General features: G+C 45.1%; 42 protein-coding genes and 3 pseudogenes (2 of these 45 cut by a window edge). 37 read left to right on the top strand and 8 right to left on the bottom strand.

What is annotated here, in order from left to right:
* From A7975_RS04675 to A7975_RS04690, 4 genes are all read left to right on the top strand, one after another.
* Window positions 1-539: the 3' portion of a lysoplasmalogenase gene (locus A7975_RS04675; protein ID WP_065384302.1), read on the top strand. 142 nt of this gene lie to the left of the window's left edge; 539 of the gene's 681 nt are visible here — the last part of the coding sequence; its start codon lies beyond the left edge, outside the window; its stop codon occupies window positions 537-539.
* Window positions 514-1,044 (top strand): GNAT family N-acetyltransferase, encoded by a 531-nt coding sequence (locus tag A7975_RS04680; RefSeq protein ID WP_065384303.1) that lies wholly within the window; start codon window positions 514-516, stop codon window positions 1,042-1,044. Before A7975_RS04675 ends, A7975_RS04680 begins: the two co-directional genes overlap by 26 nt.
* Window positions 954-1,418 carry a GNAT family N-acetyltransferase gene (locus A7975_RS33980; RefSeq protein ID WP_483295903.1) on the top strand — a complete coding sequence of 155 codons (465 nt, stop codon included), beginning with the start codon at window positions 954-956 and terminating at the stop codon, window positions 1,416-1,418. The genes A7975_RS04680 and A7975_RS33980 overlap by 91 nt, the downstream gene beginning before the upstream one ends.
* Before the next feature lie 231 nt (window positions 1,419-1,649).
* The gene (locus A7975_RS04690; RefSeq protein WP_065384305.1) at window positions 1,650-5,057 is read left to right on the top strand and encodes an S-layer homology domain-containing protein; all 3,408 of its coding nucleotides are present in this window, start codon (window positions 1,650-1,652) and stop codon (window positions 5,055-5,057) included.
* Between the two features lie 166 nt (window positions 5,058-5,223).
* Here the strand turns inward: A7975_RS04690 and A7975_RS04695 are convergent, their stop codons facing one another.
* Window positions 5,224-6,609, bottom strand: coding sequence for an MFS transporter (locus A7975_RS04695; protein WP_065384306.1), 1,386 nt, complete (start codon window positions 6,607-6,609; stop codon window positions 5,224-5,226).
* A gap of 112 nt (window positions 6,610-6,721) precedes the next feature.
* On the opposite strand from A7975_RS04695, the gene A7975_RS04700 reads away from it, so the two are divergent.
* The 6 genes from A7975_RS04700 to ppsA all read left to right on the top strand — a co-directional run bounded on the left by A7975_RS04700 (window position 6,722) and on the right by ppsA (window position 14,101).
* Window positions 6,722-7,609: a LysR family transcriptional regulator gene (locus A7975_RS04700; protein WP_065384307.1), complete on the top strand. Its 888-nt coding sequence runs from the start codon at window positions 6,722-6,724 to the stop codon at window positions 7,607-7,609.
* Window positions 7,610-7,968: 359 nt separating this feature from the next.
* A complete protein-coding gene (locus A7975_RS04705) occupies window positions 7,969-9,051 on the top strand; it encodes an NAD(P)H-dependent flavin oxidoreductase (RefSeq protein WP_065384308.1) in 1,083 nt (360 codons plus the stop codon).
* Between the two features lie 258 nt (window positions 9,052-9,309).
* Window positions 9,310-9,792, top strand: coding sequence for a MarR family transcriptional regulator (locus A7975_RS04710; protein ID WP_065384309.1), 483 nt, complete (start codon window positions 9,310-9,312; stop codon window positions 9,790-9,792).
* A 10-nt stretch (window positions 9,793-9,802) separates the two neighbouring features.
* The gene (locus tag A7975_RS33480) at window positions 9,803-10,387 is read left to right on the top strand and encodes a nitroreductase family protein (RefSeq protein WP_255314211.1); all 585 of its coding nucleotides are present in this window, start codon (window positions 9,803-9,805) and stop codon (window positions 10,385-10,387) included.
* Window positions 10,388-10,403: 16 nt separating this feature from the next.
* The gene (locus tag A7975_RS33485; protein ID WP_065384311.1) at window positions 10,404-10,889 is read left to right on the top strand and encodes a nitroreductase family protein; all 486 of its coding nucleotides are present in this window, start codon (window positions 10,404-10,406) and stop codon (window positions 10,887-10,889) included.
* Window positions 10,890-11,506: 617 nt separating this feature from the next.
* Entirely contained in the window at window positions 11,507-14,101 is a 2,595-nt protein-coding gene (ppsA, locus tag A7975_RS04725) for a phosphoenolpyruvate synthase (protein ID WP_065384312.1), read from the top strand.
* Between the two features lie 116 nt (window positions 14,102-14,217).
* Here the strand turns inward: ppsA and spoVB are convergent, their stop codons facing one another.
* Window positions 14,218-15,768: a stage V sporulation protein B gene (gene spoVB, locus A7975_RS04730; RefSeq protein ID WP_065384313.1), complete on the bottom strand. Its 1,551-nt coding sequence runs from the start codon at window positions 15,766-15,768 to the stop codon at window positions 14,218-14,220.
* 398 nt (window positions 15,769-16,166) lie between these two features.
* On the opposite strand from spoVB, the gene A7975_RS04735 reads away from it, so the two are divergent.
* Together A7975_RS04735 and A7975_RS04740 are read left to right on the top strand one after the other, a co-directional pair.
* Window positions 16,167-16,496 (top strand): PadR family transcriptional regulator, encoded by a 330-nt coding sequence (locus A7975_RS04735; protein ID WP_065384314.1) that lies wholly within the window; start codon window positions 16,167-16,169, stop codon window positions 16,494-16,496.
* A 14-nt stretch (window positions 16,497-16,510) separates the two neighbouring features.
* Window positions 16,511-17,377 carry a pentapeptide repeat-containing protein gene (locus A7975_RS04740; protein ID WP_065384315.1) on the top strand — a complete coding sequence of 289 codons (867 nt, stop codon included), beginning with the start codon at window positions 16,511-16,513 and terminating at the stop codon, window positions 17,375-17,377.
* A 127-nt stretch (window positions 17,378-17,504) separates the two neighbouring features.
* Here A7975_RS04740 and A7975_RS32820 read toward each other — a convergent pair.
* The 3 genes and pseudogenes from A7975_RS32820 to A7975_RS04750 all read right to left on the bottom strand — a co-directional run.
* Window positions 17,505-17,883, bottom strand: a pseudogene (locus tag A7975_RS32820) (spore germination protein); the annotation flags it as partial.
* 99 nt (window positions 17,884-17,982) lie between these two features.
* On the bottom strand, window positions 17,983-18,810 hold the full coding sequence (locus A7975_RS04745; RefSeq protein WP_065384316.1) for an SDR family oxidoreductase: 828 nt from the start codon (window positions 18,808-18,810) through the stop codon (window positions 17,983-17,985).
* A 64-nt stretch (window positions 18,811-18,874) separates the two neighbouring features.
* Window positions 18,875-19,321: a MarR family winged helix-turn-helix transcriptional regulator gene (locus A7975_RS04750; protein WP_065384317.1), complete on the bottom strand. Its 447-nt coding sequence runs from the start codon at window positions 19,319-19,321 to the stop codon at window positions 18,875-18,877.
* A gap of 542 nt (window positions 19,322-19,863) precedes the next feature.
* Here A7975_RS04750 and A7975_RS04755 point away from each other — a divergent pair.
* The 3 genes and pseudogenes from A7975_RS04755 (at window position 19,864) to A7975_RS35335 (ending at window position 22,899) form a co-directional block, all read left to right on the top strand.
* A complete protein-coding gene (locus A7975_RS04755) occupies window positions 19,864-20,667 on the top strand; it encodes a GNAT family N-acetyltransferase (RefSeq protein WP_065384318.1) in 804 nt (267 codons plus the stop codon).
* Window positions 20,668-21,390: 723 nt separating this feature from the next.
* Window positions 21,391-21,856: pseudogene (locus A7975_RS04765) on the top strand (transposase); the annotation flags it as partial.
* 539 nt (window positions 21,857-22,395) lie between these two features.
* A complete protein-coding gene (locus A7975_RS35335) occupies window positions 22,396-22,899 on the top strand; it encodes a VanZ family protein (protein ID WP_065384320.1) in 504 nt (167 codons plus the stop codon).
* Between the two features lie 386 nt (window positions 22,900-23,285).
* Here A7975_RS35335 and map read toward each other — a convergent pair whose 3' ends face one another.
* Entirely contained in the window at window positions 23,286-24,032 is a 747-nt protein-coding gene (map, locus tag A7975_RS04775; RefSeq protein WP_065384321.1) for a type I methionyl aminopeptidase, read from the bottom strand.
* A gap of 7 nt (window positions 24,033-24,039) precedes the next feature.
* Window positions 24,040-24,345 carry a hypothetical protein gene (locus A7975_RS34670; protein WP_255314170.1) on the bottom strand — a complete coding sequence of 102 codons (306 nt, stop codon included), beginning with the start codon at window positions 24,343-24,345 and terminating at the stop codon, window positions 24,040-24,042.
* Between the two features lie 120 nt (window positions 24,346-24,465).
* Here A7975_RS34670 and A7975_RS34675 point away from each other — a divergent pair, with 120 nt between their 5' ends.
* The 3 genes and pseudogenes from A7975_RS34675 to A7975_RS04790 all read left to right on the top strand — a co-directional run bounded on the left by A7975_RS34675 (window position 24,466) and on the right by A7975_RS04790 (window position 27,808).
* Complete coding sequence (locus tag A7975_RS34675; protein ID WP_255314171.1) at window positions 24,466-24,648, top strand: hypothetical protein; 183 nt, start codon at window positions 24,466-24,468, stop codon at window positions 24,646-24,648.
* A 669-nt stretch (window positions 24,649-25,317) separates the two neighbouring features.
* A pseudogene (locus A7975_RS04785) lies at window positions 25,318-26,819 on the top strand (alpha/beta hydrolase family protein).
* Window positions 26,820-27,355: 536 nt separating this feature from the next.
* Window positions 27,356-27,808 carry a VOC family protein gene (locus A7975_RS04790; protein WP_047679368.1) on the top strand — a complete coding sequence of 151 codons (453 nt, stop codon included), beginning with the start codon at window positions 27,356-27,358 and terminating at the stop codon, window positions 27,806-27,808.
* Window positions 27,809-28,136: 328 nt separating this feature from the next.
* Here A7975_RS04790 and A7975_RS04795 read toward each other — a convergent pair whose 3' ends face one another.
* Entirely contained in the window at window positions 28,137-28,526 is a 390-nt protein-coding gene (locus A7975_RS04795) for a hypothetical protein (protein ID WP_053376019.1), read from the bottom strand.
* A gap of 499 nt (window positions 28,527-29,025) precedes the next feature.
* Between A7975_RS04795 and A7975_RS04800 the strand changes: the two genes are divergently transcribed.
* From A7975_RS04800 to A7975_RS04890, 19 genes are all read left to right on the top strand, one after another.
* Window positions 29,026-29,820: a hypothetical protein gene (locus A7975_RS04800; protein ID WP_065384322.1), complete on the top strand. Its 795-nt coding sequence runs from the start codon at window positions 29,026-29,028 to the stop codon at window positions 29,818-29,820.
* Between the two features lie 155 nt (window positions 29,821-29,975).
* Window positions 29,976-30,770 (top strand): P-loop NTPase family protein, encoded by a 795-nt coding sequence (locus A7975_RS04805; protein ID WP_141680200.1) that lies wholly within the window; start codon window positions 29,976-29,978, stop codon window positions 30,768-30,770.
* A 50-nt stretch (window positions 30,771-30,820) separates the two neighbouring features.
* Window positions 30,821-31,414 carry a chloramphenicol phosphotransferase CPT family protein gene (locus tag A7975_RS04810; RefSeq protein ID WP_065384324.1) on the top strand — a complete coding sequence of 198 codons (594 nt, stop codon included), beginning with the start codon at window positions 30,821-30,823 and terminating at the stop codon, window positions 31,412-31,414.
* A gap of 408 nt (window positions 31,415-31,822) precedes the next feature.
* On the top strand, window positions 31,823-32,770 hold the full coding sequence (locus A7975_RS04815) for an ABC transporter permease (RefSeq protein WP_065384325.1): 948 nt from the start codon (window positions 31,823-31,825) through the stop codon (window positions 32,768-32,770).
* A gap of 13 nt (window positions 32,771-32,783) precedes the next feature.
* Window positions 32,784-33,653 (top strand): carbohydrate ABC transporter permease, encoded by an 870-nt coding sequence (locus A7975_RS04820; protein WP_053376024.1) that lies wholly within the window; start codon window positions 32,784-32,786, stop codon window positions 33,651-33,653.
* Window positions 33,654-33,718: 65 nt separating this feature from the next.
* Window positions 33,719-35,305: an extracellular solute-binding protein gene (locus A7975_RS04825; RefSeq protein ID WP_065384326.1), complete on the top strand. Its 1,587-nt coding sequence runs from the start codon at window positions 33,719-33,721 to the stop codon at window positions 35,303-35,305.
* Window positions 35,306-35,395: 90 nt separating this feature from the next.
* Window positions 35,396-37,135, top strand: coding sequence for a sensor histidine kinase (locus A7975_RS04830; RefSeq protein WP_065384327.1), 1,740 nt, complete (start codon window positions 35,396-35,398; stop codon window positions 37,133-37,135).
* Window positions 37,132-38,757: a response regulator transcription factor gene (locus A7975_RS04835; protein WP_255314172.1), complete on the top strand. Its 1,626-nt coding sequence runs from the start codon at window positions 37,132-37,134 to the stop codon at window positions 38,755-38,757. Before A7975_RS04830 ends, A7975_RS04835 begins: the two co-directional genes overlap by 4 nt.
* 84 nt (window positions 38,758-38,841) lie before the next feature.
* A complete protein-coding gene (locus A7975_RS04840; RefSeq protein ID WP_065384329.1) occupies window positions 38,842-41,082 on the top strand; it encodes an FAD-dependent oxidoreductase in 2,241 nt (746 codons plus the stop codon).
* A gap of 7 nt (window positions 41,083-41,089) precedes the next feature.
* Window positions 41,090-42,298, top strand: a complete 1,209-nt coding sequence (locus tag A7975_RS04845; protein ID WP_065384330.1) for an SGNH/GDSL hydrolase family protein — start codon at window positions 41,090-41,092, stop codon at window positions 42,296-42,298.
* A 269-nt stretch (window positions 42,299-42,567) separates the two neighbouring features.
* On the top strand, window positions 42,568-48,174 hold the full coding sequence (locus A7975_RS04850) for a golvesin C-terminal-like domain-containing protein (RefSeq protein WP_065384331.1): 5,607 nt from the start codon (window positions 42,568-42,570) through the stop codon (window positions 48,172-48,174).
* 314 nt (window positions 48,175-48,488) lie between these two features.
* Window positions 48,489-50,183: a sensor histidine kinase gene (locus tag A7975_RS04855; protein ID WP_065384332.1), complete on the top strand. Its 1,695-nt coding sequence runs from the start codon at window positions 48,489-48,491 to the stop codon at window positions 50,181-50,183.
* Window positions 50,184-50,194: 11 nt separating this feature from the next.
* On the top strand, window positions 50,195-51,826 hold the full coding sequence (locus tag A7975_RS04860; protein WP_065384333.1) for a response regulator transcription factor: 1,632 nt from the start codon (window positions 50,195-50,197) through the stop codon (window positions 51,824-51,826).
* 76 nt (window positions 51,827-51,902) lie between these two features.
* On the top strand, window positions 51,903-52,835 hold the full coding sequence (locus A7975_RS04865; RefSeq protein WP_065384334.1) for an ABC transporter permease: 933 nt from the start codon (window positions 51,903-51,905) through the stop codon (window positions 52,833-52,835).
* Window positions 52,836-52,855: 20 nt separating this feature from the next.
* Window positions 52,856-53,737 (top strand): carbohydrate ABC transporter permease, encoded by an 882-nt coding sequence (locus A7975_RS04870; RefSeq protein ID WP_065384335.1) that lies wholly within the window; start codon window positions 52,856-52,858, stop codon window positions 53,735-53,737.
* Window positions 53,738-53,791: 54 nt separating this feature from the next.
* Window positions 53,792-55,312: an ABC transporter substrate-binding protein gene (locus A7975_RS04875; protein WP_065384336.1), complete on the top strand. Its 1,521-nt coding sequence runs from the start codon at window positions 53,792-53,794 to the stop codon at window positions 55,310-55,312.
* Window positions 55,313-55,325: 13 nt separating this feature from the next.
* The gene (locus A7975_RS04880; RefSeq protein ID WP_065384337.1) at window positions 55,326-56,153 is read left to right on the top strand and encodes a sugar phosphate isomerase/epimerase family protein; all 828 of its coding nucleotides are present in this window, start codon (window positions 55,326-55,328) and stop codon (window positions 56,151-56,153) included.
* 39 nt (window positions 56,154-56,192) lie between these two features.
* Window positions 56,193-57,320 carry a Gfo/Idh/MocA family protein gene (locus A7975_RS04885; RefSeq protein WP_065384338.1) on the top strand — a complete coding sequence of 376 codons (1,128 nt, stop codon included), beginning with the start codon at window positions 56,193-56,195 and terminating at the stop codon, window positions 57,318-57,320.
* Between the two features lie 14 nt (window positions 57,321-57,334).
* On the top strand, window positions 57,335-57,671 hold the beginning of the coding sequence (locus tag A7975_RS04890; protein WP_082197969.1) for an MFS transporter. Its footprint extends 875 nt past the window's final position; the window shows 337 of its 1,212 coding nt (coding positions 1-337); its start codon is at window positions 57,335-57,337; its stop codon lies off the right edge, out of view.

Consider the following 57,671-nt stretch of genomic DNA (forward strand, 5'->3'; position numbering starts at 1 on the left):
GAAACATTGCCAAGCCCTATAAATATTTAATCATTACAGGATTATTCCTCTCGGCCATAGGCGATTGTTTCTTATTGCTAACAGGAAAGCAATGGTTTACGTATGGGTTGGTCGCATTCTTATTTGCCCATCTCGCATATGTCGCTGCTTTTGTGACTCGTTGGCGGTTTTCTCCCTTTCATTTGATTGCTCTAATTCCGATTGCGGCCTACTCCTTTTTGCTCTTAAGCAGGCTTCGCACAGGCATTCTTGCAGGAGGAAATACAGAATTATGGTTGCCTGTGTTAGTTTATGTCGTCGTCATTTCTATCATGATTTGGAGCGCTGTAATTAGTAGAAGATGGATTGCCGCAGCGGGCGCAATATTGTTCTTCATGTCCGATTCGCTGCTTGCTTGGAACATGTTTGTCATGTCGCTTTCATGGTCGGGATACGGGGTCATGATTTCCTATTACCTTGCTCAATTTTTGCTTACTGCCAGCATTGAAAGATCAAATAGGAGTGCGATCGCATATGATAACTACAATTCGTCCATATGAACAATCCGATAAGGCTGGAGTATGTAATCTGCTCAATCAAACGAGCAACGCGCCAATTGGCGAAGACATGTTTGAGATGCAGGAGGCGAGGGTGCGGACATATCCGTTTTTTAGAAGGATAATTTTGACTGTAAATAACGAAGTCGTAGGAATGGCGCAGCTTTTGCACGCTACAGGAATGACTCCGCAAGGCTTCTTAAGCCAAGCTATCATTGTTGACGCCTTACATCGTGAACAGGGTTACGGGCAGTTGCTGGAGGAGGCTCTCGCGCAATATGTTCATGAAGAATGCCCTATTGGATTGCAGACTGCCGTTCGGGACAACCATCCCGAGGCCCGCGCTTGGGCGGAGCACCGTGGTTTTACATTCAAATCGCACCAGTTCGAGTCCGTGCTGGATCGATCGACGCAGGTGTGCGGGCATCCGAAGCATATGGCATTACTTTCTGTACGTTTGAGCAATTTTCGCCTGAGGACGATATGGAGCGCTTGTATCGGGTGGTGAAGCAGCTCTCCGGTGACACGCCAGACTATCAAGGTGCGCTTGATTTTCCGTACGAGACGTTTGCCGCCATGGTCAGCCGGATGGACCCGCGATGTATATTTATCGCGATGTCTGGGGAAGAAATGACAGGAATGACTTGTCTTGTTCCACAAGGCAACGAGATGTACACGCTATTTACGGGAGTTGTCAAGGAATATCGAGGTAAAGGAATCGCGTACGCACTAAAGCTTCTGTCCATTCGATTCGCTCACGAGCACGGGGTGAAGCAGCTACGAACTAATAATCACTCTACCAACGCGCCTATGCTGGCCATAAACCGCAAGCTTGGTTACGTATCCCAGCCCGGTTACTGGATTCTGAAGCGGTTATTATAACAGGAGAATAAGTGCTGGGAAATCAATTGTAGATGCCCATACAACTTAAACTGCCCTATGAAGAGATCGTTCCATAAGGCTTAGACCAAAATAACCGGTTCCTTGCTAAAAGGAAATCGGTTTTTATCGTTTTCGTCGAAAAATGTATTTTTATGCATGTTTTTTTAACCAGTTTTAAACTTCCGCTGATAGATTGATAGAAAACTTAGAAAGAGATGAGGGAAAATAGTTATGTTTTCAGCTTGTGTGAATCACAACAGGATGCGCTATCGTCGCATCGCTATCATTTATGTGCTTTTGTCCGCGCTGCTCGCTATGTCCTGGGGCGCACCCATACAGGTGCTTGGCGCAGGTTCAGCATTCACGGATTTCAGCGTGGTGCCTGAAACAACCGCACTGTTCAGCGGTTATTCCTCAGGCGGAACCTATACGAAGGAAACGCCGACGTATCATTTTAAGATGACTACAGCGGAAGCCTTACAAGCGGGAGATACTATTGAAATCCTGCTGCCGTATGGTTTCAATTTCGTTGGAAATCCGAACGCCTTTGGGATATGGATAACTGACTTCAGTGTGCCTTCAAACAGCGTTGAGGTCAACGTTAACGGTTCAACGCTTTCTCTATTCGATTCCGTTAAAACGCAAAGATCGAACAGTTGGCAGCCGGTGATAGCCTTTCATTTGAGCCAGCCGGTACCTGCCGGGGGGACTGTCGACATAAAGCTGGCGAATTTCTTGATCACGCCGGATTATCATCATGTACCCGCTACAGCCTCGCAATTTGCGGCCAGCACCAGCTCGAATTCGGTTCTACGGACAGCGCTCAGCAATATTTACTTTCGCAGTGTAGTGAACTTTCGTCCGGATATGAGCACGTATGCGGCTGGAGCGAATGCGTCTTACCAATTCAAGTTTACGGTCATGCAGCAGATTATGCCTACGGATTGGATCACCCTGAAATTTCCCGCGGGCATTGCCTTACCTGCTTCAATGGACGCCTCCAAGGTAAAGATCGGCGGAGTACCTGTTGCTGCGGCGAATGTCGCCAGCGACAAGCTGCAGCTGCAGCCTAGCCAGCCGCTGACCAGCTATTCGGATGCGCTCATCACAATCGACGATTCTGCGTTGGTTGCCAATCCGGCAGTTCCCGGCTACTATGCGTTTGAAATATCCACCAGCGTCGATCAGCAGGCAGCATCGGGACGTTTCGGAATTATTCCGACAGGAGGGGCTTCATTAGCCGATAACCCGTATTCGGATAAGGGATATGTTGAGATCAATTACGACGGTAATTTGCGATTCCGGTTCACCAGCCCGACGATTCTGAAGGGAGGCGACACTGTTACGGTGACCAGTCCGGCTGGCACCGTACTAAGTGATACGGCCATCGCTGCCACTGATATTCATATCGAATCGGGCATGGGCCTGGAAATGGGTGGTTATTCGCCGGCTTCTGTTACCCGCTTGGCGGATAATCAGCTGCAATTCGAACTTCCACCGGAATATTATTTGATCCCGGATTACTCGCTCGTGTTCTTCATGCCAAACCGCTTCGTTCAGTATGGAGCATACGATATACAGGTGACGACCTCGCAGACCGTCAAGCCCAATACGGTGCCGCTTATGATTACGCCGGACACGGTACAGCAATTTACAATATTACCTGATAACCCGTGGGCTGGTGAGACGAATGTGCCCTATACATTCAGCCTTCAGCCTAACGAGCCCTTGGTTGCTGCCGATGACGATTTCATCACGCTGAACCTCCCGACGCAGTTAAAGGTACCTGTCATTTTGGATCCAATTACACATTCGGGGACGATCGATCCGAATCTGGTTCTAGTGAACGGGGTACCAGCAAAGGAAGCGATCTACACAAACAATTTTGGCATGTCCATCTTAAGGGTAACCGTGCCTCAAGATATCCCGCTGCTCGGGAAGACGGATATTGCAGTCAGCGGCAATGCCGGCTGGATGAATCCGGAGGAGGGAACGTACGCGTTCAGCGTATATCCGAAATACGCAAGCTCCAGCTCGGCATCGGCGTCGGTTCAGTACAAAAAGATCACCGGAATCAGTGCAGCTCCTCAGACCGTACAGCTCAAGCTCGGCGGCAAAGTCAGCCAACAGCTTAAAGTATTGGCGCAGCAGCCTGACAACAGCGTGTTGGATGTGACGGATGCTGTGTACAGGACGGCGTACATGAGCAGCGACAGCACGGTGGCTACCGTTACAGCCGACGGATTAATTGAGGCAAGGCAAGCAGGCACTTCCATTATCACGGTTACAAGCGGCATATATAGCGACACGGTGAGCGTGACTGTAGAGAAAGCGGACGTGGCGCCGCCAGCGACCGAGATCACAGCCATCACGGCAGCTCCGAGGTCGGTACAGCTACAGCTGGGCGACAAAGTCAGCCAACAGCTGACAGTCACAGCACAGCAGTCAAACAATAGCGTTAAAGATGTAACGGGTGCAGTCGATGGGACGACGTATCGGAGCAGTGACAGCACAGTGGCTTCAGTCACAGCCGCTGGATTAATCGAGGCTAAACAGGCAGGCATTGCTGTTATTACGGTGACAAATAACGCTCATAGCGACACGGTAAATGTTACGGTTAATCCGATCAATAGCGGACCTTCAACGCCCCCGTCTTCTTCCATTGGAACAACCGGAGCAGCGGAAGATCCGTTAAGCGTGGAGAAGGAGATCATCGCTTTACTAGGGGGGACGGTTACGCTTCCGGGTGTCGGGTCGGTTATGATTCCGCCGGAGGCGCTGCCGGTTGACGGTAAAGTTAAGATCGCCGTTCAAGCAAATCCATCTCCTAATCAATCGGAACGAGCGAATAGTAGCCGGTTTGTAGCTTTCACGAGCAGTACCGGATCGGTTTTAAACAAACCGATCCAGATTAGCTTGCAGTATAATAGCTCGTCAATAGCCCCCGAATTAAAACCTGCCGTCTATGAATACAATCGGACGATAGGCAAATGGTTATATGTAGGAGGCGTTGTCTCCGGCAATGGCACAGTGACTGTTGAAGTGAATAATTGGGGTATATTCGCGGTGTTCCCTGCTGAGCATCACGTTTTCAACGATATGAACGGCCATTGGTCAGCACAATATGTGGATCGTCTAGCTGGCAGAGATGTCGTACATGGCTTCGAGGACCATACATTCCGGCCGGATCAGTCAGTAACCCGGGCGCAGTTGGTCAAAATGATTGCCGATGCGCTGGCATTGAAAGCCTCAGGAACGCCAATCTATTTCGCCGACAGCGATCTTTTGCAGAACTGGGCTAAGGATGCCGTTGCGCGAGCGGTCGAAGAGGGTTTGATTCAAGGCTACCAAGAGAAAGGGAAATCATGGTTCAAGCCAAACCAGCCGCTGACGCGGGCTGAGCTCGCAGTCATTCTCGCCAGAGTGCTGGATCGAAATGCAGTCCATGCTACTAAAGGAGAAGTGGCATTTACGGATCAAAAAGACATTCCAAAATGGGCTCAGCCTGCCGTGATTGCTGTATCCCGTGCAAATATCGTAAGCGGCTACCCCGATGGGTCGTTCCGCCAGGGAGGTTATGTGACGAGAGCCGAAGCGGCAAAGATGATCTATATGCTGCTCGAGTCGCTTCATGCCTAGGTAAAATGCACAAGCAAGAATAAACATGAGCAATAGTATGAGTAGGGCAGGCGAATGAGTCCCATTTTGCCTGTCCTATTTTGTTCAAGAAATCTGTCAATGGAGCTTGAGCAATCAGGTTTTTTTAAATGAATGAAAAGAGATTGTAGATTTGATCTTGGCGAACTTACGACTTCTGCAATTGCCCTGAATCCCGGTGCCGCCGACTCATGAATACCAAAGACAATGCAATAACCGTGAGGATAATCCCTAGCACTTGAAATCCCTCGAAGCTGAACTTACCTCCCATTACGATACCGATCAGCAAGGAAGAGAGTATGGTTCCCAGATATCTCGATGTATTAAATAATCCGGATGCAACACCGATGATTGCTTTTGGGGAACTTTGGAACAAGGTTGCTTGCATGCCTACATTGTTCAATCCGTTGCTTATACCGAATGCAGCCAAAGCCAAACACACGCTAATAACCGGTGAAGTTTGATTAAATGTCACGAGCCAAACTGAACCAAATGTCATCAGAATTGCAGATACCAGCAATGCTGGTCGGGGTCCTGATTTATCGATCCATCGTCCGGCTATTGGAGAAGCAATTAGCGAGCACAAGCCTAAGCTTAGCATGAGAATCCCGGTTTGGAATTCGCTGACATGACGTACCGTCTGCAAGTAGGACGGAAGCCCGAAAAAGAGCGAGTAATAAAGGACGTTAACGAGCATGAATTCCACATTAACCCAAATCATGGCGGGATATTTGGCGAAAGTGCGTAAAGGAATAAAGGGTGACGCCGTTTTTAACTCGTGTCGTACGAATGCCCCCAGGGAAGCAACGCCTATCAGCCCGACAATGATATTTACTAACGAGATATGCCCAGCTGATTTTGCGGAGAGCACTCCAACGAGCAGGGCAACCAGACCCACTGCGAAGAGAAGGATCCCTATTGCATCAATCAAATTAAACCACATGCGAAAGGACATGTTGCGCACACCGGATGTCGGCGGTTCGTCCTTAGGTATCGTCCTCCAACATAAGAGAAAGCTAGTCACTACGAACGGAATATTGACGAAAAAGATAGCAGGCCAATTCCACCAATGAATCAAAATCCCGCCTATAAAGGGACCAATTGCTGCCGCTCCCGATAGAAAAATGGACAAAACAGACAGCGCAATCGCTTGTTTCTCCGTAATATGAATGCGAACGATAGCCATTCCAACCCCGACCATCATGCTCGTGCCGATGGATTGCACGATACGGAACACGATGAGCCACACGAAGTTTGGAGATAATGGGGCTAATAAAGACGCAATGAAGGCTACAACAAGCCCCGTAAGAAATATTTTCCTACGACCGAATAAATCGCTTGCTTTTCCCATGACAGGCTGAGCGATGCTGCTTGCAATGTAGAATGAAAAAATAATCCAAGAAACACCCGTAAAGTCAAGTTGGAACCCATTTTGCAGTCTTGGAATAGCAACGGAAACCATCGAAGAATTTAATGGGTTCAATAGTATTCCAAGACCAACTGAAATCATTAACCACCAGCTGCGAGCACTCATTTTTTGTCCCCCCAAAACGTATTAATGCCATCGTACTTGAATCCCTTTATTTATTCCAACGCATTTTATGTTATGATTTCATTGACTTGAAGGAATGAATGGAGGCAGTGAAATGGAACTTCTTCAACTGCAATATTTTCTCGCGGTAGCTCGTTTGGAGCATGTGACCGAAGCTGCACGAAATCTGCATGTTACACAATCGTCACTAAGCAAAACGATTCAACGCTTGGAGGAGGATCTAGGGGTCCCTTTATTCGATCGAATAGGGAGGAAGCTGCGGTTGAATGAGTTTGGAAGCAGATTCCTTCGCCGTGCAGAGAGGGCTTTGTTTGAACTGGAACAGGGGAAGCAGGAGCTAAGCGATTTGTCCAGTCCCGAGCATGGCACACTCGAATTAGCGGTGACTACCGCAAGCACACTACCTAACATTCTTCGAGTGTTTCGGAAAAAGCGTCCTTATATCCATTTTCATGTGCAAATGCTGACTTTGCAGGAAATGGTTACGCTTCTTGATCGAGGAGAGGTTGATTTTTGCTTGTCCTCACCTCCTATAGCAGGGGATGACATTGAATGTGAAATCGTGTTTATCGACCCCATCCTTGTAGCCGTTCCAAAGGGGCATCGGCTGGCAGAGCGAAGCAGCGTATCCTTGGCAGAGCTAAAGGATGAATGGTTTGTCGGTGTGAAGAGCGGCTATGGTACTCGCGATTTAATTGATTCTGTATGCAAATCGGTTGGATTTGTACCTAATTATGTGTATGAGGGGGATGAGCCTGCAAGGCTCAGCGCTCTTGTGGAAGCCGAAATTGGCATAGCCTTCATACCAAGCACGGCAAGAAATTCAAGGGAACAGATCAAATATCTCCAAGTAGAGAATCACGAATTGGTACGGGAGATAGCTTTGTTATGGCATAGAAGTCGGTACATATCGCGGGCTGCAATGGAATTCCGCGAGGTCGTTGTAGAATTTTTTGGAGCGATGTCCGAACAGACCATCTAATCAGATTAAATAAAATATCGGATAACGAGAGCATGTTTTGTAAATTACCCGCAGTTAATGCGGGCTTTCTTTTTTATCGGTAAAGACTCTTGTCAATAGCCAATTGCCGATTCTTTCACACGTTCATAGAGCTTCTGTATTCGCTGGTTCAGAAAAAGCTAACGATATAGCAGGTTTGACATGCTATCTACTAAAAGGTAGAATGACAACATGACCAAACCAAGAAATACTTCTGAGCTGATCTTACATACGGCTCAAGCGATTGTTCAGCAATTTGGCTATAACGGATTCAGCTACGCATACTTTGCAGATTGAAAAAATCGCAGTTATCTATAGGAATGAGTAAAAAGAGGTGAACAATGACGATGAAGCTTTCGACTGATCTTTGCCAAATATTTAACATTCGTTACCCGATTTTCTTGGCTGGCATGGCGGGTGGACCCGGAACAGCAGCGTTAGCTGCGTCCGTATCCAATGCCGGCGGGCTTGGGACGCTGGGAGCTGCCTACATGGATCCAGAAACGCTTCGAAACTCGATTCGGGAAATTCGCGAGTTAACGAGTGCACCCTTCGGCGTGAATCTATTTGCTACACGCACTCCTGACGACAATACGAGAATCGAAGAAGCTCAACGGGAACTCAACGCTATGAGAGACATATTGGGATTGCCACACACAAAGGGAGAAGCCTTACTGACACCGGATTTATTCGAGCAGCAATTCTCCGTTGTACTGGAAGAAAATGTACCGGTTATCAGCACCGCATTTGGTGTTCTTCCCAAACCTATGATGGAGCAATCCAAAGCTGCAGGTATGCAAGTTGTCACTATGGTGACTACAGTTGATGAAGCGATTATTGCCGAACAGGCCGGATGTGACGCCATTGTGGCTCAGGGCAGCGAAGCTGGAGGGCACCGCGGGACATTTGATATATCCGATCGTCCAATGGGCGCTAATATCGGCACGATGGCCTTAGTGCCGCAAATTGTAGATCGAGTTCGTATTCCCGTAATCGCGGCTGGCGGGATTATGGATGGGCGTGGTCTGGTCGCTGCACTTGCACTTGGCGCACAGGGGGTTCAGATGGGGACACGCTTCCTAACAGCGAAAGAATCTGGAGCCCATGCCGCATATCAGCAAAAACTGCTCGCTAGTACGGAGGAGAGTACGGTTATTACCCATGTGTTTTCGGGTCGTCCCGCCAGAGGGGTAACAAACGAATTTATCAAACGCTGGGACAAAAGCGGGTTAGAGCCTCTTCCGTTTCCTACTCAAAATACAGCGACACGAGATATTAGAAATGCTTCAGCTAAACAAAATAATCCCGAATTTATGTCTTTGTGGGCAGGACAAGGCCTGCGGATGCTAACATCTGGCCAAAGCGCGGAGTCTATCATTCAGGAAACGATCGATCAGGCGCAAAAAATTGTTCAACCACGTTAATTGAACGTTTTAATTAGTAGCAGTCCAATCCTATTGGACTGCTATTTTTTAATTCAAAGTGCCCATTTGACTCAATAAAGGAACAATGCCGCCGAGAAAAGATTCGTCAAGACTCCACGTTGCACGGACATAGTTGATAATCAGTATCATCTGTGATATATTGTTAACAAGTAAACAATATTATCTTAATTTCCCGATTACGTTCTATTATTTTAATAGATTTTTATTATTTATAAGTAAACAAAGGGCGGTTGAAGGATGAGCACAGAAGAACGAACCAAACAGCTGCTATATGAGCAGTATATCCGGTTTTTTCATGTCTATGAGGATCATAAGGACAAGGAAATCGAACATTTTCTCAGTATCGCCCAAAGGGAAGCCTTCGAGAATTTCCCCCTGAATTTGACCGCGGTTCATATGATTGATTGCATCGGTCGGCATGAGCCGATTAACAATTCGGGGATTGCTGAGGCAATGAATTTGTCTAAGGCGAGTATTACCAAGATCGGCAACAAGCTATTGGAGGAAGGGTTCGTCAAACGGACGCAAATGAATGACAACAAGAAGGAAAGTTATTTCCGGTTGTCGCAGCAAGGCAAAAAAATCTTCGATCTGCATGAACGCCTTCATGAGCTTGAAGCTGAACGCTTCTACCGTTTTTTGAACAAATATTCGGAAGTGGAATTGAAGGTCATCCATAAATTTCTTCAGGATGCTAGTATTGACATCGAATCCAGATGAACCAAAGGAGGTGAAGGGGTTGAATTTGACTCAGTTGATCAGGGAACGCAGAAGTATCCGAAAATGTAATTCCAAGCCGGTGGAACAAGAGCTGGTAGTTGAATTACTCAGCAGCGCAGCCCGGCTGCAACCGTCCATAGACACTGGATCTTGGCGCGTAGTCTATTCCGGCACTCCCGAAGCAAACAAACGGCTAGTCGATTATATGTTTGCACAGATATCCCAGAGCAAGCTCGGTAAGCTGATTCCGGGAAAACTAGCGGATGTATTTAAAAAGAGATTCACCGATATTCCCGGCCATGTAATTGTCATGTCCACAGTTGGTCCGGACCGTCTGAGCGACGACCGTAATTATTCGGCCGTCTGCGCGATGATGCAAAGCTTTCAGTTGCTGGGCTGGGAACGCGGCTTAGGCATGCTATGGGATACGGAGTCCATGATTCAGCATGAGGGTTTCTTCAAAGGAATTGGTTTGCGTGAGGATGAAAGATTCGTAGGCATTCTCCATTTAGGGTACTACGACAAAGCACCTAAGAGCCGCAAAAGAACGCCGGCCGAGCAGAAGTGGACCGTATTTCAGGGATATGCCACATAAAGGGGAGGCTGTAAAAATGAAATTATCCGACTTGTGCGAAGAAATGAACAAACCGATACATTTTTTAGATCGCCCGGTGCCGCAGCAGCTGATACTGGAGCTCCTTAATCATGCCGTATGGGCGCCGAACGATGGGCTCCGTGAGCCATGGCGGTTTATTTTTGCTGACAACCTGCATGGGGGAAATTTGCAAGGGTTGCAAGAACCCGCTCCAGCCTATCTGCTAGTAGTGATGAGGGAAGAGGCAGACCGCTATAAGCAGGACGAGGACTTTGCAGCCGTCAACTGCCTGATCCAAAATTTCCGTTTGCTAGCCTACGAGCAGGGCCTCGGTATGCACTGCACCCTGCATGACTGGATGTATGACCGAAGCCGTGCAGAAACTTTTGGGGTACTGGGCAACGAGCGTATCGCTGCGGTATTGGAATTGGGGTACAGCGAGGCTCACTCGGAAGGGAAATCTGAGGCTTCTGAGATCCAACTGCGGTTCGAGCTGCTGTAGGGCGATGCGCGTATCAGAGGACAAGAACATATATATTATGAACCGCGTAAATCGCGGTTTTTTTGTTTTAGGGATATAGGTTTCTTGACCAAAACAGTTGAAGAAATCTTCAACATAACGGATAACAAGTGAGTAAGGTATGGCGGTGGGAAGTGCCGTTTTTTCCTGCGAATGCTGCGGCGATGCCGGAATCCGAATCGCTTATCACGGGAAGCCGGTAGGAGAGCATGATTTTAAAAACATTAACCTGGATCTCGTTGAGCACGTTTTTAGCTCTATTTTTTGCGATCTTCATTTTCATGCTGCAGGGAGTAATCCCAGCTGCTCAAAATCATCTTTCACTTTCATCCGCCGGTTATAAAAGGCTAATGAAGTGACGGAGCTCGGCTCGAACCATGGTTTTTGATATGACTAATGATAGCGGAAAATCAAAAAAGAACCTGATTCGTTTTACCAGGTTCTTCTATATTGCATATAAAAAATCACGATGATATAATCAGATTGCGACTTAGTCAATTCAAAAAGACATAAATGATGCATCTTACATTTTTATTGTAACATCCCCGTAAGCTCCTGTCAAATGTTTTTCTCAATTTAATGGTTAGGAGAGATATGGAATGCGTTCATTGGTTCTCGGTTTTCAGGAAATGGAAAAAACGCAGCTTTTGCTCGTTGGCGGTAAAGGGTTAAATTTAGGGGAATTATCAAAAATGGAAGGAATACAAGTTCCAGAAGGATTTTGTGTTACAACAGTGGGATTCCAAAAAGTCATCGAACAAAACGAAACGTATCATGCTTTATTGGATCGTCTCACATTGCTAAAAGCAGAAGATCGAGATCAAATTGGTGAAATCAGCAGGAAGATTCGACAAATCATTATGGAAGCAGAAATGCCTTCCGATGTTGCTAAGGCAGTTACTCACTATCTCTCCCAGTTTGGTGATGAGCATGCTTATGCAGTGCGTTCTAGCGCGACTGCTGAAGATTTACCACATGCCTCTTTCGCTGGTCAGCAAGACACCTATTTGAATATCATTGGCAAGGAAGCAATCATGCAGCATATCAGCAAATGCTGGGCTTCCCTATTTACGGATCGCGCCGTAATCTACCGTATGCAAAATGGATTTGACCACAGTCAAGTTTATTTATCCGTTATCGTTCAAAGGATGGTTTTCCCACAGGCTTCAGGGATTGTATTTACAGCTGATCCGATCACTTCCAACCGAAAGCTGCTATCAATCGATGCCAGTTTTGGACTTGGGGAAGCGCTGGTCTCTGGCTTGGTATCTGCCGATTGTTATCAAGTACAGGAAGGGGAAATCGTCAATAAGAGGATAGCAGCCAAAAAATTGGCTATCTATGGACTAAAAGAAGGCGGAACAGTGACCACGCAGATCGATCCTGATCAGCAAAAGACTCAAACGCTTACTGATCAACAAATTTTACAACTGGCACGCATCGGAAGACAGATCGAAGGTTATTTCGGCCACCCTCAGGACATCGAATGGTGTTTGGCAGATGATACATTTTATATCGTCCAGAGTCGGCCAATCACTACTTTATACCCGATCCCTGAAGCGAATGATCAAGAAAATCACGTTTATGTATCTGTCGGCCATCAACAAATGATGACCGATCCCATAAAACCATTGGGTTTGTCTTTTTACCTGTTAATCACTCCTGCACCCATGCGTAAAGCCGGTGGAAGGTTGTTTGTTGATGTTGCACCTAGGCTGGCTACACCTGTCGGCCGGGAAGCTTTAATAAATGCCCTGGGATCCGATCCGCTTATAAAAGGCGCACTCATGACCATAATAGAGCGGGATTTTATAAAATTGTTACCAAATGATCAAACAGCACCGATTCCGAGCAGAAGTATTACAGATATGCTGGCACAATTCGGGAATGATCCGACAATCGTTTCTGATTTAATTAAGCGTAGTCAAGCATCGATAGAAGAGTTAAAACAAAACATCCAAGCGAAATCGGGAACGGATTTGTTTGATTTTATTTTGGAAGATATCCAGCAATTAAAGAAAATCTTATTTGACCCACAAAGCTCGGCTGTGTTTATGGCTGCTATGAATGCTACATCATGGATCAATGAAAACATGAACGAGTGGTTAGGCGAAAAAAACGCAGCATTTACACTTTCTCAATCTGTACCCAACAATATTACTTCGGAAATGGGTCTAGCGTTATTGGATGTCGCGGATGTGATTCGCCCTTATCCAGAAGTGATTGCTTATTTGCAGCATGCGAAAGAAGATAACTTTCTTGATGAACTGGTTAAGTTTGATGGAGGAAGGGAAACCCAAGACGCTATCTATGATTATCTCAGCAAATACGGAATGCGATGTACCGGAGAAATCGATATTACGAAAACTCGTTGGAGTGAAAAACCAATTACACTTGTCCCCATCATTCTTGGCAACATCAAGAACTTTGAGCCTGATGCCGGCAATCGAAAATTTGAGCAAGGACGCCAGGAAGCTTTGGAAAAAGAACAAGAGTTAATAGATCGGTTGAAGCAATTGCCGGATGGTGAACAAAAAGCCAAAGAAGCAAAACGAATGATCGACATCATCCGGAACTTCATCGGCTACAGGGAATATCCAAAATACGGCATGGTTAGTCGCTACTTCGTTTATAAGCAGGCTTTACTGAAAGAAGCCGAACAACTCTTTCAAGAAGGCGTTATCCATGACAAAGAAGATATATACTATCTCACTTTTGAAGAACTTCACGAAGTCATACGCACAAACAAACTTGATGATCAGATCATCAAGAAACGGATAGGGGATTACAAATTTTATGGAAAACTAACTCCCCCGCGTGTCATCACGTCTGATGGTGAAATCATTGCGGGCGAGTACAAACGAGAAAATTTGCCAGCAAATGCGATTGCAGGTTTACCTGTTTCTTCTGGAGTGATAGAAGGCAGAGCGCGTGTCATTTTAAATATGGAAAAAGCCGATCTAGATGATGGAGATATATTAGTCACCCCCTTTACAGACCCTGGCTGGACACCATTATTTGTATCCATAAAAGGACTAGTCACAGAAGTTGGCGGACTGATGACCCATGGAGCAGTTATCGCACGTGAATATGGGTTGCCAGCAGTTGTCGGAGTGGAGAATGCTACCAAACGGATAAAAGATGGGCAGCGAATTCGCGTGCATGGAACAGAAGGGTATGTCGAAATATTGTAATGGCTGAATACGTCAACCAACCCCCAAGTCAATCTATTTTGATTGGGGGTTGATAATGGTTAATTACAAAATAAGAATTAATTCTTCAAATTAATGTAGAAAGCAAACAACAATTGTTACCACGGAATCGAGAACCTCTGGAGCGTGCTTTTCCAATTCAACGTACCCGTTAATACGAGTGTAATGAAATAAATGAGCGAGGACCAGACAATTGAAACGATTACGCTCCATAACAGCGGTAAGCCTTGGACGGTTAGATAGTCAAAGGTCCAGTGCCCGCAAATCGCCATCAGCATCATACAGATCCCAACCTTGATATAAGGACGAATGCTCCAGTAAAATCCGATCGAGCCTGAGATCGAAAAGAAGTTTAACAGTGTTTGCATGACGATTCCGACGCCGATGCCGTACGCAATGCCGATAATGCCGAATTGGCTGCCGAACACGAAGATCGAGACAGCTTTGAAAACCGTTGCTGCCACGTAGTTCCACAGTGTCGCTTTCGCTCGGCCGAGACCGAGCAGGATCGCGTGCAGCGGTGCGTCGAAATAGTGCAAAAAGAACACCGGCGCCAATATTTTGAGCAGCAATCCTGCTTCTGGCGCGTTGTATACAAGCGTCGTAAGTGGTGTTGCCCACTCGAATAAAATGACGGTCGCCGGCGCGCCGATCAGAAGTCCCAAGCTTAACGCCTGATTCATCCTCTCATGCATAAGAAGACTGTTCTTGTTCGCCGCTGCCTCTCCAATCGCAGGAATAAGAGCGGTGGACAAGGACTGCGTAATAAAGCTTGGCATGAACAGCAGCGGAAACACATAGCCGGCCAGCAGGCCGAATTGCTTCGTGGCTAACACTGTGCCGATGCCGGCCAGCGCCAGGCTGGATGTAATGAGTAACGGTTGGAAGGTGCTGTATAACGAATGAATAACGCCGTGCCCGGTAGTCGGCAAACCGATCTGCAGCAGCTCTCCGAGTGTGCTTCTTCCTTGCTTCATGTGGCTTGCCCATGTCTCGCCCGGCATCTTTGATTCACCGTACAGTTTGTAGCTTGCCACGAGAAATAAGAGGCTGATCGCTTCGCTGACGACAGATGCAGCCATTGCACCCGCAGCCGCATACGCGATGCCGTAAGGCAGCAATAGGTGTACCAATGCAAGGACACAGGCGATTTGCACCGTATGCTCGAGCACATCGGAGGTGGCGATGGTCTTCATCTGCTGCATGCCGCGGAAGTATCCTTTTAACACCGCAGAGACAGCGACAATCGGAGCGATCGGCGTAATCGCGAGCATCGCATAATAGGCGCGTTGATCGCTCAGCAGGATGGATGCGATCCATTCGGATCCTAGTAGTGAAATGAACGTAAGCGCTATGCTCAAAATGCCGGTGACGGCTAGCGACACATGCAGGATACGCCTCACTTTCAATCGTTCGCCTCGAGCGTTTGCCTCCGCGACCAGCTTTGAAATGGCCACTGGCAATCCAAGCTCCGTAATCGTAATGACGAGAGGGACGAGCGGATGCGCCATCATCAACAGGCCGATTCCCTCCGCGCCCAGTACACGCGCAATATACATACCGCTGATAAAGCCGAGAATGCGGTTGATGAAAGCTGCGACAGACAAGACTAGCGTTCCTCTCATGAACGTTTGCCCGTGTTGCACCATGGCTGTTTTCCTCCTGTTTATATAATACTTAAATATGTATTCAACATTCGGAAAAGCATGCGAACGAGCTGGTGTCAGATTCTTTTATAAACAAGCATAGTTAGGCAACGGCGCGGCTTTAGCGGTAGATTCACACGCCGTGCTCCTCCGTAAGAAGTATTCCTTTGAAGCCTTTTCACTTCAATACATCCGCGCGGAGGGATTTGACTCTCACAAGCTCATTTTTCCATTTTGGGATGTCCGAAGCTTTGATTGAATGGCTGAAGATGATTATTCGACGTCCGAGTGATGGTTATTTTTGAGAGAGATCACGAATTTTACAGAAAAAGAGTTTTGGTTCGATAAGTACCTTGACAGTCATAGTAGTATATCGTATTATACAGTTGCGGGGTGATTAAATGAGCGAGAACAAAATTACATCTGACCTGCTGCGCGGACATACCGATACGATGATATTGCGACTCTTATCTGAAGCAGATCGCTATGGGTACGAAATTGTCAAGTTGATTGCAGAGCGCTCAGGCGGTGATTATGAATTAAAAGAAGCTACCATGTATTCCAGTGTTCGGCGACTTGAGGCGGACGGTGATATCGAGTGGTATTGGGGTGACGAATCGCAAGGCGGCCGGCGCAAATACTTTAGAATAACCGAAAAGGGCAGAGAAAGTTACGCCCGAAACAAAAACAATTGGGAGTACGCAAAACGTGTGCTTGAAAATTTATTATAAGGAGAGTGCATTTTATGAATGAAAAATTGACTAACTATCTGAAAGGTGTGTTCGCACCGTACGATGGGGTGAAAAGCGTCGAGGAATTAAAAACGGATCTGCTCTACGATCTGCAGGAGCGGTTCCGTGAGCTCAAAGAAGAGGGAAAGGACGATGAGACAGCGTTCGAGATGACCATCGATAGCATTGGTGACATCGAGCAAACGGTACAAGAGGTTGCTAACCTCTCCCGCTCGCTGGAGCGGCAGGTGGTAACAAACTTTAGCGCAAGCAATCTAGCTAAGAGTGACTTTGCTGGTGTTATTGCGCATAAAGGAAAGTTTTCAGGGAGCGCCCTTAGACGATCCAACTTTTCGGGCGCAGACTTGACCGGAAGCACGTTTGCGAGCAGCGATGTACGAGAAGCTAATTTTGACGGCTCAAACCTCACCGACTGCAATATTTCTGCCAATGACCTTACGGATTCGAGCTTCCATAAGTCTATTCTTGTACGTACCAACATCAGCAAGTCGGGCCTAGACGGAGCAAAATTCATGGATGTAAAGCTAACAGACGTCAAGTTAACCATGACCGACCTTAGAAAAACAATCTTTGATAGATGTGTCTTTAACGGAGTGGAATTCAAATATTCGGATCTGCGAGGGCAGCGATTTGACGGGCAGACCTTTATCGGGGTGAAGTTTGACAAGTCGGCGCTGAACGAAGTTTCGTTTAAAGGCGCGATACTCAAAAATGTTTCGTTCATTTCTGGCTTTACTTTGACTAAGAAATATTACCGTGCTATCAAAACCATCAGCTTTGATGGCGCGATGATGGATAAGTTGACCTATGCCGCCCTTAAAGGCATGGATGCCGATTTGTCAAAAGTTACAGTTATATAAAGATAGATCATTTTCCTAGATGAGTCGACCACCGGCCTTGGCCCCTAGGCTCGTAAATAGGGGACTCCAAATGACTCCGGATTCGTAAGGTGAGGAATAAAGATGCCATAGTAACTCCATATAATCCGATTAGTGCCCCAACGATACTGACTGCTGAACCCAACCGGCCTTGGCATTCTTATTCCAGCCTCGCGTAAGCCTTCAAATAAAAATTTCTTCAAAAATGCTTCAATGACCGCCGGAAAGGGAACCCCCTTCACGAGCAGATGTAATGCTGAGCAAAAAATTAGTAGGTAACAGTTGTGGATGAAACGTCGTGATTGCAACATAAATAGAAGGCAAGGACAGTGAAATTATAACCAATAGCATTCGTAACCAGCGGATGAGGGTAGCGCAACAATATCCGGACGTTCGGTGTTCTGGACTTGCGGGAATAACGTGAACGGGTGATCTTCTATGAACTCCTCAAAAAAATTACTACCAAGCACGTTATCGATTAAAATTTGGTGGCTTGGCCGAGATTGAACAAAACTGAGGCGTTCCGTACGGATGGAGAAGGTGACGGACTAGCACGCCATTGAAATCTACCGATAGGATCGTCCTGTCTAATCGTTCAAGTTTTTCATAGAAATGAATGTTTTTATGCTTTCTTTGAGTGTTATGACCGGGCGTCCAAGTATCCGTTCCAGATCATTTGAGATCGATGAAGTATCGATCTTGCTTAAAAAACCGTAAATCCAATTTTGGATCTGCGGGTCTTGTTCCAAAGTGATGGTCTTACCTGAAAGATCAGATAAAGCGGCGGCCAAATCTCCAAAGGTCCATGGTCTGGATGTTGTGAACTCGTAAGTTTTGTTTCTATGGCCGGGTTCGGATAGGACGGCTGCGCAGGCGGCAGCGATATCAAGACGCGTCACCGAATTAAACTTCCAATCTCCAGGGAATATGCTAAGCTTACCCTTCTTAATAGCCGCATTTAAATCGAGAACTTCCACAAAATCAGTGTACAAAGCATTCCGTAAAAAAGTAAAGGGAATTCCCGCGGCACGAATCGCATGTTCTGTTGCCAGGTGCAAATGAACGGGCGAACTCGATCCATTCTCAGGAAATGCAAAACTGGTGTAAAGTATATGTTCCGCTTTCGATTTTTTCGCCGCTTCCATTACATGGGCATGTTGGCGTAAGCGTATGGTATCATCGTGATGCGAGCTTGAAATCAATACCAGCTGGGAGGCTCCTACGAATGCTTGTTCAAGTGACTCGGGTTGGTCGTAATCGCAAAGACGGACTGAAATCCCTTGCTCCTCAAAGGGTTTTCCAGATTCGAGACGGCGAACGCAAGCAATGATTTGATTCGGCGGAACTTTTTGAAGGAGTTGTTTGATGATTAAATTGCCTAACTTGCCATTGGCCCCTGTAATAACAATCGACATTGAATAACATCCTTCCAGTAAGTGGTTTTAGTTAAGGACTTAACTAAATGAACAAATAGATGCGTTATGCCATTTTTAACTTATTTAATAAGAAAAGGAGTTGATTCAATTCCTGCTCTTCCAGCACTTGCATTTTTTCCTTAATTTCTTGCCGGTTTCCGGGTAAATGCTGCAACAAGAAACTTTGGCCTTCACTTGTAACAGAAACAACCCACTTTCTTCCATCTGTGGGGTGAGAGGCTCGATCAATGAATCCTTCATTTTCCAATGGGCTGAGCAACAGACTAATATTCGATTTTGTTACTCCGATTTTTTTTGCGAGCGTCGAGGGAGATATCGTGCCGCCTTCCTTCATTATTTCTACTAAAATTCGTATTCTTGCTCCATTTAGTCCTTTGATTTGCCAGTATTTTTCCGAGACGTCGACTAGCTTGGCCGTTGTTCCTACCAGTGCGAAGAAAACAAGGTTAGGCAGTGGTAAATCAAGTACGTAATCCTGAAGGTCCATCATAGTGTCACCTCACAGATTCAATATAGTTAAGTGCTTAACTAAAATAAATTTACTAAAGCTTATGAAGATTGTCAAATTTATATGACGACATCATCGAGATCGTACGCACCGAAGCAGCCGCAACGTAAGTACCTATTTCTAGAACTTTCCGTGCCAAGCGAAATAAACAAGCCTCAGTTTGCCCCAGCCGCCAATGCAATTAAAAAAATGAAAGAGAGGTACTGAAAATACAAATTAACTTAGAACCGTCACAAGCTTTTCTAATGGCTGTACGTGAAGCAATGCGTACGGTTTTGTTGTCAATGCCTGCATTTTTTCGTGGGACAGGTTTACCTAATGTGAGATGTTAGTTAAATGTAGCCCTATAAACGATGAAAGGAGCTGCCGCGGCAGCTCCTTTTACATCAGAGAGGGGGACAGGTGAAGCTGATAGGCTTTAAGCTGACGCAAAAAGAAAATGTAAAATATCGTTCAAAATTACCCTTTAAGTCTATTCATTTTATTTATTAAAATAGAAATATATAGATTGAGAGGTGTCTCAAATGATTTCCCATCGCTTGCTTACTTACGATACCATTTTTGAATTAATACCGCACATTAACGCAGAACAGAATTTGCTTTTTTATAGTTATTTAACTCAACGCAAGGAGAAGGCTCAATATATTTGCCAATTTATTAATAGCCAGCTTACTGCTGTATTAGCTTATCTTAGCGATTATTCCTTTCCTGCCTTTTCTTTCTTTCGAGTTGAAGAGCTGGACATCTATTTTCCAGAACTAATTGCTTTTACAAGAGAAACGATCAAACTTGACGAAGATGCTGTTTGCGGCACGATACTCTGTCAACGGGACCTTGAACTTTTTCAATCCTTCGGTCTCATCAAAGGGCTACCTCAGCGTTTTTTAACTATGAAGCATCAGAATGAATCGAAACTCCTTGAATCTCAAATTGCAAAAAAAATAAGTGAAAATGAATATTCTAAGGTGATTGATTTTTTACATAGTGGTGAAATGAGGTTTTTTACGAGGAGTGAGTTAGAGAATTGTCCTTTTCTTGGAATTAAGGAAGGGGAAGAATTCATAGCTGTGGGCGGCTACCATTTTTATGACTCTCAGCTTGTAGAGCTTGGGAACATCATTACCAGGTTAGATTACAGAGGAAGAGGATTAGCTAAGCTCCTAACAAGTGAATTGACACGCCTCGGTAAAAAACGTTCACCAGATGTCTATCTTGGCGTATTGGCAAATAACTTGCCTGCTGTTCGCGTATATGAAGGCTTGGGGTATGAAACAACAATGGAACTTTCCATTGTCAATTTTACTTTATCTAGTAGACAAATTACTTGAAATTCTTATTGAGTTAACGGGGAACGATAGTTGAACATCGAAAGGGCTGCCATATGGTAGCCTTTATTGCATAATTGGTAGACGACGGATCAACAATTACGAAAAATGACGACTGACAAATTGGCTGTCGTTTAATTATGATCGAACAGCCTTTCACATATTCCATCTAGTCTCACATTGCTTACATTTTAGCGTAACCTTTTATCGCAGATTTCGTCTAAATTATTACATATTCAGGATTCATAAACGAGGTGAGCTAATAATAGAATGAAAAAACGAATTTTACTTTTTGTTGGTATTATTGTGTTCATGGCAATTATCGGATGTATTACATTGCATAATTTTGCTAAAGGCCTAGGCGAAAGTTACCATCAAATGGGTTAATGGGAAAAGAGGACCTACAAATCCTGGCGTTAAGCTAATGGGCAGCATTCCTATTATGAAGAAATACGAGGTTTGAGAAACAAAAAGACTCCTTGGTATGATGTATGTGGGTCCCAGATGCTGGCCAGCGACCGGATCCAAATACAAACCAAGGAGACTACAAAATGAATTCTACTCAAAATGATCTCATTAATCAAATCACTTCTTCTACCCTAATTGTCGGTGTAGACATAGCAAAGTTCAAACATGTGGCACGAGCGCAAGACTACCGCGGAGTCGAGTTCGGAAAGTCCATTACCTTTGAAAATAACCGAGAAGGCTTTGAACGATTTGTTAGTNAAAGCTTGATGAACTCCTGGAGCAAATCCCGCATGTGAAGCCATTACTAGCCATTAAAGGTATTGGTCGGGATAGCATAGCTGGTTTTCTCGCTGAAGTTGGAGATATTGAGCGCTACCGGCATCCGAAACAGATCATCAAACTCGCAGGGTTGAACCTCAAAGAAAACACAAGTGGTAAACACAAGGGACAGACAAAGATCACGAAGCGCGGACGAAAGCGACTAAGAGCGCTGCTATTTCGCGTCATGATGCCACTTGTGGCAAAGAATCGTGCATTTAAAGCCCTGCATCAATATTACACAAAGCGGTCAAACAACCCATTGAAAAAGATGCAGTCGCTCATTGCGCTTTGCGGTAAGTTGATACGAATTCTCTTTGGTGTCCTGAAGAAGGGACATCCGTTTCGTGAAGAAAAAATGTTGCGGGATATACCCCGGTTTACGGTCATGTCTTTAGCAGCTTAGGGTTCACGATTTTTCAAAGAAGCCGAACGTAATAACACCGTTACAGACAAGTGAAGCACGAATGAGTCGGAACAACACTAACATACGGACGAAGATCCTACCGGGCAGCAATATCCGACCTCCACCTCATGGACAGGTTGAATGAAGAAATTTGGGAGCGTAGACTCTGTGAGACATGGGAGGGTTGACCGCCATGAGTCAAAGTGGAGATCCAAGAGTTCGACCATATATCCCCATAATGTCCATTTTTTAAAACGAGTGGTCTGGGTGGAGGTGTTTTTGCGCTTTTTTTGCCCCATATTTATCATCTTCTACAACCTTATCCCATCTAATAGTTGTCTTGTGCGAAAGGAAAATGTTCATAATCTAAGAAAACAAACGTATTTAAGAGAAAAATGATTCTCCATAGAGGGAGTTTAGTGCAACTTCAATTACATTTAAAGCGTCTTAATTTCAGACTCTCCATTTATAGAAAATGGGGATTTTCTCAAATCGAACTAAGTTAGGTTTAAAAATGGAAAGTGAGTACTGGGTCATTAATGAATATAATTGATAAACAATTTACGATATTAAGAGTAGTTTTTTTAATCACTTTTCTAGTTTATTTACTTTTATTATTAAAAGTCATATGGTTTAAAGTTGCATCTCCATTTACCATGATGGATTATCTCGTTAATTTTAATTTGAAGGATTTCAAACGCACCCTAACTTTAAGTAGTAACTTTGTGCCTTTTAAAACGATATCAAGTTATGTTTTTCATACGTCAAACCATAATATTGTTATCAGGAATGTTGTAGGTAATGTTTTCCTTTTTATTCCCTTTGGATTTCTGTTGCCAGTGATTGCAGGGAGGAATCTAAACTTTGTTCAAGTTATTATTTTTTCTTTCTTATTTAGCTTATTTCTTGAACTCATTCAATTGTTTTCTCGAATAGGCAGCTTTGATGTTGATGATATATTGTTAAACACTCTCGGGGCAATACTAGGTTTTTTTATACTGGATGTCATCACCAAAGTAATAAGTCATAAAGCAAGAAACTGAACTAACTTGTCCAGTCACAGTAAGGTTAACGGGCAGATAACGCAATGGACCGCAGTCGAAATAAAGGACAGAATTGCTCGACTAACGACACTCATGGCCATCATGCGGGAGACCTAGTATTGCATCATCTGGCCCGGTTATCGTCCGAGTCAGCCGGCAATTCCGATTTTGTCGTGGTTGACAGGAGATGAATTCGTCGTACCGGCTTGTTATCGCGTCCAGTCGAGCGCCTCATCATGACCCTTGAGGATACGCTGTCCGCAAACCCGCTTCAACTCCTTGGGCTCTATAAGAGAGCGGATGAACGCATGTATCGGATGAAGAAAGATGCTACACCGAATACGAAAAAAGAGGTCGACCATTTCGTTGGTCGGCCTCTAATTATTCTATTGCGCGGTCAGGATTTGTGGACCTTCAGCGGTGATGGCGATCGTATGCTCGTATTGGGCTGCGAGCTTGCGGTCCAGCGTCCGGGCGGTCCAGCCGTCCGGATCGATTGTCATGTAGTAGGTGCCTTCGGTGATCATAGGCTCGATCGTGAACACCATGCCTTCCTTGATGCGGAGGCCATTGCCGGGCTTTCCGATATGTATATAGTTCGGTGCCTCGTGCAGGTCCCGACCGATGCCATGGGCGAGAAGGTCGCGCACGACACCGAAGCCATTCGATTCGGCATGCCGCTGGATCGCGCTCGTCACGTCGCCGAGCCGATTGCCGGGCTGCGCCTGCGCGATGCCGAGGTCAAGGCATTCCTTCGTGACGCGCATCAGCTTCTCGGCCGTCGGCGAGATCTTCCCGACCGCATAGCTCCAGGCTGAATCGCCGAGCCAACCGTCGAGCTCCGCGACCGTGTCGATCGTCACGATATCGCCTTCTTCAAGTGGCTTGTCTGTAGGGAAGCCATGTGCGATCACGTCGTTGACGGAGGCACAGGTCGCATATTGATAGCCCTTGTAGCCCTTCGTATATGGCTTGGCGCCGTGCTTCAAAATAATGTCCTCGAATATGCGCTCAATCTCGTTCGTCGTGATGCCCGGCTTGATGAGCGGGGCGATCGTGCGATGGCATTCGGCCACCACTTGGCATGCCTTACGGATGGCCTCGATTTCATGCCTACTTTTTAAAATGACCATGTTTGTATCAGGACTCCTTCGTAATAGCTTGCATCGCGAGCTGGGCGATTCGATCTACGTCCAGCTCGGAAGTGCTCGCATAGTAGTGTTGCCCGCAACAGCCGACCAGCACGGCAAGCATATAGTCGACGCTGTCGTCTTCGCGTTGGGCGATCGATTGAAGCGGAACGTACAGCCGTTCCATGAATCGTCTCTTGACGGGGGACCGATCCTTCTCAGGCAAGCCTGCATAATGTTCCGCCGCCATTTTGTAGACGAGATATGCGCGGGCATCCGACTGCCACAGCCGGAGCAGCACCTTGCAATACGTCAATAGCTGCCTGTTATCCGGGGTGCCGCGGCTGATGTTCGCCCATTCTGCCAGGACTTGCTCGCATCGCTCGAAGCCGCTGCCCAGCACATCTTCTATTAGTAAATGCCGGTTGGGGTAATAATGGTAAACCGTGCCGTAACCGAGCTCGGCCTCGCGGGCGACGTCGCGAATATCGAAGCTGCCGCCCGTGCGGAAGTAGGCGCGCGCTGCGCAGATCAGGATCTGTTCTCTGCGCTGTATGCGTATAAGCTCATTTTGTTCTTTGGTACGGGGGCACATGGGCGCGTGAACCTCCTTTTATAGACCTGCAAATTTGTCAATATAAAGAGTGTAACGCATGGGGCGGAGAAATGCAATGTGTTGCCGCTACTAGTAGCCGTTTATCCGCTCGCTAATCCAGTCTTTAGAACGGCCTCGTCTCGTTGAAAGCAATTCTTTCATTTTGGCGTGAAGGGTTTCTTCGTCCGTTTGCAGAACCGGATATGAAGTTGGATATTCACTTAGAAAACGAAGGGAAATGCTCGAGTACATACTCCTTATTTGTGTAGATTCACCGGCAGCCCCTACGAATTCTGCTTGTCGCTCCATAGCATCGGTTATTATAAGGGATCTGGTGTCCCGACCAGCCTCAATCATGGTCATGACAAGTAGGGGTGAACACTATAGCACTCGGGACCAAGTCCCACGGGCAGTTACGTTCGACCAGGCTACCTTAATCCTCTGTGTAAATGAAAAAAGGATCACCAGAAAGAACTGGTTGATCACATAATACGAACGGGCAGTTTACCGGGGTGGATAAGAAAAGGGTGCCGCAAGATCAGTCTCACTAATGGTTACCACTTCATGGTTACGTGCTTAGTAAGCATCTTACAAAAATGTAAGGTAGATGTAAGGTAAATCGATAGCTTAGGCCAGTCAGGCAGGATAATATTGGAACAAACAAAAACAGAATTTTTTAAAAGGAGAATCGAGATGAGACTGTTTGAACTGTTGCTTTTTTTGTCAAACATCGGCTTGTTTGCATTAACGGTCCTATTAAAAAAAGGACGGCGTAGAATTCCAGTATTCGTTGCAAGCGGGATCGCCACACTTTTACTGGTCATTCATTGGACGGTGGAAGGATACAGAGTTCAGCTGTTTTTCCCATATTTCATAACAGTCATTTTTTTAGCCATTTCAGGTTATAGCTATTTTAAAAAAACGGCCCAAAAAAAATCCCACGATTCATTTGGGGTTCAGCTAATACCGCTTTAGCGATAATGTTGGTCGTAACAGCGGGTCTCATGTATGCTTTTCCTGTATATAAACTACCTGAACCGACAGGCGAATTTAAGGTAGGAACGCAAACTTTTCATTTCGTGGATACAAAGAGGGAAGAGATTTTCGACGAGGCCAGAGATGGTAAGAGAGAACTGATGGTTCAGGTGTGGTATCCGGCACAAGGTGGCACCGGCAAGTATGTCCCCTTTATTCCCGATACCCAGATTTTACGCTATATGGCCGCGAACTATGGCCTTCCCGGGTTTACTTTTCAACACCTGAAATACGTGTCCAGTCATGCTTATTTGGGGGCCGAAGTTTCTTCGGCACAGACTTCATACCCGCTGATCCTTGCGAATCCCGGGTTCGGCTCTTCCAGGTTCCTCCATACGTCGCAAGCCGAAAATCTCGCGAGTCACGGATATATCGTGGCAGTGATCGACCACACCTACAATACATTTGCAACCGAGTTTCCGGACGGTCGAATCACGACCAGCACAACCAACGACTTATTCTCGCCCGACCATGATTACCGGACGGAAAGCGGAAATCGCGACAAGTTGGGAAAAGTTTTAACCGCCGATGTGGCGTTTACGCTGGACCAATTCGAGCTCATCCAATCGGGGCAGATTCCAAGTCATCTAAAAGGGAGGATTGATCTCGGCCATGTCGGGGTGTTCGGTCATTCTATCGGCGGAGCGACGGCCTATGACGCTTCTTACGATCCGCGGATCGCGGTTGGAATAGACTTAGATGGAGGGCTCTATCGACTGCGTGAAAGAGAGGGTCTGCGTAAGCCGTTTTTGTTCATGAACTCGGAAAGCGAATTCGAAAGGTTAAAAATGGTGATGGATAACCATGTGTACACGGATGCAGAGCTTAACCGTATGGGCAACACAAGAGAGTGGATGGATCAAGTAACGGAAGATAAAAAGGTAGAGCTTGAACGGATGCGCGAAACGGTTGCCGCAGGGGGGCAATTCCTCTATATCGAAAATACGGAGCATTTGAATTTTACCGACGTACAGTTCATTTCTCCGATTTTCAAAATGCTGGGTGTTACAGGAAAGATTGCGCCCCAAAGAGAGAACTCCGTTATCAATGCCTATATGCTGGATTTCTTCGATATGTATCTAAAAAATCAAGGCGGAATCTTAATGAAAGGACCGGATAGCCGCTTTCCGGAGGTGAAGTTCGTAACCTCGCTATTATAAATTATGGAACAGGCTACCGATTTTGATATGCTATCGCTACAACTAGCTCTATCTATCTAAGACCAAAAGTTTTACGATACCTATCCCATAACGCGACAAGTAATCGGAAGCATAGATGACCATTGCATATAAAGCTTGAGCGCCTCTGGATTTTTTGAATCCGGAAGCTGCTGAGTCTAAAATGGATAAGCGAATTCCTAAGTTTTTAATGGAGGAAGATGTAACCCATCTGAAAATCTCATGTCAGACATTCAGGGAGATAGCGCTGCTTGGGTTATAATAATATTTGGAGTTTAGAAAAGGGGTATATACGTAATTTTATTGCGTAAAACGATCTTAATACGGTAATTACGAATTGAATTTCGTAGAATAAAAGTTAATATGACATATCCGAAAACCAATACTATACTGTGACTTATTTTTGTTATCATGAACTGTGACAAGATGTTAATCGCTTGGAAGGAATTAGTAATTCTTGATAGAATAAATATGAAGATGATCAGGTAATAAATTTGTACACAAAAGGAGATAAAACTATGGCAAAAAACAAATTACTAAGAATGGACAATGTTGGCATCGTTGTAGAATCGCTTGATGACGCAATCTCTTTCTTCGAGGAGATTGGCTTGAAGCTCGAAGGGCGAGCTACTGTCGAAGGTGAATGGGCTGGTCGCGTTACCGGGCTGGGTTCACAGTGTGTAGAGATTGCTATGATGGTTACCCCGGATGGCCACAGCCGACTTGAACTTTCGCGATTTCTCACCCCACCTACTATATCAGATCACCGAACTGCTCCTGTAAATGCCCTCGGTTATCTACGCGTCATGTTCACCGTTGAAGACATTGACGAAATGGTATCCAGACTCACTAAGTATGGTGCTCAGCTCGTTGGCGAAGTGGTTCAGTACGAGGACTCGTATCGGCTCTGCTACATTCGTGGAAATGAAGGACTTCTAATCGGTTTGGCGGAACAACTCGGTAATAAATAAGTGACGTTTAAAAGAAGACTTAACTGAAATATACATTACTAGAGTAGGGTGCATCATATAAACACCGCATTCACGCTCCGGGTCTGGGCGACCCTCGGTCCCGGAAACAAGGGACGTGGGAAGTACTTGCCGGGACACATCCGCACCGACTAACCGCATCGCGGCCGGCAGCAAGTTGCCTTAACTCGGTGGACTTTGTGATGCATGAACTTTAACGGAAATTAATGCTAAACCTCAAAGTGACTCAACTAAAGAGAGACGATAGCTTAACAATCTCCAGAACGAGGCTGCCGGCATAAAACGGCAGCCTCGTTGAGCTGTGATACGCTCAATAACTCTTTCCTAATCTTTCCACCTCATCATCATGTAAAGCTGCTCGACGCTTTAGGAGTTCATAGGTTTCGCTCCATTCGTCAGGGTATCTTGTCCATTGAATCCGCTTATTCAGCTCTCCAAGGGCATGCTCTACTCTATTTCTAAATTGTTTCCATACCATCTTAGCTTTGTAATAGTCACCGTTATGAGTAGCATTCACTACGTCATAACAGAGTTTGTCTTTTTTGGAAATCTCCATACTGATTTCATCAACTTTAAAAAGAATTTCTTTTTTGAGTTTGGCGTCATTCTCCATTGTTGCGATCATTTCGGACATTATAGAAATTATATTGTGATTATTTTGAGTTGAGTGATTAATACTTTCAGCGAGTTGGATAGTCATAGATTTTTCCCTCCTAGTAGCGGGATAGTTTTATAAAGAGCTGTTGCCATTCTGGTTTTATATAATACTGTTCGTTAGAAGGACCTTTTTTTAGTCACTATGCAAGCGATAAAGAAGTATCTCATTTTTGGATTTCGTTGTGTTATTCAATTAACGGGAGTCGATAACTGAAATTGCACATGAGGCCACATGATATATATCTACTTAATAGATAAGTTTCCTGAATAAGACGATTCTAGGGGACTTTATGGAAGGTTCTTAAACGATGAGTTAATAGTCTTAATTGGCGTAATACATGGGTCAATAGTTGAAGTCGAACTAAAACATATCGCTATTAAGCCAGATTATCGCGGTAAAAGGTATTGGGAGAAGGAAGATACATGAAAATGTGCATGCCAAAAACATAGTAAAGATGAAAGCTGAAACTGATAAAGATGCTGTTGGGTAGTCATTGGTATAATTAGGGGTATTGAGCAAACAGCCAAAGGGGTGTTATTAATTGGAATTTGGACTTTCCCATAAAAAGTTTAACGCCAAAAGACGAGGGTCTCTTGTTAGTACAATTACCGGAGTCTTAGAACATCTTTCGTCATTGTATGCGAATATTGGAGAGGACAGGGAGAAAAATGGCATTTGGTCTTTACGAGAAAAAACTCCAACATGCCCTACATGTAACGGCACAGGTACTGTCCTTGGTGATATTGATTCAAGTCGCATGGTCGCAACTGAACTCTCGCTTAAAAAAGGAGCTGTCCTTTTATGGGCGGGTACTAACTGCGGACCTGTTGTAAAGATTAGAGAACTGGCTATAATGATCGGGATTGACTTTGAAAGGCCGCTTGTTGAGCAAGATAAGCAATTTACCGATATTTTACTTTATGGATATGATAAGGAGCCTGTAACATACGTTTACAAGAAAAGGGAACATAAAAACGATTATCGTGGGTGCGTTTACGATTTGAAATATATGCGTGATGCAGGAACAATTAGTAAAGGAAACCTATGGGCGATAAAATTATTTTCCCGACATGAAATGTGTCCAAATTGTACCGAAAGCTTGTTGGAACAGGAACGCTTGGTTATGGGGAATTCCCTTTCAGATGTGTTGAGAATGCCGATCTCAGAATCACTATTAGTTGTCCAGAAATTACGTAATTGTCTCGACAAGCAAGTATTAGATAATTATTGCGAATTGATTAATGATCTGGAATTGCGTCTGTCATATCAAAATAAAATTGGTCTAAAGTCTCTTTCGGCTTTCGATGTTAGAGTCTTGGTGAATGATACACATTGATGAGCAGGCACTAAGGTTGCCTGCTCATTTCATTAAACTAACGGGCACGATAGCGTAAGTTAATGTATGATCGAATAGTTGGAAATGTTGCTCCGCATATTGTTGTAAAAGTTTCTTAAGGGTTAGGAGTAGATCGTATGCGAAGGGAATGCAAGTTGATTTTGGTTGAAGGATTGTGTGGCACGGGCAAATCGACGTTAGCGGAACGATTGCATCGCTACCTCGTACAGCAAGGCATCTCATCCAGTTATTATGACGAAGGTGCCAAGGGGCATCCGGCGAGCTTGAATTGGCACGCGTTCTTCCGAGAAGAGGAATATAGGGAACTTCTGGAGCGCTATCCGAACACAGCAAACGAAATTCGCTCACGTGCTATAAAGGATGGTGGCAGTTACCTGCTTCCTTATCGTGAGGTCAAGGCATTCAGCGAGTTGAATGCGCTCCATGCCGAGTTAAAGTCTCGCGAACTATGCTGGACGGATTCGCCCATAGCCACGTTCTCGGAGTTTACATATTTGATCCAACGGCAATGGGCACGTTTCGCTGAGCTTGCTAGCACTTCAGAGAAGATATATGTACTCGAAGCGGTGTTCTTTCAGCATCAGATTCATGATTTACTAGGTCATTATCAAGCTGAAGATCCCCAAATCGAGCAGCACATTCATGGAATCGCCGATCAGATTGCTGACATGCATCCAGTATTGATTTATTTAACTCACCCAAGTGTACGGGAGCAGCAGGTTTGGATTTCCTCTATCCGTTCAAAACCCCGTTTCGCCACGGAAAAAAATATTAGGTTTATGGAAAACCGCAAGCGGATTGAACTGGGCTTGCTTGATGCGCTTGCGTTCCCAACCTATACTATTGAAAATGTAAATCTAGATTGGGAAGATGTCTTTAGTAAAATGGTAGGGGCTATTGGTCAGTTGGATAATAATGAAATTTGTTGAAATAAGGTTGTCTGAATGAAACGCAAATCTTATAGATAAGGGTGATTCATGTGAAGAAAGGACTCATTGTGTTTTTGAACGGAACGTCAAGTTCTGGAAAGACCTCCATATCGACTGAACTGATAAATCAGAAAGAGATTCCTTTTTATCATTTATCAATTGATGATTTTTTTAATAATTACAATGATTTTGTTAATAATAAATTTCCAGATGAACCTCCAAGAGGAATAGATCATCAAGTTGTCTCACAAATAGTTGATGATTCCATATTATCAGTGTACCATTCGACAATTAAATTGTTATCAGAACTAGGTTTTAATGTAATAGTAGATACCATAATCGCAAAAGACAAGTATTTTAATGATTTTTATGATTTACTTGTTGATCATCCTATATTGTTTGTAGGCGTACGATGCTCGAAAGAAGAACTCACAAGAAGAGAGCAGAGTAGGGGAGATCGATTAATTGGACTAGCACTTTCCCAGTTCGACAGAGTATATTCCTATAATGAATATGATCTTGAAGTACATACGGAAAAGTTGAGTCCAACCGAATGTGCCGATAAAATATTAAGTTTTATTAAGTCCGATCAGGGTTACTCTGCATTTAAGAAATTAAGTAAAAGAGAGATTAGTGTTCCATAGTTGGCAAATCCATCAGATAACAACATTTTCAAGCATTGGGGCTATTGCCCCCTCGGTCTGCCCACAAGATTTCGGAATTAAGCTAACAGGTAACGATAGTGCAATAACGTCAAGGCTGCCGCAGGGCAGCCTTTTCTCAACTAACGGGCAGAATTCGAAATCAAAACGGTGTAGTTTTGCCGCCTATAAGGCGGCGTTTTTATTTTTAGGCGATTAAATCGGTGCCTTCACCTTCGTTGTAAAGCAAAGTAGGGGATTACTTTATGGGGCAGATCTCAGAAGAAACCTTTAATTGGCACTATCCAAGTCCCACTTACTTAATATCTTATAAGAAATTCTTGAAATTTCAGAAATTTATCCGACAGGGGGGTGCTATTATACAAATATAAATAAAGACGAGGTGATGATATGCAAGCGAAATTGGCAGCGGACGCCATTCCCCTCCCCAAAAAGCGGAAGTCATGGATAAGAACGATACAAAAGTATAAAGTGATGTATGCTCTCTTATTCCCGGCATTAGTTTACTTTGCCGTATTCAAATACATTCCTATGGCGGGAATCATTATCGCTTTTAAAAACTATAACCTAGCTTTGGGACTATGGGATAGCCCATGGGTGGGATTTAGAAATTTCACGGATTTTATGAACGGCGTTTATTTCTGGGACATCATGAGAAATACGATTATCATATCGCTGTATAAGCTATTGTTCGGTTTCTCCGCTCCCATCGTACTTGCTTTGCTGCTCAATGAAGTTTATACCCAATGGTTTAAGAAAATCGTACAAACGATCACTTATTTGCCCCATTTTCTGTCATGGGTCATTGTTTACGGGCTGATGGTGGCATTATTAGCCCCAGGGGATGGTCTTTTTAACATGATTCTGAAGGAAATTGGTGTTGAACCCATCTCCTTTCTAACGGAACCTGCCTGGGGCAGACTGCTGATCATCTTATCTGAAATATGGAAGGACATTGGATGGGGAGCGATATTGTACCTAGCAGCATTAGCAGGAATCGATCCAAGCTTATATGAAGCCGCTCGGATTGATGGCGCTTCCAAGTGGAGACAGCTATGGCATGTAACATTTCCCGGCATTCGAGGAGTCATTATTCTGATGCTGATCCTTAAATTAAGCCATATTCTGGATGCAGGATTTGACCAAATATTCATGTTTGCCAACAGCTTTAACCAGGAGAAGATCGACATTATCGACACATGGGTATACCGTGAAGGGTTGGAGCGTCTTAAGATTGGCTTGGCTACTGCTGTGGGATTGTTTAAAGCTGTCATCGGATTTGTTTTAGTTTTGGCTGCGAATAAACTCGCGAAAAAATTCGATGGGCAAATTTGGTGAGGTGGTTTTCAAAATGATCAATTTGACAATCGGGGAAAAAGTCTGGCAAGCAGTCGTTTATTTTATTCTTATTTTTCTATCCCTACTTTGCTTACTACCCTTTCTATATGTGGTTGCTGTTTCAGTGACGCCAGAATCGGAAGTGTTAAGAAGAGGAATTGTTATTATACCAGAATCCTTTACCTTTCTAGCCTATAAAGAAGTATTCATTTCTCATGGTATCGGGCAGGCGTATAAAATCACATTGTTTCGAACGATTGTAGGCACTGTGCTTAATGTGTTTTTTACGGTAATAGCGGCTTATCCGTTATCCAAAAAATATTTGCCGGGGCGAAGCTCATTTTTACTTTTCATTGTCTTCACCATGATGTTTGGGGGAGGATTAATTCCGACTTATTTACTCATCCGCTCTCTGGGATTGCTAGACAGTCCGTGGGTATTGATTATTCCACATCTCATTAGTGCATTTAATCTGGTGATCATTAAAGGCTTTTTCGAGCAATTGCCAGCTGAAATCGAGGAATCGGCAAGGGTTGACGGTGCAAGTGAGCTTCAGTCGTTATGGCGGATCGTTTTACCGCTGTCCATGCCCGTCCTTTCCACCATTTCCTTATTTTACGCAGTCGGCCATTGGAACAGTTATTTCGATGCTATTGTTTATATCAATGATTCCAACTTCATGCCGCTTCAAGTTATCTTGCGCAACATCCTGCTTAACGTCGCAACACAGAGCGCTGATTCGCTCGCCAATTCTGGAGCTGTTAGTACGTTCGCTGTGCAAATGGCTGCAGTTGTCGTGACTACGGTTCCGATTTTGATCGTATACCCATTTATGCAAAAGCATTTTACCAAAGGTGTGCTCTTGGGATCAGTTAAAGGTTAAAGGCGTTCCAAACTAAGTTATTACGGGGAAACCGTGATAATATATAAGCAAAAGGAGAGGTCAACATGCAGCGTAAAAAGATTTCATTTGCTATTTTGACGGCAATAGTAGGTGTGGGAACGGTATTGTCAGGTTGTGGGGAACAAGGAGAAGCTATTCCGACAGCTTCGAGTAATTCGCAAGGGGAGCCTAGCCAGTTTGCTGCCAAAATGAAAATCACGATGTTTAACCAAGGCACTTTCAACGCTGCTGCTCCGCTTCCTCCCCGTGAAGAAGATATCCAACGCCAAATGCTGGAAAAAGCAGTGAATATCGACCTGGATATGATGATTCCTCAATCAGGGCAAGCAACGACTAAATTAAATACGCTCATTGCTGGCGGAGATATTCCAGATTTGATCTTCTTGAAGAGCCGGGCTGATCTCGCGCAATATTATGACCAAGGCGTTCTTGCGGATTTGACACCGTATCTGGATCAATTTCCTGAATTGCAGAAGCGTTTCAGCAACGACTCCTGGGAGGCGATGTCCTATCAAGGAAAAACCATTGGAGTGCCGGGCTATGATAATGTAAACGGTATCAGCCGAAGCTTCTTCATCCGAAATGATTGGCTGAAAAAGCTGAATATGGAAGTGCCAACAACACCTGACGAGCTGTTTGAAGTTATGAAAGCCTTTACAGAGAAAGACCCGGACGGTAATGGCAAAAACGATACGTACGGATTCATAGGCGGTATGAATAAAGAAGGCAGTCTGCAAACCTACGGCTTCGATAGCTTGATGTGGATGTTTGGCGTCAATCCTCCCTCGGCCATTGAAGTGAAAGATAATAAACCGATATTCCTATTTATCGATCCCAAAATGAAAGAGGCGCTTGCTTACATTAATAAAATGATGGAGGCAAAAGTGGTAGACCCAGACTGGGTGACGATGAATTCGCCTGAGTTGTTGGATCAAAAGTTATTTAAGGGTAAAGTTGGCTTCATGATAAGAGATGCCCGTAGGCTGGAACCTGATTATCAGCAGAAAATGAAAGAAATCAGTGGAGAGGTGCCGGAATGGATCGTCATTCCTCCAATGATTGGTCCTTACGGTGATCAAATTGTAGAGAGAAAATCGTTCCAAGGCAATTCATGGGCCATATCCAAGAAAGCGGATAAGGACAAAATCATTCGGATCTTGTCCATGCTGAATTATCTCTTTACGGACAAAGAAGCATATCCGAATTTTGCATACGGAATTAAAGGGATTCATTGGGATCTAGTGGACGGCAAGATCAAAAATAAAACCTCCGAATTATCGAAGGAAATGAAAGAAAAGTACCTATGGGTCGATCATTATAGAATGCCGCGACGTGGTGATGATGCTGAGTACTTCAGCTTCCAGAATCCTAAGACGGCAGAAGCATTCATGAATAATCAGAAATACGTGGGGCCAACGCTGCCCGGAAATTTATTGACTGCAGACCCTAGCGATAACTTGGCAGCTGACCGCTCACGTTTCATTAATGAAAGCTTAGTTAAATTTATGACGGGCAAAGACCCTCTTTCCAACTGGGACAATTTCCTCCAAACGTTGGATAATAAGTTTGACATGCAGAAATATAAGGAAACAGCAATCAAGCAGTTTAAAGAAGCAGGCATAATCAAGTAAAATAAACGAAGAGAGTGGCTATTAGTAGCCCCTCTCTTTATTGTCTTATGCTATTCTTAGTTTAATACGGAATTAAAAGGAAGATGCTCGATGCGAAGAAGAATCAGCTTGCCTTTAAAATTATTTTTTATCGTGTTTGCATTTGTATTAAGCTGCATCATTTTAATAAGCCAATTGTCTTATCGCTATGTCCAAAAGGAAATAAGAACCACTGACATTTATTATACCAACCAAATACTTGACAAGGTAGATCAATATTTCACAGTTAATTTTTCCTCCTTCCAGACGATCCTGTTCTCGGTCGAAACATCGGTGAAAGCCAACATTGACAATACGGAAGTGATTAAAAAGCAATTAAGAGAGCTGTATGAACTCAACAGCAATTACGTCAGTAATATTTATTTGATCAAAAGCGATTTATCCATTCTAGGCGGCAGCACGCCTACCCGAATATTCGATGAACCTTTATCTGAAAGAGAACCTTTGTTTGATGCGGCTGACAAGAACCGAAGGACTACATTTGTCAGTGATCCTTACAAATCCAAGTATTCCGGCTGGACAGTTACGATGGTTCGATATCTGAACGACGCTCCGTATCCTATGGCCATTGCGGTAGATTTGGATCTAAACGCCATTGAAGAAACCTTGTTCAAGATTAATAAAAAAGAACAAATGAATTTGGCTCTGATCACCGCATCGGGTAAAATCATTGCCGGATTTTCTGAAAATAAAGGACCACTGAATATTCAAGATCATACTTTTTCAATCGGGGAAACTTCAGCGGAGCAAATTCTGAATACTACAGAAACAAGCCTTCAACTGCATACGAAGGATGGCATTCCTGTCTCCCTTCTGAAAAAACCGACCGAGAAATTCAACTGGACGATCATCTCGATCAACGATGAGTCACGCTTGAAAGCTGCTTTGTCCAGATTGGAAACCTATTATATCGAGCTTCTAGCCGCAGGACTTCTCTTAAGTTTGTTCATTTCTTTTTTTATTGCCAAATATATTAGAAATCCGCTCTATGCGCTCAAAACAAAAATGAAGCGGGTGGAGCAAGGCTTCCTCACAACTACAATAACGATTAACCGGAACGATGAGTTTGGAGATCTTTCCCGAGCCTTCGATCGTATGCTGCAGCAAATTGTGGAACTGATTCGGCGAGCGGAGCTTCATAATGAACTTGAGAGGAAGCTGGAAATCCAAGTGCTGCAGTCTCAAATAAATCCTCATTTTCTGTATAACACGCTTGGTTCTATCAGCAATGTTATACGCCTCGGACAAATAGAGAAAGTAGACGTAGTGATCGGGTCTCTTATTTCATTATTGGAATACGGGATAGATGACGCTTCGGAGAAGGTTTCGCTACATCAGGAATTGCGAAATGTATCGGACTATATCGAGATCCAGAACATCCGCTATAACAGGAACTTCCAATTGATTGAAAATATCGAAGCAGGATTAATAGATTTTCCCGTCTTTCGAATGCTGCTGCAGCCCCTTGTGGAGAATAGTATCTTCCATGGTTATAACGGAGGGGGGATCGAAGGCCCGATTACTATTCACGCGTACAGGGAGGGCGGCATCGTCATCATAGAAGTAGTTGATCAAGGCGAGGGAATTCCAGCTGATAAAATAAAGCATATCTTATTTTCAGAACCGAGTAATGTGGAAGTGAAAAGGAAAAGAATCGGGTTAAATAATATTCATGGCCGAATAAGACTTCACTACGGAGAACAGTTCGGGCTCCAAATCATAAGCATACCTAAGGAAATAACCCGTGTTCGCGCATTTTTCCCAGCAGGCTTGTTAAAAGGAGATGCATGATGGTGAGAGACTACACCTGCTTCATTGTTGACGATGAAGATCTAATCATTCAGAGATTGGAATTGTTTTTTAACGAGCTCTCCCATAGGGATAAGCGATTTCGTTTAGTGGGAAAAGCGAATAATGGGCTGAAGGGGATAGAGGAGATCGTAAAGCTTAAGCCGGATATCGTGATATCCGATATCGTTATGCCGCGAATGGATGGAATTTCCATGATTGAGCAGCTAAAGCCAGAGCTTCCCCATACCCAATACATTCTTTTGACCGCCTATTCATCCTTTGAATACGCCCAGAGAGCTATTCAAGCCAACGTATTGGAGTACATCGTTAAGGTTCCGCTCAGGGAAGCGGATTTGGATCGAGCTTTAGATAAGGCAGCGGGGATATTAAATGAGGTTAAGAAAAAAGAAGAGGAATTTCAATCGTTAAACGTATCGGTACTTGAAAATAAATATAGAGTCCGCAAGCAATTTTTTAACGAACTGATCAGAGGCGAAATTCCTTCTCATCGGGCATCGGACTTTGCCAATCGCATGCAGTTCCATTTCTTTCAAGCCAACTATTGCTGCTTCATTGTTGAAATGAATCAATATGAAAGCTTCCGGAACGAATACTCAGCGGCTGACCAAAACATCTTGAAATATGCGATTACGAATATCATCGAGGAAACGGTGATGAATGGCGGCAGAGGTGTAGCTGCGGATCTATCCGATAATCGTTTTATTGGCTTTCTTTCCTGGGAAAATAATCGCAGTGACATGGAAACGGAATATGCTTGCCAGACATTGGGGGGGCAGATCGTCTCCCATTTGCATCAATATTTGAATCAAAGGGTATCCGTCGCTTTTGGAGGTCCGCACCGAGGCTGGGAATCCATCAAACAAGCGTATACGGAAGCTAAAAATGTGAGCGAGGATTTCTATTATCATACAGAGAAAGTTGTAAAAACACCTGTCCATCGGTTCCATTACCATAATGACAGAAAAGAGGACTTTCAGCTGAAACTAGCTGATTTTCTTGCTTGGGTGAAAAGAAAGGTTTCAAAGGAAGAGCTGGAGAAAGAACTTGCTGATTTGAACCAATTTGTTACGGACCATAAAATCCATAAGTCCATCATGGCACCCATGCTTCGAGACTTGTACAGAGACATTACTGTGAAGTTTAAATCGGGGAACAAGCTGACCTCGGAAGTATCAGAGTTTCCCATAGAATTTATGGCTTTTCGGGAGCAGCTTGCCTATATTGGCGACTTTACATTCGAATATGTACACGCTGGCCAACTTTTACATCGTGCAGAAATCATGGGTGCTATGCGGTTTATAGAGAAAAACCTGAAACAGCGATTAACGTTGGAGGCTATTGCCGAGGAAGTGAATTTAGCTCCATCGTATTTTAGCAGCTTATTCAAAAAAACGATGAACGAAGGCGTTATCAGCTACATTAACCGTAAAAAAATTCAATTAGCTCTCGAGCTGTTAAATGTTCGGGATTATTCTTTATTGGAATTGTGCGAGGAAGTAGGAATTGTGAATGAAGGTTATTTTTGCAAATTATTTAAAGAACATACGGGTGATACTCCTAAGCAATATCGGATAAAAATGACACGGTATGAATCCAAATAAGGTTGCAAAAAATGTATGATTTTTTCGCGAAATCATGTAAAAAAAAAGGGATCAAAAGGATTACCATGATAGAAGGATCTAATCATGGAGGTAATCAAAATGGAGCTTATTAAAGCAGATGTAACCGTCGTAGGCGGAGGTATTGCTGGGATATGCGCTGCCATTGCTGCCGCACGCCAAGGGCTGCAAGTATCACTTATTAATGATCGGCCGGTTCTTGGGGGAAATGCGAGCAGCGAGGTCAGGGTTCATATCAACGGGTCGGCATATCTCGGAAACAGTCCGTCCTATTATGCACGCGAGGGCGGGTTGGTGGAAGAACTCAAGTTGAAGATTTTTCACTACAATCCGTTATACAACAAGAAGCTTATGCTTTCGCTTTCGGATACGGTCTTGTTGGATATGGTCTATGATGAGCCTAACATTTCTCTATTTCTGAATACATGCGTGCATGAAACGGGCATGGAGAACGGCAGAATTAAATGGGTGGAGGGCCTTCAACTCGCTTCCGAAAGAAAATTTCGTTTTGAAAGCCGAACCTACATCGATTGCTCCGGAGATGGAATTGTCGGATATCAAGCAGGTGCTCTCTTCAGATGGGGGAGAGAAGCGAAGCATGAATACGAGGAAGAATTGGCTCCTGAAGTGGCGGACCATTACACCATGGGGGATACGATCCTGTTTCAAGCCCGTGACGTAGAATATTCCGTTCCATACAAAAGGCCTGGCTTTGCGTATGATATTACGAAGTTGGCCTTTTTCGAAAGTATCAAAAAAGGTTTGAACCATCGGGCTTTTCCAAGAAAAATCAACGGGCTTGGCGGATTGTGGTGGCTGGAATACGGCGGTCATATGGATATTATCAAAAATAATGAAGACATCGCATTGGAACTGCGGAAATTGGTGTACGGGATCTGGGATTATATCAAAAATAGCGGCGAATTTGATGATGTGGACAATCTCATCTTGGATTATGTATGCCCGATTCCGGGAAAGCGGGAGTCAAGGCGGTTTATAGGGGAACATATGCTGTCTCAGAACGATCTTACAGCAAAGCCGCATTTCGAAGATGCTGTATCCGTCGGAGGATGGTATATGGATTTACATGCAAATAAGGGCATCTACGATGAGGGGCCGGCTACAGCATGGAATTTCGTGCCTGGATTGTACAATATCCCGTTCCGCAGTTTATATTCACGAAATATTCCTAATCTCATGTTCGCCGGTCGCAATATAAGCGCTACCCATGTGGCTTTCGGATCTACAAGGGTAATGGCAACCTGCGGTTGTATGGGGCAGGCGGTTGGAACGGCTGCTTCGTTATGCTTGAAATATGAGGTAGACCCCGCGGCCATAGTCGAAGCTCATATGGGGGAGCTGCAGGCGCTGCTGCTTCGGGACGGGCAAACGATCGTAGGGCTTCAAGAGGAATTGGATCCTTACTTCGCTGACGGATTAACTATTCGTGCTTCGTCTCAGCGCAGCTATGACAATCTTCATCCAACCGAAGAGATTTCCTTGGAGAAAGGGTTATGTTTGGCCTTGCCGATTCAGACATCCGTGGCTGAAAGCGTACGGATCAAAATTAAAAATAGGTCCGAGCATTCGGAAACGCTGCATGTGAAGCTGTTTGGCGGGGAACGGAAGGAAAACTACATTCCCACCAGCGTGCTGAAAGACTACCGCTTGGTTATTGCAGCCGATCATGATGACTGGATTACGCTAGACCTCAGCTGCAAGAAGCCGGCTGACGACAAAATCTACATCGTATTGGAAGGTACGGCGAGCCTTGCCGTATACGTCAATGAAGAGAAAATGACAGGAGCGGTCAGCTTCCATTATAAGCCGGAAGAGCCGTCCAGGCTGAAGAAATTCAATAAGAGCATTTGCTTCAAGGATCTGTTGCCATCGCAGAATATGTATAATCCCGAGAATGTCGTCAACGGCTTCTCCAGACCTTATGGTCTGCCGAACGGCTGGATTTCTGAACGTACGGAAGGACAGGAATGGTTGGAATTCTGTTTTGCTAGCCCCAAAAATGTAGACGAAATCCATCTAGTTTTCAATTCGCAGCTGAATTTGGAGCATTTCGACGATCCTATCGAGCCGCTTATCCAAGATTATGATGTGACCTTGACCTTAGAAGACGGAACCGAGAGTGAATTTAAAATCCGTGGGAATTATCTTACGTTGAATAAACATAAGGTGGATGCAAAAGGTGTAACCCGAATCAGGTTTAATTTCTGCGCAACTTATGGTTCTCCTTATTATGAAGTGTTTGCTGTAAAATGGTTTGCTCCTAAAACGCTAAGTGAGGTCAGGTGAAGTCGCGATGCAGGAATTTTTCCCTCGAAGAGGGCTCCCAAATGTCATTCAGAAGTTGGAAAATGGGGAAACAGTAACAATCGTCTATTTCGGCGGCAGTAATACGCGTTCAGAAGGATACAGGGTCATGACGGCGGATTGGCTTAGAGGGCATTATCCGAATGCGGATATCCGCTCTGTGAATGCAGGCATTTCCGGGACAGGATCGGACCTCGGCTGCGCCCGTTTGGAGACAGATGTACTGCGTCATCAGCCTGATCTAGTGTTTGTTGAATTTGTTGGCAACGATGGCGGAGTTCCCGAATCAAAGGCACGGATCGAAGGAATTGTCCGTCAGATCCGCAAGCGGAGCCGGTTTACCGATATCCTGTTCGTTTATACGCTGAAGGAGCGGGATGTGGCCCTATTTCAGTCTGGGGAATACCAGAAGGGAGCTCTCATGCAAGAGGAAGTGGCCGATTATTACGGCATTCCTTCGATTCATCTGGGCGTAGCCGTCAGTCAATTGGTGTCCGAGGGAAAGCTTATTTTCACCTCAAGGGAAGACATGTCCATTCCCGGAGCCGTTATTTTTACGCATGATTCGATCCATCCGACTATTCCCAAAGGACACCAGATTTACACGGATACGATCACCCGGTCATTTGAGAGAATTAGCGAACTTCGAGGTCGCGTGGGAAGGGTCGAACATAACTTGCCTCAGGACCCTTTGGTCCCGTCCAATCCTTGGGAGTATGCGACCATGCTGTCGCTGGATAGTCTTACTCATTTTTCGGCAGGATGGTCTTACTTGACTCCCGATGATTTTGCTTTAGCGCGCGAGTACAATTGGTTGTTCCCCGGCCTATGGCGAGCAATCGAGCCTGGAGAGGCTATCACGGTGCAGTTCGAGGGTACCCATATCGGGTTATTCGATATCGGGGGTCCTGATTCTGGCAGATTGAAGGTGTCGGTGGATGGCGGGGAACCCTTTCTAGTCGATCGGTTCACACCACACAACGATCATAATCGAAATCAGTATGTATTCTTGCCGGAGCTTCCGAATGGGAAACATACGGTTCGCTTCGAAATCGATACCGAGAAGACAGACAAAGCGGCATTTTTTGAGGCATGCAGTAATGAACGAAGCAGAGAGCATGTTCGGCAGAATCCGGACTGGTACGATCAAACGGTGATCCAGCTTGGGAAGCTGTTATTGGTGCAGCCGCCACTTTAATTGATCATTTAGCTTTGTCCACTTGGAAGACCTACATCCTATCTGACTGCGGTTGAGCGGTCAGTTAGGATTTAGGTTTTTTTACTTAAGATCTTATAAGAAATTGTTGAAATTAAAGAAATTTCACGGTTATGTGACATGCTATCATAAAAATCACAGAGCGGGATTTTGCCAGAAGGATAAGGCTAATTGGTTCTTTACGATCTTCGAACAAAGGAGGGCATCATTATTTTGAAAGCGTTATCAATCTAAGGGAGGCTGTGAGCTGTATGATAAAAAGGAAGCTGTTTTTCTTAATCGTTTTCATTCTGACGATATTAGTTCCTTTCAGCCTAGTCGGCATAAGGACCGCGTATGCGGAGACCTTGCCGTATAAGACGATTATCATCGATGACGGGAGCATCACGATCAATGATGTTGTGACACCTGATGCAGATAACGAGAACAACGGTTATTCGGCTCCGAATTGGACCACAAGTACAGGGGTAAAGGGATATGATAACTCCAGCTCCAAATATACGAGTACAGCAGGCAGAACGATATCATGGAATCCACGATTGGAAGCGGGAACGGCAAGAATATCGTTATACAAGCTGAACTGGGAGGATAAGGCGGATAGCAATGTAAAAATAGAAATCGTTCACAATGGCACGACGGATGTTCTCTTTATGGATTTGAGACCTTCTTTTGGCGCTCCTGCGGGATGGGTTGATTTGGGAGAGTACTATTTTTCCGGGGTTGGTGAAGAGTTCGTTAAATTGACTCGGTCTACCAGCACCACGAGCGCGATACTTACGCGTGCTGATGCGGTCAAGTTTGAAGGGAACATTCAGCAGAAGGAGCCGCATAAGACGATCATCATTGATGATGGAAGCATCACGGTTGATAGTCTCGTCACCGTTGATACAGGTAACGCGAATAACGGGTACTCCGCTCCTTATTGGACCACAAGCGCGGGAGTGAAGGGATACAATAATTCCAGTTCCGCATATACGGATGCTGTAGGAAGAAGCATCACATGGAATCCACGCTTGGAAGCAGGAACGGCGAGAATATCGTTCTATAAGCTTGATTGGGCGGATAAAGCAGATAGTAATGTAAAGATTGAGATTGTTCACAACGGCATTACGGATGTCATGTTTATGGATCTGAGGCCATCGTCAGGACCATCTGTCGGATGGGTGGATTTGGGGGAGTATTATTTCAGTGGCGCTGATACCGAATTTGTTAGGCTGACTCGAACGCAACCTACGACCGGCACCATCATTACTCGGGCCGATGCGGTCAAGTTCGAAGGAAATATCCGGCAGCAAGCGCCACCGTTGCCTCCGCTGCGCAGCCGCACATTGACGAATCTCAGTTACACGGAAAAAGGCAGCATCGAAAACGCTAACTATAAGGCGATCTTCTATGAAGCAGCATGGGATGGAGGCAAATCCATCGTTCGTGATTTGTTCTACAAGGACACGGAGACGGGGAACTGGGTGCCAATAAATAATGCGGCGGAAAGACTTGAGGAGCAATGGGTCTTATTGGATGGGAATGCGGGGAGTCGAACCAATTACTATGATACGATGAACAAACGCTGGATTACATTTGACGAGATCCATTTTCCCGACAGCCGCACGGCGGTATTAACCGATTCTTTGCATGGAAGCGACTACGATTTACAAGTGAACTGGTCCATGGCAGGGGACAAACCAGATGTTTCCTTCGCCTTTACACCTCGCCGGGATGGCAATTATGTGATTGGATATCAGTCTTTCACAACAGAGCTAATCTCTGGCGTTAATGAAGTGTTAAATGGTTTCAGGTCGCACGCAAAAATGGTAGGTACAGTGGAATCAACAAGCTTGAGAGAGCTGAGCGCTCCGATGAGTCTGGTTGAGAAGAATGACGGCGCGGGGAACGCATTGTCGTATGGCATATTTGTTCCGGCGGAAGAGCTTCCGGTTGAATTTGAACCGACGGGAGGCGTTACGAAACAACGGCTTGGGATGAGTCTTGTCAACAACGAAGGCAGCGTGCAGCCGATCCTTTATGCTCCTCAGCTAGGAACTTACTCGCAAATGACCGCAGAAAGCACCTATCAATTTCACATGGGGCTAATCGCGGATAACAGCAGTCTATATGAGGTCTACGAGGATATACTTCGCAGCGAATACGGTTATTCGGCATACCGAGAAAATGTCGCCGATCAGTCGCTTACTGACGCGATGTTCAATATGATTGATCTCCTTAAGATAGAACCGCAAGGGGACGACTCTGTTGATTATGTCCCCTCACCTAGCGGGTGGTGGAGCCGCGCCAAGGGCTTTATTGATATCGAGAACGAGGATAGCGTTCGGACAACATCGAATGCGGTTCTTCTGGGGGCTTACTATTTGACCGGGGATGACCAGCTTTACGATACGAGAGCGCTGCCGTCCATCCAGTATGGTGTATCTCGAAATGGTATCGGTTGGTCGCCGACGCAGAAGAAAGTTTACGGCGTGCCTTCGCTATGGAAAATGGCAACCCTGCCGTTCGATGTTTCAAGCGTATCCGCTGTCAATCAAATGATGGGTACTTCGGCAGGAATTGAGGCGCTGGCGCAGGAAGAGTACCTTGTGCGTGATCCTGACCAGAAAGATCGGGGGCCTGTTATTCAGCCCCTTATGATGTATCGTATGACGGGTGACGCGCAGTATTTACAAGCTGCCAAGGCTGCAGCCGACAGCTATATCATTCAACATATCGATACGCCTGCAACCGTGAATGTGAGCAAGAATGAGTTTATTTATTATTATAGCAAGCTGTGGATGGAGATCTTGGAGCTTTACGAGGAAACGAAGGATCCCAAATACTTGAATGCCGCGTACAAGGAAGCCAAACAGTACGCCACTATGTTCGTTGCTCGTCCTGTTCCTGAAGGCACCGTTACGATTCCGCAGCCTGAGACATATAATTACGCGGAGTCGTTCCACTGGCCGGAAAGCGGTAAATACGAATATCCTAGGAGCAAGCTCCCAGAAGATGTAGCCGGAGGCGTACAAGCGGACAGTTGGCTTATTTCACAGAGCGGATTGACGTTTGAGGCGGGAAGTACAACCGGCTATTATCGGATGAATGCTCAGGAGGCTCCTTTCATGCTGAGGTTGTCGCTCTATACAGGTGATAAACTGCTGCAGGATATTGCACATAATGCGGTCATCGGACGATATTCCAGCTATCCTGGTTATTACTATAAGGGCTTCGCCGTTAGTCAGCTTGAGCCGGATTTTCCTCTGGAAGGTCCAAGCGGGGCTACATCTATCTATTATCACCATATGCCGGCGCAGCTCGGGCAAACGATGGATTATCTGATCAGCGAACAATCGTTGAAATCGAATGGGAGTATTACATTTCCTTCCGTATTTGAAACTAATTTTTTATGGTTCAAATATCATCTCTATGGGAATAAACCAGGAAATTTTTACGGCAATTCCGGCGTTTGGCTCTGGATGCCCAAGGGGATTATTCAGACCAACCATCCTCAATTGAACTGGATTACGGGAGAGAGCGGGAATAAATTCTACATCGGGTTAAGCAACGAATCGTCAGCTGAAGTTCAGACTCCGATCGAATTGAATGAACAAATCATTGGGTTCAACCCGGCACAAGATTATACCGTAACCATCATCCGCGACAATGGCACACCCGAACAAGCGGTTATGAGGGGCGGAGTCATTCAAGCCACGGTTTCAAGCAAGGGAATAACCGCTATCATTGTAGAAGGACTCAACATTGATGTGCCGCTGCACCAGGTCAGAACTGCTGATACTTCGGATGCAAGCTATTTCTTCGATATCCACAGTCCAATAGATGCGGTTAAAGGCATGCTGATCGTCAAGCCCGACGAAACGGCCTACGATGCTTATGTGCAGGCAAAAACGACGAAACCAGCGACGATCCATTATTCCTTGGATGGCGGGGCTACGTATACGACCATTCCGGATACGATATATCCAATGGAATGGTCGATACGGGTAAACGATTTATCCCAAACCTTCACTTATTATGTGGAATCGGACGGGAAACAGACTCGCAAGCGGACACTCTATCTGCCTGCTCATGTAACGGCAACGCCAGTCCAACCGGATTGGCAGCATGGTTCATCTATCATTGTGGATAACGCGGAGGCGGAGACAGAAGGCGTCTGGATAAGGGATACAACGGCTAACGACTATTACTATGATAACTATGTGTATGCCAAATCGACTGCCGGCACAGCGACAAGCAGAATGGTATGGCGGCCTGAGCTGCCGGAAAGTGTTACTTACAGTGTGTATTACAAGCTTCCGCAAATAACCGCTACCAGTGAAAATTGGGCAACGAATGCCTCATTTACCGTTTATTACAGCAGGGGCTCCGAGACGGTTACCGTTGATGAGACTACGGCCAGTGGGACTTGGGTGCATTTGGGTAATTATCCTTTTGCAGCAGGCGATAGCGGGTACGTGGAATTAACCAATAAGGCCAATAAGTCACGAGTCGTTGCCGATGCGATGATGTGGATGGACCCGAACAAGATGCCGCAATTGGAGTCTGCGGTGATCCTGTCGGATCGGGCCGAACTGCAGATGACCCAAACCGCACAACTGAGCGTAACCGGCTATTTGGATAACGGTCTGAATGGCGATCTCACACAGGCAAATGTACACTATTTCGTTGATCGAACCGACCTGGCTGAAGTGGACAATAGCGGTTTGTTGACCCTTCTAAGTCTCGATGGGGAAACGGATCGCATTGCGGTATGGGCCACTGTGACGATTGACGGAGTGACCTTAACGACACCGCCTTTGACAATAACGATCAGGGACCTGACGGTAATCGTCGACAGCACGAATACGACTGGGTTATACGCGACGGAAGGGTCTTGGAGCCAAAGCAATTTAGCCGGGTACAAAATTGGTGTTAAGTCCCGTTACTCAACCGTTCAAGGCTCTTCGGCGACGTGGAAGGCGAAGTTTCCGGAGGGGAGATATACGGTCTCCATCTACAAGCTCGTCCATACAACGGCAAACGATAATCATGTCAAAGTAGAAGTGAAGCATCAGTCGGTTACCGAGAGCACATACATCGATGCGACAGCCGGCACATCGGGTTGGGTGAATCTTGGAACGTTCGACTTTGCAGGAGACGGCAGCGAGTATGTTCGTTTAACCAGGGAGACTCCAACAACTGTAGATCCGCCAACCCTTCCTGCCGATATGATTTATACGAGGGCTGATGCAGTCAAGTTCGAGCGGCATTCCGTTAGTCCGGCGCTGCTTGCAAATGGGGCGTCAGGTAAACCGACGCTTTCGAATAATAGCGGTGTTGCGACAGGCTTACATGACGGCAATTATGAGGTTACGATGAATATGTGGTGGGGAAACAATGGCTCCTTGTATAAGCTGTATGAGAATGGCCAATTGATCCAAACGAAGTCACTGACCGATGTTTCGCCAGCATCCCAGACTTCCATTATTTCTATTCAAGGTAAGCCGAATGGAACCTTTGTGTATACATGTGAGTTATCGAATTTGTATGGAACGACTTCATGTGACCCACACACCGTCACCGTGTCTGATGCAAATCCCGGCAAACCTGTGTTGACCAGCGACAACTGGGATCAAGATGGGAACTATACCATTACCGCTAATATGTGGTGGGGCACGAACGCAGCGCAGTATCGATTATATGAAAATGGCGAACTTGTTGAAACGCGGCCTTTATCTTCACAAACACCACGTGCTCAATCGGCTATTACACAAATTTCGGGGAAAGCTCCTGGCATTTATCAATATCGCGGCGAGTTTATGAATGGAAGTGGAACAACGGTAAGTGATGTTATACAAATTATTGTAAAATAACCCTAAGAGCTGAATGGATGAGAAATATCCATTCGGCTCTTTTTTCTTGAAATTTAGGATGAACGATGCAAAATCCCTTGACGGTTTGGTAGCGGGATTTTTGTTCATGAACGTATTATAGTATAACGACCTCATGTTAAAATATAACAGTATTGATAAGTAGCTATTTATATGGATTTTTCTTCATCATCTCCACGAGCGGAAGCAAAAATGCACCTCGCGTGTTGGCTCAACAAGAGATATCCGATGTTAAGGAAGGCGCAGCACCCGAATTCTGGGATTTAGGCACATTACCTTAAGGAGGTCAATAGGATATGACATTCATGCATAGACTATCGAACAAGTCGATTCGGTTCAAACTGATTGTAGGCTTTCTCGTATTCGTCATTCCTTTACAGCTTCTGCTTATTTTTGATAACTATTACGCGATGAAAGTCGTTCGCGAGCAAGTGGCCAACTCCAATCGGCATTTGGCAGCCTTATACATGGATCAAATGGACCGGAATTTGGAGGAGGTCGATAAGTATTTACGAAAAATGGTCGCTTTTGAAAGCGATTTAATTAAGCTGGATACACCGGAAGAAGTGAATAGCGATGAATATTTTTTGGCGAAGATCAATCTATTCAATAGTTTGGAACGGGATATTAATAATTACAAAGAGATCGATTATCTATTCGTCTATTCATCTGTCAATGAAGAGCTCATCACGAATCAGCCGTCCGAAGAGACGATAGATCAACTGAAAACGATCCGGGCAGGGATGATTCAGATGCTTCGCGAGAGGGAAGGTTTCCAAAAGCAGGATTTCGAAAAATGGTTTCCCTACAAAATGAATGAAGACTATTACATCGTTAAAATACAAAAAATCGGGAAGGTGTATATCGGCGGATGGGTGAAGGCATCGAAGCTGATGAAACCGCTCAGCTTGCTGGATATGGGACCGGAAGGGAAATCGCTGCTTGTCACGGAAAACCTCGAACCGATGAACGACAATGCTTTCGTGGATAACGACGATGACTATTTAAAAGTCAGCACGCAATCCGAGCAAGGTCATTTCTCCCTGTTGATCTTGATCCCATACAGCGCCATCTTGGAGCATCTCCCGTTTCTTCAGCGCATTTGGTACCTGGTGATTTTGGGAGCCCTAATCATTTTACCGATTTTTTATATTTTCTTGCGGCATATCATCTTGCTTCCGATCAACCGTATCGTGACGGTTATGAGGCGAGTGCGCGACGGCAATCTGGATCATCGGGTCGAACGGCATCCCGTATCCTTTGAGTTTGAACTGATGAATGAGGTGTTCAACAGCATGGTGTCGCAGATCAAAGCCTTAAAAATCGCCGTCTATGAAGAGCAGCTGCTTATCCAGAAAGCGGAGCTTAAACATTTGCAGCTGCAAATCAATCCGCACTTTTTTTTGAATGCGCTGAATACGATCTACAACTTTGCCCAATTCCGAAACTATCAAATGATCCAGGAAATGTCGGAGTACTTAATCAATTATATGAGATTCATGTTCCAGAACAACTTGAAGTTCGTTACTCTGGAAGACGAGATTGCTCATACCCGCAATTATTTGCAGATCCAGTCGATAAGGTTCCAAGAAGGGTTTACTTATCAGATTAACGGTGACGAATCGCATTCAAAAGCATTAATTCCTCCATTGGTCATCCAAACATTCGTAGAGAACACGATTAAACATGCCATTACGATGGATGAATCTATCCGGTTGACCGTGGATATCGAGCTTTGCGGGGATAGGGAGCCATATCTATGCATCGTGATCCGGGACACGGGTAGAGGATTTTCAGAAGAAGCATTAAGCGAATGGCAATCGGAGATCGACATGGCCCATGAAGACAAAGGGCATATTGGCATATGGAATACGAGGCGTCGATTACGGTTGATCTACCAAGGACGAGCTCGATTGATCATATCCAATCATCCGGACGGAGGAGCGAGGGTGGAAATTCAGCTGCCGTTCATGCTTGAAGATAACGCCTGAGGAGGAATATCATGTATCAATTACTGATCGTTGACGACGAAATCCATGCGGTGAGAGCCGTTCAAGCTGGTGTGGATTGGGCGGAGCTGTCGATCTCCCATATCCATGTGGCCCATAATATTAAGCAAGCGATGGGGATATTTGGCGAGCATCCGATCGACATCATGATTTGCGATATTGAGATGCCCCAGGGAAGCGGGATTGAATTGTTGTCATGGGTAAGGGAGCGGCATTCGTTAACGGAATCTATATTTTTGACCTGCCATTCCAACTTTACCTATGCGAAAGAAGCTCTCCAATTGGGAAGCCTTGATTATATGCTCAAGCCCGTTAAGTTCCATGAGCTGCGAACTGTCGTCCAAAGAGGGGTAGAGAAGATTAATGTAAAAAGGGCAGAGCACATAAGCAAGGAAGCAAGCCAATATTACGCCATGTTATGGCATACGAACCGGCCCATCTTAATGGAGCGGTTCTGGCAGGATGTGATGGACCAGCGAGTGTCATCGAATCCGGAACGGATACGGGATGTTCTGCAGAGCAGGAACCTTCCGATCAAGGAGACGGAATCTTTCTTGCCGATCATGATCTTTGTTCAGCGCTGGGCGGAGAAGTTGAATTCCCGGGACAAGAAGCTTATGGAGTATGCACTTCGAAATGCAGCGGACCATTTGATCCTGCACGGCGATGAACATAGTCAGTTGGTACGCATAAGCAGCGACGTGTTTGTGGCGATCCTACCCGCAGGCGCCGGGAGAGATCGTCACATTGAGGATATGAGACAGATTTGCAAAGTCTACATTGAGTCGTGCAACCGGTATTTCCGCTGCGATATTTCGTGTTATGTGGGCGATCAAGGATTGGTACATGAGATGGCGACCCGATATGACAGCCTTATCCGCTTGAAGGACAGTAACCTGAATCGGAGTAATCACGTTTTTTTCTTGAGCGAGGATATGAAGAGCGCGGAATCGATCGATGTCATCCAAATGAACGTCTGGTTAAAGATGCTGGAGCAGGGCGCGTATGACGCTATTCTCTCCGAATCAGAACGCTATTTGAATTCGTTTAAGGAAGTCGGGGGATTGAAAGCGGAGGTTCTGCAGCAATTTTTACAGAATTTCCTGCAGATGCTTTATTACTTTATGCAATTCAAAGAATGGCAAGCCTATCAGGTACTGGGAGAAGCGATGGCTACGGAGCAACTGTCGCAGGCTGTACGTTCTGTGACTGATCTGCAGGCCTGGGTGAAGCATGCGCTGGAGCAGACGATCAATTACTGTTATACATCAGAGGATACTCGCACGGTATTGGATAGAATTAGAACCTTTATCAAGCAGCATCTTGATCAGGCTATTTCAAGAGAGGATATTGCCAGACATGTCAATTTGCATCCAGACTATTTGTCCAGACGGTTCAAAAAAGAGACAGGCAAATCTATTGTGGAATATATAGTTGAAGAGAAGATTGCGATGGCCAAGGAGCTGCTTGTTACAACCGATATGTCCGTAAGCGATATCGCATTATGTGTAGGCTATTCGAATTTTTCTTACTTCTCAAAGGTGTTTAAGCTTGGGGTACATATGAATCCGAATCAGTATCGCAAATCAAAAGGTCAGAATTGTATCAATAACAGGTCAGTTTAGTAGTGGTTCGACAGAAGCGCTCCAAGCTACAATGTAATCAAGGAACCACCATTACATTGCGGGAAGGAGGGCTACAATGACATCATGGTTAAGCGGAATGAACATGAAGAAAATGAAGAAATACAAAATGCTTTATCTTATGCTGATCCCGGGTGTCGTCTATTTGCTTATTAATAATTACGCCCCTATGCTCGGAGTAATTATCGCTTTCAAGGATGTTAACTTCGCTAAGGGCATTATGGAAAGCGATTGGGTTGGGCTCAAAAACTTTGAGTATTTGTTCAAAACAGAAGACGCTTACATTATTACGAGAAACACAATTTTGTACAACATGGTGTTTATTGTCCTTAATCTTGTTGTTGCTGTAGCATTGGCAGTTTTATTGAATGAATTGAAAAATCGTTTCTTACCCCGGTTTTATCAAAGTGTCATCTTGCTTCCGTATTTAATGTCATCGGTTATTATTGGTTATCTCGTATATTCGTTTCTCAGTATGGAAACGGGACTTATTAACAATACGATCCTTCCGCTCTTGGGACAGGACGGAATTATGTGGTACAACGATCCCAAGTATTGGCCCTACATTTTAACCTTCGTCAAAATATGGAGTACATCAGGATACTTGAGCATCGTTTACTTCGCGGCTGTAGTCGGTATTGACCAGGAGTACTATGAGGCAGCGACGCTCGATGGCGCCAATAAGCTGCAGCAAATTTTAAAGATTACAATCCCGCTTATTACTCCAGTTATCATTATTATGACATTACTTCAAATTGGACGTATTTTTTATTCTGACTTTGGTCTGTTCTACCAGGTTCCGCTTGATTCAGGTGTCTTAATGCCAACAACCAATGTTATCGACACCTATGTCTACCGGGCACTGCTCAAAAACGGAGACATCGGCATGTCATCAGCGGCAGGGCTATATCAGTCCATTGTTGGATTTATCATCATTCTCATTTCTAACTATGTAGTTAAGAAGATTAACCCGAACAATTCACTGTTCTAAAAAAGGAGTGAGATGAAAGGATGACTAGTAAAACGGAACAGTGGATGATTAACAGTGTCTTTATCGTAATCTCTTCTCTTTGCCTTATCCCTTTCATTCTGCTTGTTGCATCATCTATGTCGAGCGAGAATTCGATTATCCAGAACGGCTACTCGTTGTTCCCGTCAGAATTCAGTCTGGAGAGCTACAAGTATTTGTTCAAGGAACCGACTATGCTGATTCGGGCATACGGCATATCGATTGTCGTCACCGTCATTGGGACGGTTGTAAGCTTGATCATTATGACGTTACTCGCTTATCCGATCTCTAGAAGGGATATGCCGCTGCGGAACACGATTTCTTTCTTTATCTTTTTTACCATGCTGTTTAATGGAGGACTTGTTCCTACCTACCTCATGTATACGAATATATTCCAGATTAAAAATTCGCTATTTGCACTGCTTATTCCCGGATTGCTTGTAAGCGCATTCTTTGTGATTTTGATTCGCACTTTCTTTACAATGAATATTCCGAGCGAGGTTATCGAGTCAGCTTATATGGATGGTGCAAGCGAAATGAAAATCTTCGCTCGAATCGTTCTGCCGTTGTCTACCCCGGTATTGGGTGCGGTCAGCCTATTCCAATTAATACATTACTGGAATGACTGGTTTAACGGGCTCATTTACATTACGGACAGCAAGCTCTATAGCATACAAGTATTGCTCAATACGATTCTATTGAATGCGCAATACTTGGCCAGCAACATTCATTTTGTTGATGATTTGGGGCCAGCAGAAGGCATTCCCAACAATGGCTTGAATATGGCGATTGCCGCAATCGGCGTTATCCCGATCCTAGTGACCTACCCATTCTTTCAAAAGTATTTTGCAAAAGGACTTACCGTTGGTGCAGTCAAAGGGTAAAGCTATTCTCAGTTCTAAAACAGCTAGCATACTTTTAAAATGGGAGGGTCTTGTATGCGTAATAGAGTAAGCATCCTGTTATTGATCATGACAATGTTGACCACACTGCTGGCAGGCTGCGGCAAAGAATCGAACCCAGCCGCTCCAGTCGTCGGAGAAGAGGAAGCGACTGACAGCGGTGAAGGGAAGCTGGCGCCTTATGAGGTCAAGCTAGTATTCTATGGACCAGCTCAGAAGGATTTGGAATTAGTAGAACAAGAGATGAGCAAAATTACGCTCGAAAAAATCAATGCGACAGTAAAGCTGGAAAGAATTGAACCGGCAGCATGGGATCAGCAAACCATTCTTATGCTCACGGGAAATGAACAAGTCGATTTAATCGTGACGGGAAACACGGCATTTTCAAGACAGGTAGCGCAAAAACAATTGCTGCCGCTTGACGAGCTGCTTAAGTCCCATGGTCAAGACATCCTTAAAGTCTTGCAGCCAGAAATATTGGAAGCGACAAAGGTTGACGGCCAAATCTATGCCATTCCAAGCATTAGAGACTTTGCAGCCAATGCCAACGTTATGATGCGCAAGGATCTGCTGGATAAATATAATCTTGATGCAAGCACGATAAAGACGCTGGACGATTTGGATCCGTTTCTTGAAACCATTAAAAAGAATGAACCTACGATTACACCGCTTGGCAAGCCAGGCGCCGCCGCTCCTATTATTAATCGTGTGCTGGAAACGAACTGGGACGTACTTGGGGACTACATTGGCGTGTTGGAAAAAATAGACGGTCTTAAGGTTGTCAATTTATTTGAGACGCCAGAGTACGAAAAGCTGATAAAAACCGTTAGACGCTGGTATGAGGCAGGTTATATTAGCAAGGATGCGGCGACGAGCAAAGAAACAGCAGTCGATTTAATAAAGGCGAATATTGGTTTTGGAGTCATTCAAAAAGGCAAGCCGGGTGCGCTTGCGCAGACGGAGCAACGTGTAAATACGAAGCTTGAGCTGATCAATCTAGGCAAGCAGATGACAAGTACAACAAATATTACAGCTATTATGCTCGGAATTCCTACCAATTCCAAAAATCCAGAGCGGGCCATGATGTTTTTGAATCTGCTGAATTCGGATCGAGATTTAATCAACCTGCTTGACTGGGGGATTGAGGGCAAGCACTATGTGAAGGTTGGCGAGAAATCAATTGATTTCCCACCTGGCGTCGACGCGACAAACAGCGGGTTCAACATGCGGCAAGGATGGATGTATGGTAACCAGCTCTTATCTCATACTTGGGTAACCGATAATCCTAATCTATGGGAAGAAATGGATCAATATAATCGAGAGTCCACAAAGTCTGCAGCCTTGGGCTTCTCCTACAACCCATCGCCGGTAAAAACTGAATTGGCAGCGATCACAAACGTTGTTCGCCAATTCCAAAGCGGCCTAGAGAATGGAGCTCTTGATCCGGAAGTCAATCTACCTAAGTTCAACGCCGCGCTTCGTGCAGCAGGCATTGATAAGGTTATTGCAGAGAAGCAAAAGCAATTGAATGAATGGGCAGAAAAAAACAATAAATGAGGAGATGAACAGAATGAAAATATCTATTGGAGGCTATTCGTTTCAAAACACATTTGTAGAAGGGAAAATGGACATTTTCGGCTATTTGGAATCGGTAAAATATCGTTACGGGCTGAATACGGTTGATCTATATAACGGTTTCTTTGTGGACAAAAGCAAGCCGGTGTGGGAACTGGCAGATGATGATTATCTTCGCAAAATTCGCGAAGCCTTGGATGAGAAAGAAATGACAGTCGTTAACTTTGCAATTGATACCGCTTCATTATGGGACCTGGACAAAGATATGCGTGAGCTACAATACCAAAATGCGTTAAAGCATTTGCGCGCAGCAGAAATACTAGGTGCCCAAACGGTGCGAATCGATACAGGCGGCTCGTATTCGAACGATCCGAACGGCGATTTCTTCAAGATGAGTCAAGAGCAATTTGAACATATTGTACAAAGATATCAAGAATATAGCCGGATTGCGGCTGACTTCGGCAGCAAGGTTGGTCCAGAGAACCATATGGGACCATCGCTTAATCCTCATTTTCTGAAACAGATCGCTGAGGCAGTTGACCATCCTAACTTCGGCATTCTGCTGCACGTAGATCGTTGGAAGGTCGATCCTGAGCTTGGAGATTCGATTATTGCGCCATGGGCATGCCACGTCCATTTTGGAGGCAAGACGCTGGCTGAAGAAGATCATGCTATCCAAATTGCAAAAATGCTGCATGACAGCGGATTTAATGACTATTGGGCAATTGAGCATAATGCGCCAAGCAATCAATATGTAGAGGTCGAGTGGGCGGTTGGCTCAATGAAAAAAATATTGTCGAAGGTAACTAACGGGAGAAAATAATTCGTCAAAAATATCTGCTAGTCGAAGGAGCGAATCCATATGAGTAAAATTCGAATTGGTATTGTCGGTGTAGGACTGATCGGTATTACGCATTTGAAAAACTATGCTGCGATCGAGGATGCTGAGGTTATCGCGGTATGTGATATTAATGAGCAGGCGGCTCGAAAAGCAGCCGATCAATTTCAAATCAAGGAGGTATACACGGACTTTCGGGAGATGCTTAATCGGGACGACATTGATGCGATCGATGTCTGCCTGCATAACAACTTCCATGCCCCGGTCACCAATGAAGCCCTCCAAGCAGGCAAGCATGTATATTGCGAGAAGCCGATCGCAGGGACTTATTATGATGGGAATACTATGCTGGAGACGGCCAAGGCTTGCAACATGATGCTTCATGTCCAACTGAATACGCTGTATAAGAAAGAGACGAAAGCGGCTAAAGCGTTAATCGACGAAGGAAGCTTAGGAAAGCTGTATCATGCCAGATCGACGGGTTTCCGCCGCAGGGGACGTCCGTTCGTGGATGGCTACGGTACCAAGTTCTTCAACCGGAAGGAAACCGCCGCAGGGGGCGCCTTGCTCGATATGGGCGTTTACCACATTGCCCAGATGTTATATCTTCTGGATCTCCCGAAGGTGAAGAGCGTATCCGGCAAGGTCTATCAAGAGATGGATATGGATGAAGCGAGAAGGATGGAATCACAGTTCGACGTCGAAGAGCTAGGGCTTGGGTTTGTCCGATTCGACGGCGGAGTGACGCTTGATCTCATTGAGGCATGGTCGGTCCATATGGGAGGCTTCGAAGGCTCCAGTCTTATGGGCAGCAAAGGCGGGATTCGGCTCCCTTCGTATTCTTCCATCTCCCAAACGAGCGCTCTCAGCTTCCATACCACCGTGGCGGACATGGATTTGGACAGCACTGTGAATCTGGACGACATGGAGCTTCGTTGGGGCAGGCTCAAGGCTGACTATGATGCCTACAGCTCCTCGCAGCAACATTGGATTGCGGCCCTGCAGGGAAGAGTGCCTCTCTTGCCGACTGCGGAGATTGCTTTGCAGACCATGCTGATCAGTGAAGGCGTGTACCTATCCGACCAACTGGGACATGAAGTGACAGTCGAAGAGATCATTGCGCATTCAGCGTCAACCAATGTCGAATTGTAAGGGATGAAGGGATCATGTCGGATCATAAGATTAGCCGGAATATGCTTGGAATGCTGAAGGTTTTCAACTTTGTGCTCTATGGGGCCCTTGCTATTTATAGCACGTTCTTCGCGCTATATCTGAAGGATATCGGGTTTACCAATGTGCAGATCGGGCTTCTGGTAGCCGGGGGTCCGCTCATAGGGCTAGTGGCTAATCCATTCTGGGCGTACTGGGCAGATCGACTTCGCAACAACAAGCGCATTCTAATTATTTGCCTGATCGGCAATTTCACTTGCATGCAATTTGTGTTTATGACGAAGTCCTATACGTTGATTTATAGTCTTATGCTGTTTTATTTCGCGTTTCAAA

It is taken from the genome of Bacillus sp. FJAT-26390, assembly GCF_001682865.1.
GTDB lineage: Bacteria > Bacillota > Bacilli > Paenibacillales > Paenibacillaceae > Pristimantibacillus.

Excerpts from the sequence above, each read along its gene's own strand:
- A7975_RS04700 (WP_065384307.1), top strand. The coding sequence starts at position 6,722 with ATGGAACTTCTTCAACTGCAATATTTTCTCGCGGTAGCTCGTTTGGAG.
- A7975_RS04740 (WP_065384315.1), top strand. The coding sequence starts at position 16,511 with ATGAATGAAAAATTGACTAACTATCTGAAAGGTGTGTTCGCACCGTAC.
- spoVB (WP_065384313.1), bottom strand. The coding sequence starts at position 15,768 with ATGGTGCAACACGGGCAAACGTTCATGAGAGGAACGCTAGTCTTGTCT.
- A7975_RS04795 (WP_053376019.1), bottom strand. The coding sequence starts at position 28,526 with ATGACTATCCAACTCGCTGAAAGTATTAATCACTCAACTCAAAATAAT.
- A7975_RS04880 (WP_065384337.1), top strand. The coding sequence starts at position 55,326 with ATGAAAATATCTATTGGAGGCTATTCGTTTCAAAACACATTTGTAGAA.
- ppsA (WP_065384312.1), top strand. The coding sequence starts at position 11,507 with ATGCGTTCATTGGTTCTCGGTTTTCAGGAAATGGAAAAAACGCAGCTT.
- A7975_RS04870 (WP_065384335.1), top strand. The coding sequence starts at position 52,856 with ATGACTAGTAAAACGGAACAGTGGATGATTAACAGTGTCTTTATCGTA.
- A7975_RS04825 (WP_065384326.1), top strand. The coding sequence starts at position 33,719 with ATGCAGCGTAAAAAGATTTCATTTGCTATTTTGACGGCAATAGTAGGT.
- A7975_RS34675 (WP_255314171.1), top strand. The coding sequence starts at position 24,466 with ATGGTAAACCGTGCCGTAACCGAGCTCGGCCTCGCGGGCGACGTCGCG.
- A7975_RS04750 (WP_065384317.1), bottom strand. The coding sequence starts at position 19,321 with ATGATGGACCTTCAGGATTACGTACTTGATTTACCACTGCCTAACCTT.
- A7975_RS04755 (WP_065384318.1), top strand. The coding sequence starts at position 19,864 with ATGATTTCCCATCGCTTGCTTACTTACGATACCATTTTTGAATTAATA.
- A7975_RS04840 (WP_065384329.1), top strand. The coding sequence starts at position 38,842 with ATGGAGGTAATCAAAATGGAGCTTATTAAAGCAGATGTAACCGTCGTA.
- A7975_RS04790 (WP_047679368.1), top strand. The coding sequence starts at position 27,356 with ATGGCAAAAAACAAATTACTAAGAATGGACAATGTTGGCATCGTTGTA.
- A7975_RS04865 (WP_065384334.1), top strand. The coding sequence starts at position 51,903 with ATGACATCATGGTTAAGCGGAATGAACATGAAGAAAATGAAGAAATAC.
- A7975_RS04860 (WP_065384333.1), top strand. The coding sequence starts at position 50,195 with ATGTATCAATTACTGATCGTTGACGACGAAATCCATGCGGTGAGAGCC.
- A7975_RS35335 (WP_065384320.1), top strand. The coding sequence starts at position 22,396 with ATGAATATAATTGATAAACAATTTACGATATTAAGAGTAGTTTTTTTA.
- A7975_RS04815 (WP_065384325.1), top strand. The coding sequence starts at position 31,823 with ATGCAAGCGAAATTGGCAGCGGACGCCATTCCCCTCCCCAAAAAGCGG.
- A7975_RS04690 (WP_065384305.1), top strand. The coding sequence starts at position 1,650 with ATGTTTTCAGCTTGTGTGAATCACAACAGGATGCGCTATCGTCGCATC.
- A7975_RS04710 (WP_065384309.1), top strand. The coding sequence starts at position 9,310 with ATGAGCACAGAAGAACGAACCAAACAGCTGCTATATGAGCAGTATATC.
- A7975_RS04705 (WP_065384308.1), top strand. The coding sequence starts at position 7,969 with ATGACGATGAAGCTTTCGACTGATCTTTGCCAAATATTTAACATTCGT.
- A7975_RS04845 (WP_065384330.1), top strand. The coding sequence starts at position 41,090 with ATGCAGGAATTTTTCCCTCGAAGAGGGCTCCCAAATGTCATTCAGAAG.
- A7975_RS04745 (WP_065384316.1), bottom strand. The coding sequence starts at position 18,810 with ATGTCGATTGTTATTACAGGGGCCAATGGCAAGTTAGGCAATTTAATC.
- A7975_RS04680 (WP_065384303.1), top strand. The coding sequence starts at position 514 with ATGATAACTACAATTCGTCCATATGAACAATCCGATAAGGCTGGAGTA.
- A7975_RS04885 (WP_065384338.1), top strand. The coding sequence starts at position 56,193 with ATGAGTAAAATTCGAATTGGTATTGTCGGTGTAGGACTGATCGGTATT.
- A7975_RS04850 (WP_065384331.1), top strand. The coding sequence starts at position 42,568 with ATGATAAAAAGGAAGCTGTTTTTCTTAATCGTTTTCATTCTGACGATA.
- A7975_RS04735 (WP_065384314.1), top strand. The coding sequence starts at position 16,167 with ATGAGCGAGAACAAAATTACATCTGACCTGCTGCGCGGACATACCGAT.
- A7975_RS04820 (WP_053376024.1), top strand. The coding sequence starts at position 32,784 with ATGATCAATTTGACAATCGGGGAAAAAGTCTGGCAAGCAGTCGTTTAT.
- A7975_RS04835 (WP_255314172.1), top strand. The coding sequence starts at position 37,132 with ATGATGGTGAGAGACTACACCTGCTTCATTGTTGACGATGAAGATCTA.
- A7975_RS04875 (WP_065384336.1), top strand. The coding sequence starts at position 53,792 with ATGCGTAATAGAGTAAGCATCCTGTTATTGATCATGACAATGTTGACC.
- A7975_RS04695 (WP_065384306.1), bottom strand. The coding sequence starts at position 6,609 with ATGAGTGCTCGCAGCTGGTGGTTAATGATTTCAGTTGGTCTTGGAATA.
- A7975_RS33485 (WP_065384311.1), top strand. The coding sequence starts at position 10,404 with ATGAAATTATCCGACTTGTGCGAAGAAATGAACAAACCGATACATTTT.
- A7975_RS04855 (WP_065384332.1), top strand. The coding sequence starts at position 48,489 with ATGACATTCATGCATAGACTATCGAACAAGTCGATTCGGTTCAAACTG.
- map (WP_065384321.1), bottom strand. The coding sequence starts at position 24,032 with ATGGTCATTTTAAAAAGTAGGCATGAAATCGAGGCCATCCGTAAGGCA.
- A7975_RS04830 (WP_065384327.1), top strand. The coding sequence starts at position 35,396 with ATGCGAAGAAGAATCAGCTTGCCTTTAAAATTATTTTTTATCGTGTTT.